We start from the raw sequence: 57,671 nt of genomic DNA on the forward strand, positions 1-57,671 counted from the left end.
AGAATCTCGATTCCGAGAGGGTGGCGGCGCGCGCGGTGGGCCGACCCGAGATGCCGCCGCTGGAGGACGCTCCGGGCAGCTACGTCCGCGTCCGCGCGTAGCGCAGGCCCTTCCGCTCAGTTATAAGCAGATCGTCCCGGCGCTCGGGAATCGAACTCAGTTGAGGGGGAGACGATGACTCGTGAACTGTTCTGGCTGGCGCTGACGGTGATCCTGACCGGACTGCTCTGGATTCCCTACATCATCAACCGCTGCCAGGTCCGTGGCCTCTCCGGCACTATGGCCAACCCCTCGCGCAACGACAAGCCGCATGCGGAATGGGCGACCCGGTTGATGTTCGCGCACGACAACGCCGTCGAGAACCTCGTGATCTTCGCGCCGCTGGTGCTGATCCTCAACGCAGCCGACTATTCGACCAAATGGACGGTGCTTGCCTGCGCCGTCTATTTCTGGGCTCGCGTCGCGCATCTGATCGTCTATACCCTCGGCCTGCCGGTGTTCCGCACGCTGGCGTTCACGATCGGCTTCCTCGCCCAGGCCGTGCTCGCGCTCGCGATCTTCAGGATCGTCTGAGCGGTAGCATCGCGCCGGTTGCGGCACCTGCCGCGCCGGCGGTAGCTAACTGTCCTTGCGCATGACGACGTGCAACATGGTTGCCGGCGCATCATCAAAGCTCTTGATCTCGCTGGTGTCGGACGAGAGCTGCGTCCACGGGCCGGCCGACGCGTATGTCGCTTGCAGCCATTCCGGCGAGGGATAGTTGTAGTAGCGGCCGATGCTGTCGCGGCCGTCATCGTGGCCGATCTTGTAGCTCGCGTAGAAGATCCCGGCTGGCTTCAAGGCGCGGTGAATCCGGGTAAGCACGCCAGCCAACTCGTCGCGCGGAACATGCAGCAGACAGGCGCTGGCCCAGACGCCGTCATAGACATCGCGCTCGTCGAGTTCGTCGAACAGCATCGCTGCAACGGGATGACCGAGGCGACGCGCCGCGATCTCAGCCATTTCAGGTGAGCCGTCGGTGGCACGCAAGGCGAACCCTCTGGCGAGCATGACCGCGGCATGATTGCCGGCACCACAACCGAGCTCGAGGATCGCGCCACCCGGCGGCAACAGGCCGAGAAAGCCTGGCAGCCGGGTGGATGGGGCTTTCTCCCACCCGGCATAGGCCTCGGCGTTGCGCCGGTAGAACTGCAGCGTGTTCTCGTCCACGATGAGGCCTGTCGTCAGCTATCAGCCAGCCCCAACATGAGCCGCATGTTCTGCACGGCTGCGCCCGAGGCGCCCTTGCCCAGATTGTCGAGCCGCGCGACCATCACCGCCTGGCGGTGCTTGTCGCTGGCAAAGACGTAGAGCTCGAGCGTGTTGGTCTCGTTCAGCGCCTCCGGCTCGATCCGGCCGCTCTTCGTGGCTTCATTCTGCAGCGGCATCACCGAGACGTAGCGGCTTCCCGCGTAGCGCTTCGCCAGCGCAGCCTGGAGATCGGCGCCGGTGGGCTTACCCGGCAGCGCATCAAGCTGCAACGGCACCGAGACCAGCATGCCCTGCCGGTAGTTGCCGACCGACGGAATGAAGATCGGCCGCCGCGTCAGCCGCGAGTAGAGCTGCATCTCCGGCACGTGCTTGTGCTCGAAGCCAAGTCCATAGAGCTCGAAGGCCGGCGCGGTGCCGTCCTCGTGGCTCGCGATCATCGACTTGCCGCCGCCCGAATAGCCGCTCACGGCGTTGACCGTGACCGGATAGTCCTGAGGCAGCAGGCCGGCATCGACCACCGGCCGAAGCAGTGCGATTGCCCCGGTCGGATAGCAGCCCGGATTCGAGACCTTCTTCGCGGTCCGGATCTTGTCGGCCTGGTCGGGCGCGAGTTCCGCAAAGCCGTAAGCCCAATCGGGCGCGACCCGATACGCCGTCGAGGCGTCGAGCACCTTCGGAGCGGCGTTCCCCATCGTGTCGATCAACGCGACGGTCTCCTTCGCGGCATCGTCCGGCAGGCACAGGATCACGAGATCCACCTCCTCCATCAGTGCGCGCTTCGCCGCAGGATCCTTCCGCTTGTTCTCCGCGATGGTCTTGATCGCGGCGTCGCCCTGCTGGCGTAGCCGCTCCTGAATGCCGAGCCCGGTCGTGCCGGACGCGCCATCGACGAACACGGTGGGCTTGGCAGCCGCGCTGCCGGTGGTCGGCTTATCGGTGTCGGTGAGGCTCATGGCACGCTCCCTTCGAGCTCGTTCGATTCGGTTGCAAAGACATCAGGGCGCACCTGCCGCATCAGATGCGCAATCTCCTGTGCGCCGGCATCGCGTTGCGCGGCAAGCGCGCCCGCGACCGCCGCAAAGTCGGTCTCGGATTTGTGCTGGTTCAGCTTGAAGCTGCCCTCCACCTCTTCCACCATCATCTCAAGGCCCACGATCGCTTTCTTCATGGCATCCAGCCGCGCGGCTGTCATCTTGCCTGATGTCCACGGCCTCTTGGGCAACAGCCGGTTCTCGAACTTGGCGCTCAGCGCATCGATGTGACCGGCAAGTTCTTGACCCGACAGCGCCCGCACCGGTCCGGTCAGATGGACGGCCTGATAGAGCCAGGTCGGCACCTGGTCCGGCGACACATACCAGTCCGCCGATACATAGGCGTCGGCGCCGTTGATAGCCAGCAGCCAGGGCCTGCCGCCGGCCAGCTTTACCAGCGGATTGTGACGGGCGACATGAAACAGCGCCCGCGGCGTGCCGTCATCCGCGTAAACCAGATAGAACGGCAGCGCGGAAGCGACCGGCTTTGCGCCGTCCCACGCGCAGGCGATGCCGAAACCGCGCGCTTCGGCAAAGGCGAGGCTTGCGGCGCGGTCGGGCTTGAATACCGGTGGCGTATACATGGTCGTAGCTCCTGCGTGACGTAGGAGCCGCCAGATCGAACCGCGTGTCTTTGTCAGGGAGAGCGCCGCGGAAGGGATCCAGCGGCAGAGGCGATGATCTTAAACGCGAACGATCGCCTGTACCGCGGAGGTACGGCGACGGCGAGCGATGACGATGGTCGCGGCGTTGATCATGGGCATCGCTATAGGGCCGTGCCCCTGTCGCGTCAAGGTTAGTTTCGTCATTCCGGGTTCTCGCGCTCGAGCGTGCGAACCCGGAACATAGAGATTGCGGCACGAGATTCCGGCTTCGATGCTCACGCATCGCCCCGGAATGACGCGCCTAGATCACGGGATTCCAGGGCGCCGGAATCACCCGGTAGCCATCGCCGTCCTTCTCGACATGGCCGAGACCCGGGAATGGATAGTGGAAGCCCTGCACCTGGAGCCGCTCCGCCACCACCATGTCGTAGACGCGGCGTCGGGTCTTCTCCGCCAAATCGCCATCCTGGTCGAAGAAGGCGTGCCAGCCGGGATGGGTCGCGAACGGGTTCGGGTTGTTGGTGACGTCGGACTGGATGAAGACCTTGCCCGCGCCGGACGTCAGCACATAGGAGGTATGGCCCGGCGTGTGGCCGATCGTCTCGACCGAGGTCAAGCCCGGCGCGATCTCCTTGCCCCACTCATAGGGCGTGACCTTCTTCTTCAGGCCGGCGTCGAAGACGTTGCGGTTGCTCTTGAACAGGCCCTGCATGCGCCCGGCCGACGCGCGACTCATCTCGCCATCGTCCATCCAGAACTTCCATTCGGTCGCCGGCACCAGCACCTCGGCGTTCGGGAATGCCGGCTTGCCATCGGCGGTCAGCAGGCCGTTCACGTGGTCGGTATGGAAATGCGAGATCACGACCATGTCGACGTTCTTGGGATCGAAACCGGCCGCGACGAAATTGTCCGCGAACAGGCCGTTGGTCCCCTTGCTGCTGACTTTCGCCAGCGGGCCGGTGCCGGTATCGATCACGACAAGCCTGCCGCCGGTGTTGATCACCAGCGGTGCGAAATAGATCGTCATCATGTCGCGCGGCATGTAAGCCTTCTCCAGCGCGGCGTTCACGTCATCCCGCTTGGCGTTGGGGATGAAGGAATCCTCGAGCTTGAAGACGTTCTTGCCGTCCGACACCACCGTGACCAGGATATCGCCGACCTTGTAGCGATAGAAGCTCGGCGCCTGCTTATCCGCCAGCGGCGCCGCCGCGTTGGCCGAGGCGGCGGGCAACAGGGGCGCGGCCGCAACCCCGGCGGCGCCGACGAGAGCGTGACGTCGTGTCAGTTCCATGTGAGATCCTCCCAGTGAGGCTGTGGCCGCAGTCGGCACTTCTCGCTTGTGTGGAGAGCTATTTTATCACTCTCGAACTGCCTCCGCGGCGACGCCGGACCTAGCCGATGTCATCCGCGCTAACCCCTGTCGCCCCGCTATATTCCGAGGACCTCACACCACCCGCCACATCCATTCGATAGCCCTTGCGATGACGTCACCGAACAGCAGCAGGGCCGCGGACCAGACCAGCGCGGACACGAAATTGGCGATCTGGAACGGCCAGTACGACATCTCGAAAATGCCGGCCGCGAGCGGCACCGAGGCCCGCAGCGGACCGAAGAAGCGCCCGATGAAGATGCTGGGTACACCCCATCGCCTGACGAACGCCTCGCCGCGCGGCAGGATTTCCGGATAGCGCGACAGCGGCCACAACTGTGCGACGTGCTCCTTGTAGCGGTAACCGAACCAGTAGGAGACCCAATCGCCAAGCGCCGCGCCGATGCCGCCGGCGATCCACACCGGCCAAAAACTGATCCCGCTGACGCCGATCAAGGCACCGATCGCAACCAGCGCACCCCAGGCAGGGACAAGCAGCGAGATGAAGGCAAGCGATTCAGCGAACGCCAGCAGCAGGACGATCGGAGCGGCCCAGACCTGGTGATGGCGCACGAACTCGGCCAGGGCGCGCGCAGAATCTTCCATTTCGTCCGGTGCCTTCCTGCTCCGTTGATGGCCCTGAATGAACCTTTCTACCGGCTCCCAGCCTAAGAAGAGGTAAGCCAGCCCGTTGCGTGACATCAAGTCACAATGGCGCGGATCGAATGTGATTTCTCACAGGTTGCTGCCCCGACTGGCTCGCATCCCCATAGAACGAAGGACGGACTCGATGATCGGATCACTGATGATGTGCGTGAGCGTCGTGGTTCTCTCGTTCGGAATGCTCGCGGGCATCGCCATGGGCATCCAGCAAGACTTCACATTGGCGCCAGCCCACGCGCATCTCAATCTGGTCGGCGGCGTGCTGCTGTTCCTGTTCGGTCTCTATTACCGGGTTGTTCCGGGAGCCGGCGCGACGCTGCTAGCGAAGCTTCAGGGCTGGCTGCATATCGTTGGAGCTGTCCTCTTCCCCGCCGGCATTGCGCTCGTGGTCCTGAAGGGACACGCGTTCCTTGCAGCACCCGTCGTGGGGTCGCTGCTGGTCACGCTCGCCATGGCCCTGTTCACGGTCATTGTATTCCGCACCTCGCGGGCGTAATCGCAGATTCCTATCTAAGGGATAGCCAGGCCCGGATGCGGTCCGGTCTGGCTGTCCCCATAGACAGCCCATCCGTGGCATAGTTAGAGCAACCGATTCGCCGCGCCCGTGCTCGCGCGCTATATGAAGATCCATGGCTAAATCTCTAAAACAGAACGTTAAAAGTAAATCAGCCGACGATTTGTTCGAAGCCCCGGAACCGAAAGGGCGCGCGCCGCTGAAGGTCGCCGCCCGATCCTCGGGGGGCGCTGAAGCTGGCTATACGGCGGCTGACATCGAGGTGCTCGAAGGCCTGGAGCCGGTCCGCAAGCGGCCCGGCATGTATATCGGTGGCACGGATGAGAAGGCGCTGCACCACCTGTTCGCCGAGGTGATCGACAACTCGATGGACGAGGCGCTCGCCGGCCACGCCACCTTCATCGAGGTGGAGCTTACCGCCGACGGCTTCCTCACCGTCACCGACAATGGCCGCGGCATTCCGATCGACCCGCATCCGAAATTCCCGAAGAAATCGGCGCTCGAAGTCATCATGTGCATGCTGCACTCGGGCGGCAAATTCGATTCCAAGGTTTATGAGACGTCGGGCGGTCTGCACGGCGTCGGCGTCTCCGTCGTCAACGCCCTCTCCTCGCGGCTCGAGGTCGAGGTCGCGCGCAGCCAGAAGCTCTATCGCATGAGCTTCGAGCGCGGCCTTCCCAAGGGCAAGCTCGAGGATCTCGGCAAGGTCAACAATCGCCGCGGCACCCGCATCCGCTTCAAGCCGGACACCGACATCTTCGGCACCAAGGCGGCGTTCAAGCCGCAGCGCCTGTTCAAGATGACGCGCTCGAAGGCCTATCTGTTCGGCGGTGTCGAAATTCGCTGGCGCTGCGACCAGGAGCTCTTGAAGGGCGTCGAGGACGTGCCGCCCGAGGCGACGTTCCATTTCCCCGGCGGCCTGAAGGACTATCTGGCAGCCGCGATCCACGCCGACACCCTGGTGCATCAGGATATCTTCTCGGGCAAGTCCGGTCGCAGCGGCGCACACGGCGCCTGCGAATGGGCGGTGGCGTGGACCGCGGACGCCGACGGCTTCCTGTCGTCCTACACCAACACCGTGCCGACACCCGATGGCGGCACCCACGAATCCGGCCTGCGCAGCGCATTGCTGCGCGGCCTGAAGGACCATGCCGAGCGCGTCGGCCAGGGCAAGCGGGCGGCCTCCGTCACCTCGGAAGACGTGATGGTCGGCGCAGCCGTCATGCTCTCGGTGTTCGTGCGCGAGCCTGAATTCCAGGGCCAGACCAAGGATCGCCTCGCCACCGCCGAAGCCCAGCGCATCGTCGAGCAGGCGATGAAAGACCCGTTCGACCATTGGCTGTCAGGCAATCCGAACCAGGCCAACAAGCTGCTCGATTTCGTGATCGATCGCGCCGAGGAGCGGCTGCGCCGCCGTCAGGAGAAGGAGACGGCGCGCAAGACCGCGGGCAAGAAGCTCCGCCTCCCCGGCAAGCTCGCCGATTGCACCGACGCCGGGACCGAAGGCTCCGAGCTCTTCATCGTGGAAGGCGACTCGGCCGGCGGCAGCGCCAAGCAGGCGCGCGACCGCAAGACCCAGGCCGTGCTGCCGCTGCGGGGAAAGATCCTCAACGTCGCCTCCGCCGGCAAGGACAAGCTGATGGCCAACGCCCAGCTCTCCGACCTCGTGCAGGCGATCGGTTGCGGCACGCTCGCGCATTACCGCGAAGAGGATCTGCGCTATCAGCGCATCATCATCATGACCGACGCCGACGTCGACGGCGCCCATATCGCCTCGCTGCTGATCACCTTCTTCTACCGGCAGATGCCGCGGTTGATCGATGAAGGGCACCTCTATCTGGCAGTGCCGCCGCTCTATAAGCTGACCCATGGCACCAAATCGGTTTACGCCCGCGACGACGCGCACCGGGATGCCTTGATCAAGAGCCAATTCAACGCCAACGCCAAGGTCGAGATCAGCCGCTTCAAAGGTCTCGGCGAGATGATGCCGACGCAGCTCAAGGAAACCACCATGGATCCGTCTAAGCGGACGCTGCTGCGGGTGGTGTTGCTCGCCGACGACCGCGAAGGCACCGCCGACTCGGTCGAGCGGCTGATGGGCACGAAGGCGGAGGCGCGCTTTGCCTTCATCTCCGACAAGGCCGAATTCGCGAGCGACGATCTGCTCGACGTCTAAACGTCAATCTATTGATTCTACTTGTCTTTTGGCCGCTTCCTGCGTGGGAGCGGCCGCTTTCTTTTTGGGGCGGCAGAGCCCCGCTTGGGTCATGGTCCGTTCCGTTTTCGGCCGGTTGTGTCCCGCCCGCAACAGCATTTTCGTCGCGGCCACGTATAGTGCGGCCATCAATTACGGGAATCGGCGCCAGCGCCAGTGCCCAGCGACACGACCGAACGCAAAGGCCGAGGATCTAACAATGAAGAAATTCCTGCTCGCTCTGACCGCGGTGGCTGCGATGACGGCTTCGGCGTCGGCGGCTGATCTTGCCGCCCGCCCCTACACCAAGGCGCCTGCCCCGCTCCCGGTCGCTCCGAGCTGGACCGGCTTCTATATCTTCGGCGGCGGCGGCGGCGGCGTCTGGGACGCTGACACCGGCGTGCAGTCGACCACCACGGGTGCGCCGATCCTCGGCTTCAACCAGAGGCAGGGCGGCGACGGCTGGTTCGGCACGGTTGGCGCCGGTTACGACTGGCAGGTCAGCCCGGCCTGGGTCTTCGGTGTGTTCGCTGACGGTCAGTTCGGCAGCCTCAAGGGCACCATCCAGGATCAGGGTCCGTTCCTGGCTGGCAGCATCAAGAACGACTACAACTGGGCGGCCGGCGTGCGCCTCGGCTACCTGATTGCGCCGAACGTGCTGTCCTACGTGAACGCCGGCTACTCCAACTCGCATTGGAAGGGCACGACGCTGTTCGACACGGCGAGCGCGCTGCCCTCGGGTCTGCACACCGATGGCTTCGATCGCAGCGGCTGGTTTGTTGGCGGCGGCGTCGAAAACAACTTGAACTTCTTCGGCATCACCGCGCCGGGATGGTTCATGAAGACCGAGTATCGCGCTGCCTACTACGACAGCAAGAACATCTCGGAGCTGTTCGATGGCACGAACCTGTCGAACGGCCGCGACATCACCTTCAAGCCGCTCGTGCAGACGATCAGCACGTCGCTGGTCTACCGCTTCAACTGGAGCGGCCCGGTGGTCGCCAAGTATTGATTTCTGCGCAAGCGCAGTCGAAAAGCCCCGGCATCGTCCGGGGCTTTTTTGTTGCCACATGCCGCGAAGTGTGAGCGGCGAAGGAACTCCGCTGGAGATCGTCTCTCGCGCAGGGCCGTCCGTCGGATCCTGATCTGGTCGAGCCGCCGATGATCGGGCACTCTGCCCCCCGGTTGCAAAACAAGGCGGACAATACCAATGAAGCAAGAACTGTTCGATCTCTCAGGCAAGGTCGCGGTCGTCACCGGCGGCAATGGCGGCATCGGGCTCGGCATGGCGCGGGGCCTTGCCGACGCCGGTGCAGCGATCGCCGTCGTCGGCCGCAACGAGGAGAAGTCGAGAGCGGCCGTTGAGGATCTCGGCCGCCGCGGCGTCAAGGCGATCGCGGTGGCAACCGACGTCACCGACAAGGCGGCGGTTGCGGCGATGGTCGAGCGTGTCACCAGAGAGCTCGGGCGGATCGACATTCTCGTCAACAACGCCGGCATGAGCATCCGCAAGTCGCCGCATGAGCTGGAGCTCGATGAGTGGAGCAAGGTGATCGACACCAACCTCACCAGCGCGTTCATCTGCTCGAAAGCTGTGTATCCGGCGCTGAAGGCTTCCGGCCGCGGCAAGATCATCAACATCGGCTCGATGATGTCGATCTTCGGCGCCAGCTTCGCGGCGGCCTATGCCGCGAGCAAGGGCGGCATCGTACAGTACACCCGCGCCTGTGCCAACGCGTGGGCGCCGGACAATATTCAGGTCAACGCCATCCTGCCCGGCTGGATCGACACCGACCTGACGCGGGGTGCGCGCCAGCAGGTCGCCGGCCTCCACGACCGCGTGCTGGCGCGGACCCCGGCAGCACGCTGGGGCGCGATCGACGACTTCGCCGGGATCGCCGTGTTCCTGGCCTCGCCGGCGTCCGACTTCGTCACCGGCACCGCGATTCCCGTCGACGGCGGCTATTCGATCATGGCCTAGAGCGTTTTCGAGCGAAGTGGATACCGGTTCGCGTAAAGAAAACGCGTCAAAGCAAGAATCTAGAGCTTCGGTTCTGATTCAATCAGAACCAAAAATGCTCTAGTCAGCGAAACGCCCCCGCCAATGTGAGGGCCTTCACCAATTGCATGACTTGCTCGCCGGCGCTCAGCTCTGGGCCGGCGAGTGCACATGTTCGGGCCGCACCCCGACGCCGACGAGGCGCGCGAGCTGTCCCTGCAGCCACGGCACCGCGGAGACCAGCCGCATGGCAAGCGGCGCCTGGAGCGGCCGACCGCCCGATTTCAGCGCCACTGAAATGATGTTGTTCTGTGCGATCACCTGCATGCGCTGCGTCACCCGCGTCGGGAATTCGCGCCGCCGCCTGACTGCATCGAGCTCCTCCTCCGACGGACAGCCGTGGGCGAGCTTCGCCGCCAGGATGTTGGCGGTCGCGACCGCGTCCTGCACCGCGAGGTTGACGCCGACGCCGCCGATCGGCGACATCGCATGCGCGGCATCGCCGATACACAACAGACCCGGACGGGTCCAGCGGGTCAAGCGGTTGATCGCCACGGTGAGCAGCTTGACGTCGTCAAAACTCTTCACCTCGGCGATGCCCGATTTGAGGGACGGTGCGATCCGGACGACATCGTCCAGCAGCGACTGCAAGCCCCTCGCCTTCACGGCGTCAAATTGTCCCTTGGGTATCACATAGGCGCACTGCCAATAGTCGCCGCGATCGAACGTCACCAGCATCTTGCCGGGTTCGACACGCGCGAACAGATTCTCCGCCTCATCCGGCCGCCGCCCAGCGCGAAACCACAGCACATCCATCGGCGCGCCGATCTCCTCGACCTCGAGTCCGGCGCACGCGCGTATCGTGGAATGCCGGCCGTCACAGGCGATCGTGAGATCCGCCTCGATGTCGATTGTCCCGTCCGGTGTCTTTGCCCGAACCCCGGTCACAACGTCGCCGCGCCGGATCAGGTCGGTCGCCTCTGTGCTCATCAGCACCTTCAGCGACGCGAAGCGCTTGCCGTTGTCGCGCAGGAAATTCAGGAAGTCCCACTGCGGCATCATCGCGATGAAGGGGTATTTGACCCTGAGGCGGCTCAGATCGGCGATCCGCACCGGCGTGTCGCCAAACACGCCCTCGAGCTTCTGCAATTGCTCATGCGGAAGCTTCAGGAAGCCATCGATCAGGCCGAGTTCGTCCATCACCTGCAAAGTCGAGGGATGCACGGTATCGCCGCGGAAATCCCGGAAGAAATCGGCATGCTTCTCCAGCACCACGACCTCGACCCCGGCGCGCCCGAGCAGATAGCCGAGCATCATGCCGGCGGGTCCGCCGCCGACCACGCAACAGCGGACTTTCATCGCGCGCGCCTTTGACTGCTCCGGATTGCCTGTATCCATGCCGCCATCCTCGCTGCTTCGCAGATTCTAGGTTTGCATTGTAACGCCGATCGGACGGAAAGGATGCAAGGCTAGCGCCGGAACGTCTTGATCTCGGACACGCTGCCGTCGCGATAGGTCAGCTCCACCGACACCGACTTGGTCTGCGGCGCGAGCTTCAGATACGGCTGCGCGTTGGATGGGATGGCGCCGGGATCGCGGGAATCGCAGGCTGGCATCTTCAGCACCTTGTCCGGCACCGCGGTATCAATGCCGATCCGCACCTCACGGATCGCGCAGCGATACGACATCAGGTGCGTGTAGTAGACCAGCAAACCGTTGAACTCGCGGAACGACAACCAGTTCGTCGCGGTCATGTCGAGGATTTTGCGCTGGTCCCGGATCAGCGCCGCCTCGGGATCGAACCTGATCGGAAACGGCCCCTGCATCTCGCCCTGCGCATCGATATAGCGGAGCTCGATGGTGCCGGCCGGCGCGTCGGCCGGCAGTTCGATCGACGGATTAGGCATGCGCTTGCGGGTACGCGGGTCGAGCGCATCGATGAAGCCGGTTTCTCGAAAATCGCCGCTATTGCCGATCCGCCATGAAATGCCGAGCGCCGGATCGGCGAGCGAGAACACCACCGTCCAGCCGCCATTGTGCCGCGAGAAGCTTGCGATCGGCGCGTTGACGGTCTCCTCCTTCGGCACTTTGGGCACCGGCGGCAACGCTGCCACCTGCTGCGACGGCGGCGCTTGCTTGACCGCATCGCCCGCAGCCTTCGGCGCTCCGTTGAGGAAGACATCGTCGACCATCTGATCGAAGTAGACCGGGATCTGCTTGTGCTTCACTGTCTCGGCCATCTCGCTGACCAGACGCCGCGTGCGCTGCGCGACCTGCACCAGGTTTTCGCCGGGTTGCAGCAGCTCCTTGGCAAAGGTCCGGGTGAACACCGAGTTGGGATTGGTGTCGTCGTTCGAGAGTCGATCGAGCGCGGTTTGGCGCGGTCCTGCCGAAAACACCGAGAATACGCCCTCCGGCAGTTGCGTCATCGGCGCAAGCCCGCCACCGCCCGCAACGGCGCGCGTGCCGGGGCGCTCGAACGGATTGTTACGGCAGGCGTCGAATACCAGGATCGAAGTCCGCACCTTCTTGTTCTGCAGTCGCTCGATGATGCGGTCGGCGAGCACGGAGGCATCGCGCACCAGCTCTTCCTGGCCTTCGGTCGCCGCCGGCACGTCGGTCGGCAGCAGGAAGTTCTGACCCGCGATTTCGAAGCCGTGGCCGGCGTAGAAGAAGAAGGCGGTGTCGCCGGGCTCGACCGCCCGGTCGAAGGCAAGCAGCGTTTCGGAGAACGCCTGGCGGTTCAGATTCTGGGCCACCATGACATTGAATCCGAGCTGCTTGAGCGTATCGCCCATGGTGCGAGCGTCGTTGACGGCCTTCTGCAGCTTCGGCACGTTCTTGTAATCGTTGTTGCCGATCACGAGCGCGACGCGCTTTTCGGCGTGAGCCGGCGCGATGACGACCAGCAATGCAGCCGCGATGGCGGCTGCCGCAGAAAGTTTCGAAAGCCAGCCCCTCATCCCCTAAGTCCCGCAAGCACGACAAGCCGGCGGTCTGGACGGCCGCCGGTAAATAGTCGGATCAGATGTCAGCCCGGTTCAACGACCGGCCGCGCTACGCATAGCTGGTTCTACCCGGCGACGACACCCGGCCGAAATCGCGAGCTGTAGCTGCCCGGCTGCCGGTAACGTTTCCTTTCACTATCGGCATGATAAGTAGCGCTCTCAACTGCCGGTTCGACCGCTCCTGAAGTTCTCACGGTCTCACGTGTACACATGGTCTACCGATCAAGTCGATCCGCGTGATCGCTTCGACTACTGGCGTGAGGTTCGCGCCAAGGGATTGTTCGGCGTGACCGCAGAACTGGAGCCCGGGCAGCGCCGTGATTTCTTCGGTGCGTTCTCATTGCGCAAACTCGGCAATGCCGGGCTGATCGAGCTTCGCGCCTCGCCCTACCGGGTCGAGCGGCGCGAAGCCGATATCGCGGACGCGCGAAGCGACAGCCTCTGCATCTACCAGCAGCTTGGTGGCGGCGGCTGGTTCAGCGGTGTGCGCCTTGCAGATTTTTCGGTCCGCAGCGGCATGTTCGCCACCAGCTATGCCGATCTGCCCTATCGCACCGCGCCGCTTGGTGAAGACGGATTCCACCTGCGCATCCTCAAAGTGCCTGTCGCCGATATTCCCCGGCCGCCCGCCGGGCTCGAAGCACTCGTTCCCCAGCCGGTGCAAGCGCAGACCACGGTGCTGCCGCTGCTGGAATCCTGCTTCCGCGACCTCGTCGAAAGCAGCGGCGCCGCATCTCCCACCAACTCGACAGCACTGGTGGAGGCGCTGGCCCATTTCGCGCTGATGGAACGCGGCGTGCTGCGCCCGGGCAGCCGGCTCGCGCAACACGCGCTTAGAACCGGCCGCCTGTCGCTCGCCCGCCGCCTGATCGAGCGCTATCTGTCGCGACCGGCGCTGTCGCCCGCCTTGATTGCCGACATGCTCGGCATTTCGGTGCGGCACATGCACGTCCTGTTCGAAGCGACCCCGACGAGCTTCTCGCAGACGGTGGCGGCGTTGCGGGTCGATCGGAGCCGCCGCCTGCTCCGTGAGGCACCCGATCGGCCGATCGCGGAGATTGCCTTTGCCAGCGGCTTCGACAGCCTTGCGACGTTCTATCGGGCCTTCAACGCAGTCGAAGGCATGTCGCCGGGCGATTACCGGGCGATCCAGCGCGCCGAAGCCGTCCAGCGCTGAGCCTCCGATCCCTCGGAATGTTGGGCGGCCGGCGACTTCAGGACTGTTGCGGCCCCGAAGCCACCCAACGCGGCCGGTCCGTTTGACCGGAAAATGACGGATAAGATGCTTATTTGGGCGAAAACATTAAGCTTTTTCGGCCATTTGGCCGGTTCCAAGATTGACTTTGCCGGTTTGGACCCTATGTTCCAGCTTAACGCGGCCCTCGGATCGAAGCGCGATTCGTCAGGTTTGCCGCCCGTCAGCGTCACCCAGAGCCCCCGAGCTTTTTTGAGAAGCGAGCCGTTTCGGGGCCGAACGCGACAGCCTTTTACCTTCGATTCCGAACGGCGGTATCGACCAGAGGCTCAATGTCCTTTTCCAATCTAGGCCTGTCCAACAAGGTCCGAGCCGCAGTTGCGGCCGCAGGTTACACCACCCCCACCCCCATCCAGGAACAGGCGATCCCCCACGTTCTCGCCCGCCGCGACGTCCTCGGCATCGCTCAGACCGGCACCGGCAAGACGGCGGCTTTCGTGCTTCCGATGCTCACGATCCTCGAAAAGGGCCGCGCCCGGGCACGAATGCCGCGCACCCTGATCCTCGAGCCGACCCGTGAGCTCGCCGCCCAGGTGAAGGAGAACTTCGACAAATACGGCGCCGGCCAGAAGCTCAACGTGGCGCTCCTGATCGGCGGCGTCTCGTTCGGCGACCAGGACTCCAAGCTGATGCGCGGTGTCGACGTGCTGATCGCAACGCCCGGCCGGCTGCTCGACCACACCGAACGCGGCGGCCTGCTGCTCACCGGCGTCGAGCTGCTGGTGATCGACGAGGCGGACAGGATGCTCGACATGGGCTTCATTCCCGACATCGAACGCATCTGCAAGCTCGTCCCCTTCACGCGGCAGACCTTGTTCTTCACCGCGACGATGCCGCCGGAGATCAGCCGCGTCACCGAAGCCTTCCTGCACAATCCGGCCAAAGTGGAAGTTTCCAGGCCCGCGACCACGGCGGTGACCGTGAGCCAGTCGCAGGTGCCCGCGGGCCGCGAACCGCACGAGAAACGCGAAATCCTGCGCCGTCTGCTGCGCGGGGCCAAGGATCTCAACAACGCGATTATCTTCTGCAATCGCAAGCGCGAAGTTGCCATTCTTCACAAGTCGCTTCAGAAGCACGGCTTCAGCGTCGGCGCCCTGCACGGCGACATGGACCAGACCGCGCGAATGGCCGCGCTCGATCAATTCCGCAAGGGCGAGTTGCCCCTGCTGGTGGCGTCCGACGTTGCCGCCCGCGGCCTCGACATTCCCGCCGTCAGCCACGTCTTCAATTTCGACGTGCCGCATCATCCCGATGACTACGTCCACCGCATCGGCCGCACCGGTCGCGCCGGCCGCACCGGCACCGCGATCTCGATCGTCACCCCGCTCGACAGCAAGTCGATGGCGGCGATCGAGAAGCTGATCGGTCAGCAAATCCCGCGCGCCGAAGGCGACTATACCGTTCAAGCCGAAGCGTCTGCCGAGACCGAAGCGCCGCGCCGGTCGCGCAGCCGCGATGGGTCACGCGACGGCGGCCGCGGCGGCCGCAAGCCGCGCCGCGAGCGTGAGCCCCGCCACGAACGCGAACCGCGGCACAGCGGTCGCAACGGCGCCCAGCCGCAGGCGGCAGCGCAACACGTCCCCTCAATCGGCCGCAGCGAGCCGCGACGCCCGCAGCGCGAGGTCGACCACGAGCCCGCCGATCACTCGCATCTGCCAGCGTTCCTGCTGCGTCCGGTGCGTGCCCGCGTCTGAGGCTCAAACTTCGATCTGATGTCCGGAATGAGGCGCGCGCTCTTCGCGCCCGGCGACAGCTTGATCTCTGCCTTTCCGTGCGAAAGCGTCGAAACGCCGGGCGTTATCCCGACGCGTGACGCATTCCGCGGTAACCCCGCCTGCTTCCCGTAATTCTACTGTTTACCTTGCCTTCACTCTCGTCCCGTACGCTTGGCTCTATAATTTAGTTATTGCTGCTGGGAAATGACCGGCACCGGTTGCTATTGGGGACGTAACAGTGGTCAACCTGCTGGACGAATACGAACGTACGTTGGCATTCGCCGAAGTCGCGCTCGGCCAGATCCGCTCCCTTCGCCACACCGCGATCCCCCGCAACTACGAAATCTGGTACGTCTACGCGACCGGTTATAACGCTCCCCTCAACAAGATCATCAATGAAACGCTGGCACGCAGCGGCAAGCTCAGCGAAGCCGATCTCGAGCAGATCTACGAGACCTACCTTTCGCATATCAAGACGTCGGACCGTATCGACAAGGTCGGCGCTCGCGTTATCGGCGAGATCGACGACGTCATGAAGCTGCTCAACGATGCGCTCAGCATATCGGCGACCTACGACGCGAGCCTGGTCGGCGCCAGTGACAAGCTTGCGACGGCGACGACGCGAGAGCAGATCAAAGCCGTCGTCGAGGGGCTGATGCAATCGACGCGCGAGATGCGCGAGACCAACGTGGCGCTGGAGACACGGCTCGCTCTCTCCAAATCCGAGATCAGCAATCTGCAACACAGCCTCGAAGCGATCCGCGCCGAGAGCCTGACCGATCCGCTGACCGGCCTTGGCAACCGCAAGTATTTCGACCGCTCGATCGACATGGCGGTGCAGGCTGCGCTTGCCAGCAACGAACCGTTGTCGCTCCTGATGTTCGACATCGACCACTTCAAGTCGTTCAACGACTCCTATGGTCACCTGACCGGCGATCAGGTGCTGCGGCTGGTGGCGCAGTCGTTGAAGCAGACCATCAAGGGCCAGGACATCACGGCTCGCTACGGCGGCGAGGAATTTGCCGTGGTGCTGCCCAATACCGCACTGCGCCAGGCGCTGACGGTCGCCGACCATATCCGCCGCGCGGTGATGGCCAAGGAATTGAAAAAGAAGTCCACCGGCGAGATCCTCGGCCGCGTCACCATTTCGGTCGGCGTCTCCATGCTGAAGCAGGACGACGACACGGATTCCCTGATCGAGCGTGCCGATGCCTGCCTCTACGCCGCCAAGCGCGCCGGCCGCAACCGCGTGATTTGCGAAGCCGATCCGGAATACAGCGCCGAGACGCAGAACCGCGTGGCGTAGCCGCCTGTTGGGTGCAAGGGCAGCGCGCAGTGCCGTGCCACCACCTCCAGAGCGAGATGGGATGATATTGAGTTGAAACGGCGCCGGAGGTCACCTCTCCCTTGGGAGAGGTCGATTTGCGCAGCAAATCGGGTGAGGGGTGACGGTCTATCGGGAGCGCAAGCCCCTCACCAGGATTGCTTCGCAATCCGGCCTCTCCCCGTCGGGGAGAGGTGTACGCGAAGCCGTCGCGAGCCGATTCGACCAAAGCTCATCCCGCTCTAGCCCGATCGATCACGGTGGGCACGCTTCGCTTTGCTCACCCTACGCTTCTTCGCAGCTTGCTTCCTCGCCGCAGCCTTCTTGCCGGCCATCTTCGCAGTCGCCTTCGCCTTCCGCGCCCGTGGCCGCTTGCGAAGCGCGGCGCGCTGGGCGGCGCCGAGTGCCAAACGCGCCCACACCGCAAGCTCCTCGGAATCGTCGAACAGCCGCGCCGGTAGCTGCCAATACGAATTGACCATGACGGTCTTGGACCGGGTCTGGTAGGAAAACGGCTTCGACCCTTCCGCCTCGAATTGTGGAATGGTTTCGTCGTCGGCGCGGAAGTAGAGCCCGGCGCGCAGCGCCAGCGCGAAATTGGTGCCGTCGGCGGAGATGCCATAGCCGGAGAACATCCGGCGCAGCGTGACCGGGCCGAAATCAGCGAACAGGTCGATCAGGAATTCGCGGTCCATGTGCCGGCGCCCCTCCCCTCTCCCCTGATGGTCAGCGCGTCGCGAACCATGAGGTCTCAGTTCAGCCCGCAGCCATCCTTGGAGACGCGCGCTAGACGCAGCTACTCAGGATGAGATCGGAGTGCGCGGCAGCGCCGCTAGACCTTCGCCGGCTTGAGCTGCACCGACTCGCCGCAGCCGCAAGCAGAGACCTGGTTCGGATTGTTGAAGACGAACTGGGCCTGCATCTTGTCGGCCACGTAGTCCATCTCGGTCCCGAGCAGGAACAGCACGGCCTTCGGATCGACCAGGATCTTCACGCCCTTGTCCTCGACCACTTCATCAGTCGGGCGGATCTCGTGCGCGTATTCGACGGTGTAGGACTGTCCCGCGCAGCCGCCGTTCTTGATGCCGACGCGCAGGCCCACGATCTCGGAATCGGCGCGCTTCGTCAGCTCGGTGATCCGTTCAGCCGCTGCATCCGTCAATTTCATGACCTGCGGACGCGGCCGCGGCTTCGGCTTGGCTGGGGTTGGTGAAGCTTGTGTCATGTCATTCATGTGGTCAGTCCCAGCGGCAAATCAATTGCCGGTCTCTTGAGGGGTAAGCTCGATTCGCATCACCACATATTGAGGACGAGACGAGCCTCGTCCGACATCCGATCCGGCGTCCAGGCCGGATCCCACACCAGGTTGACGTTGACGACACCGACGCCGGGGACGCTCGCCACCGCGTTCTCCACCATCGTCGGCAGTTCGCCCGCGGCCGGGCAATTCGGCGTGGTCAGGGTCATCACGATGTCAACCGAGCGGTCGTCCTTGAGATCGACCTTGTAGATCAGGCCGAGCTCGTAGATGTCGGCCGGGATCTCCGGATCGAACACCGTCTTCAGCGCCGCGACGATTTCGCCGCTCAGGCGCTCGGTCTCCTCGGCGGGCAGCGCCGAGCTGGTTTCCATGACGGCGGTCTTGACTTCGGCTGTATCGGTCATGCGAACAATTCCCGCGCCTTGATCAGCGCTTGCGCCAGATGGTCGACTTCTTCACGCGTATTATACATCCCGAACGACGCACGGCAGGTGGCCGTGACGTTGAACCGCTCTAAAAGCGGCATCACGCAATGCGTGCCGGCACGTACGGCAATGCCTTGCCGGTCGATCACGGTTGCGACGTCGTGGGGGTGCGCCCCCTTCATCTCGAACGAGATCACCGGGCCCTTGTTGCGGGCGGTGCCGATCAGGCGCAGCGAGTTGATCTCGCGCAGGCGTTCCTGCGCGTAGGTGAGCAACGCATGTTCATGCGCGGCGATTCGCTCCTTGCCGATCGAATTGACGTAGTCGATCGCGGCACCCAGCCCGATCGCCTCGACGATCGGCGGCGTTCCGGCTTCGAACTTGTGCGGCGGATCACCATAGGTGACCCAGTCTTTGGCGACTTCGCGGATCATCTCACCGCCGCCGTTGAACGGCCGCATCGCCACCAGATGCTCGTGCTTGCCGTAGAGCGCGCCGATCCCGGTCGGCCCATACACCTTGTGGCCGGTGAACGCATAGAAATCGCAATCGAGGTCCTGGACGTCGATCGGCAGATGCACCGCGCCCTGCGCGCCGTCAACCAGCACCGGGATGCCGCGGGCGTGCGCCAGCCGGATCACCTCCTTGACAGGAACCAGCGTGCCGAGCGCATTCGACATCTGGGTGATCGCGACGATCTTGGTGCGCGGGGTCAGGAGCTTCTCGAACTCCTCGATCAGGAAGTTGCCCTCGTCGTCGACCGGCGCCCACTTGATCACCGCGCCCTGCCGCTCCCTGAGGAAGTGCCACGGCACGATGTTGGAGTGATGCTCCATGATCGAGAGGACGATTTCGTCGCCCTCCTTGATGTTCGCCCCGCCCCAGGATGACGCCACGAGATTGATCGCCTCGGTGACGTTGCGGGTGAAGACGATCTCTTCGTTGCGGCCGGCATTGATGAACTTCGCCACCTTGCCGCGGGCGCCCTCATAGGCTTCCGTCGCGGCATTGGCGAGGTAGTGCAGGCCGCGATGCACGTTGGCGTATTCGCTCTTGTAGGCTTCCGTCATGCGGTCGAGCACCGCATTCGGCTTCTGCGCCGAGGCGGCGTTGTCGAGATAGACCAGCGGCTTGCCGTAGACCTGCATCGCGAGCGCCGGAAAGTCCTGCCGCACGCGGGCGACGTCGTAAGCGCCGTTGAGAACCGCCGGATGCTGCGTCATGCCCTCGCCTCCAGCCAACGCCGCGCGGTCGCGATCGCGACCTCGCGCAAGGCGTCGCTTGCAATCGTTTCGATCGCCTCGCCGACGAAGGCCTGGATCAGAAGCGCCTGCGCCTCCTTGTCCGGGAGGCCGCGGGCGCGCATGTAGAATAACAGGCTCTCGTCGAGCGCGCCGGTGGTCGCGCCGTGGCCGCAGGTGACGTCGTCGGCAAAGATCTCGAGCTCCGGCTTGTTGTCGGCCTCGGCTTCGTCTGACAGTAGCAGCGCGCGGGTCATCATCTTGGCATCGGTCTTCTGCGCGTCCGGGCGGACGACGATGCGCCCCTGGAACACCGAATGCGCGCGGCCGTCGACAACGGCGCGGAAGACCTCGCGGCTCGCGCAGTTCGGCACCGCGTGATCCATGAACAGCGTGGTGTCGGCGTGCTGCGTGCCGTTGATCAGGTTGACGCCATTGGTCTCGACCCTCGAGCCCTCGCCGGCGAACGCAACCGTGAGCTGGTAGCGGCTGACATGGGCGCCGGAGGTCATGCCAAAGGTGTTGAAATGCGCATGCGCGCCGAGCGACACGGTCGCCGAGGAGATGTTGAACGCGTCGGCCGCGTCCTCGACGAGGCGGACGTGATCGAGCCGGGTGTTGTTGCCGATCGCAACCACCAGCGCGTCGTAGGCCTGGTAGGCCTTGACGCCCTCGGCAGCGAGATAGCTCTCCACCAGCGTCGCGCTGACATCGCGGCCGAGCCGGAGCAGCGATCGCGTGAACATCGCGGCCGGCGTCGCGCCGGACGCCACGTGCACGATCTGCAGCGGCCGCGACAGCACCGTGCCGTCGGCGATGTCGATGACGACGCCATCGGTCGCCATCGCGCCGTTCAGCGCGATCATGGGATTGGAAGTGTCCGAGGCGAACGCCTGCGCCGAGAGCGCGCCGTCGCCGGCGTCGAGCACCTCGCGCAGCGGACGGATGCTGAGCCCCTTCTCGAGATGGCCCAGATCCGACAGATCAGGCACAAACGCACCATCGACCAGCACCAGGCGGCGCACGCCATCGATCGCCCGCGACTTTGCAGCCGCGTCGGCGCGATCGACCGCGGTGGCATCAGGCGCCGCCGCGAGCGGCAGCACCTCGCGCATCAGCGCGCGCAGATCGGTGTATTTCCAGTCCTCGATCCGCCGGTGCGGCAGGCCCAGGCGCTCATAGGCTTCGAACGCCTGGCGCCGCTGATCAGCGATCTTGCCCTTGCCCGGCAGACGGTCGCGCACGGCGGCGAAAGCATCGCCCAGCGCGCGCCCGGTCTCGGTCTTTGCAACAACGTTCATCTCAAAACCCGCACCCTATCAGGCAGCGTCCTCGAATTGCGCGTAGCCGGACTCCTCCAGCTCCAGCGCCAGCTCCTTGCCGCCGCTCTTCACGACCCGGCCCTTCGACATCACGTGCACGTGGTCCGGCACGATGTAGTTGAGCAGCCGTTGGTAGTGGGTGATGACGACCATTGCGCGCTCCGGCGACCGCAGCGCGTTGACGCCGTCGGCCGCGATCCGCAGCGCGTCGATGTCGAGGCCGGAATCCATTTCGTCGAGGATGCAGACGGCCGGTTCGAACAGCGCCATTTGCAGAATCTCGTTTCGCTTCTTCTCACCGCCGGAGAAGCCGACATTGACGCCGCGCTTGAGCATGTCCTGCGGAACGTTCAAGGATTTGGCGACCTCGCGGACCTTCTTCAGGAAGGCCGGCGACGAGATCTCCTCCTCGCCGCGCGCCTTGCGCTGCGCGTTCAGCGCAGCATGCAGGAAATTCCAAGTGGTGACGCCGGGAATCTCGACCGGATATTGGAACGCCAGGAACACACCCTTCGCGGCGCGCTCATCCGGCTCCATTTCCAAAAGGTCCTCGCCTCGGAACAGGATTTGTCCGTCGGTGACCTCGTAACCCGGCTTGCCCGCGATGACGTGGCTCAGCGTCGACTTGCCGGAGCCGTTCGGCCCCATGATCGCGTGCACCTCGCCCGGGTTCACCGTGAGCGACAGCCCGTGGAGGATTTCACGCTCCTCGACACGGACCTTCAGATCTTTCACTTCGAGCAATGACATTACTTTTTCCTGAGCATCATCCGCAAGGCGCGTCATGCGCGACCGAGGGCGGGATGGAGTTTAGCCAACCGAACCTTCAAGGCTGATCGAGATCAGCTTCTGCGCTTCCACCGCGAACTCCATCGGCAGTTGCTGCAGCACGTCCTTCACGAAGCCGTTGACGACGAGGCCGATGGCTTCTTCCTGCGAGAGTCCGCGCTGGATGCAGTAGAACAGCACGTCCTCGGAGATCTTCGAGGTGGTCGCCTCGTGCTCGAAGGTCGCGGAGGAGTTCTTGGCTTCGACATAGGGCACGGTGTGCGCGCCGCACTTGTCGCCGATCAAAAGCGAGTCGCAGGCGGTGTAGTTGCGCGCGCCGGTGGCCTTGCGGTGGGCGCTGACCAGGCCGCGATAGGTGTTCTGCGATTTGCCGGCCGCGATGCCCTTGGAGATGATCCGGCTCGAGGTATTCTTGCCAAGATGGAGCATCTTGGTGCCGGAGTCGACCTGCTGGAAGCCGTTCGAGATCGCAATCGAGTAGAACTCGCCGCTCGAATTGTCGCCGCGCAGGATGCAGCTCGGATATTTCCAGGTGATCGCCGATCCGGTCTCGACCTGGGTCCAGGAGATCTTCGAATGCTTGCCGCGGCAGTCGCCACGCTTGGTGACGAAATTGTAGATGCCGCCCTTGCCTTCCGAATTGCCCGGATACCAGTTCTGCACCGTCGAGTACTTGATCTCGGCGTCATCGAGCGCGACGAGCTCGACCACGGCGGCATGCAACTGGTTCTCGTCGCGCTGCGGCGCCGTGCAGCCTTCGAGATAGGAGACGTAGGAGCCCTTGTCGGCGATGATCAGTGTGCGCTCGAACTGGCCGGTGTTGCGCTCGTTGATGCGGAAATAGGTCGACAGCTCCATCGGGCAGCGCACGCCCGGCGGCACGTAGACGAACGAGCCGTCGGAGAACACCGCCGAGTTCAGCGTCGCGAAGAAGTTGTCGGAGGTCGGCACCACGCTGCCGAGATATTTCTGCACCAGCTCCGGGTGCTCGCGGATCGCCTCCGAGATCGGCATGAAGATCACGCCGGCCTTCTTCAGCTCGGCCTTGAAGGTGGTGGCAACGGAAACCGAATCGAACACGGCATCGACCGCGATCTTGCGGCTGGCCGACGGCTCGCCGCCGGGCGCAGGCTCGACGCCTTCCAGAATCGCGACCTCACGAAGCGGGATGCCGAGCTTCTCGTAGGTCTTGAGGATTTCGGGATCGATCTCGTCGATCGAGGACAGCGCCTTCTTCGGCTTCGGCGCCGCGTAATAGTAGATGTCCTGATAATCGATCTTCGGATAGTCGACGCGGGCCCAGGTCGGCTCGGTCATGGTCAGCCAGCGGCGAAACGCCTCCAAGCGCCATTCCAGCATCCAGGCCGGCTCGTCCTTTTTAGCGGAGATAAATCGGACGGTGTCTTCCGACAGCCCCTTGGGAGCCTTGTCGGACTCGATCAGCGTTTCAAACCCATATCGATACTGATCGACGTCGATGCGCCGGACGCGCTCGACCGTCTCTTGTACAGCAGGCATTTAATCCTCCGCTCGCGGTTTCAAGGACCGCGGTGGATCTCAGTTCCGAAAGTCTATTACGATGCTCTGAAGACGAAATCACCTGCTTAGAACTGTTCAAGCTGTGTTTCGTCGTTACCCCTTAACTAGGGTATCGGCGAGCTTTCGCCAAGCCTTGAGCGTTAAATCCACGTCTGTCTCACTGGTAGACCAGCCAAGACTAAGTCGCACCGCTCCCTGCGCAAGCTCCTGACGGTATCTCATTGCCGCCAGGACATGGGAGGGCTGCACCTTGCCCGACGAACAGGCGGAACCGGAGGAAACCGCCACGCCCGAGAGATCGAATGCGATGACGGCCGTCTCGGCCTTCAGCCCCGGTGCCGTGAAAAGAACGGTATTTGGCAACCGTTTTACCTCCTCGGAGAAGATCACCAATCCCGGCGTTTGCCGCAGCCCATGTTCCAGGCGATCGCGGAGCCCCCTCATCCGCGCGGCGTCGACCTTCAGCGCCGCCATCGCCGTCTTGACCGCAGCACCGAACCCGGAAATCCCCGCGACGTTCTCCGTCCCGGCCCGGCGTCCCAGCTCCTGGCCGCCGCCGCGGAGCCACGCCTCCAGGCCCTCGACGCCCTCGGCAAGAACCAAGGCGCCGACGCCCTTCGGCCCTCCGATCTTGTGCGCCGACAGCGTCATGAGGTCGGCCTGCGTCGAAGTCAGATCAAACGGAATTTTCGCAAACGCCTGGATCGCGTCGACATGCAGCACACCTCCAGCCGCATGGACGATCTCGGCGACGTCAGCCACCGGCTGAATCGCACCGGTCTCGTTGTTTGCGAGCATCACCGACACCAGTGCGGGCGGTCCGTCGTTCAGCAGCGCACGCAACTCGTCGAGATCGACAACGCCGGAGCGCGTCACGCCGATCGAGCCAATCGCATCTGGTGCGAATCGTCCGCCCGCCAGCACCGACGCGTGCTCGATGGCCGACGTCAGCAGCCGCGTCACCGGCCCGCTCGTCCCGCGCCGCAGCCCGGGCGTCAGCGCCAGCGCGTTGGCTTCCGTTCCGCCTGATGAAAACACGACGTCCTGCGGCCGGCCGCCGACTGCCTTTGCCACGGCTGCGCGAGCGTCTTCGATAAGCCGGCGCGCCTTGCGGCCCTCGCTGTGCACCGATGATGGATTGCCGCTCAGCTCCCACGCCGCAGCCATCGCCGCCTTCGCCTCCGGGCGGAGCGGCGTGGTGGCATTCCAGTCGAAATAAACGCGCTCGAACATACGCTTACGATATTACCATCTTTGGCGAGCCGGCCGTGTCATTCAAGCCGCCAGGCTGCTGTCGTCATCTTATCGCAGGTAGAGACGAAAGCGTCCCATGCAATCGCATCCCAATGCGTAGGGCCGGCTCGGGGTGCTCAAGATGCTTGCTTTTTGCCCTACGCCTCATGCTAGAAGCGGGCCTCAAAAGTTAACCGAGCGCCGTCCGCCGCGCCAATGTCAGCGACGCCGATCACCCTTCGATGAGCTGCTTTGTCCGGCAGAAGCCGATGAAGGCAGCCCATATCCGGTTGATGCGCACGGATCAATCGAGGGATCAAGCAAGAGATCACGATGCCTGAAGTCATTTTCACCGGCCCTGCTGGCCGCCTCGAAGGCCGCTACCATCCGGCCAAGCAGAAGAACGCGCCGATTGCGATGATCCTGCATCCTCATCCGCAGTTCCACGGCACGATGAACCACCAGATCGTCTACCAGTGCTACTACGCGTTCGCCCATCGCGGCTTCTCGGTGCTGCGCTTCAACTTCCGCGGCGTCGGCCGCAGCCAGGGCTCGTTCGACCACGGTACCGGCGAACTCTCGGATGCCGCGAGCGCGCTCGATTGGGCGCAGGCCATCAATCCGGAAGCGCGCGCCTGCTGGGTCGCGGGCTTCTCGTTCGGCGCCTGGATCGGCATGCAGCTCCTGATGCGGCGCCCGGAGGTCGAGGGCTTCATCTCGATCGCGCCGCCGGCCAATCTCTATGACTTCTCGTTCCTCGCGCCCTGCCCGTCGTCGGGCCTGATCGTGCACGGCGACAAGGATGCGGTGGTGCCCGCCAAGGACGTCAACACGCTGGTCGAGAAGCTGAAGACGCAAAAGGGCATCGTGATCGATCAGCAGATCATCCCCGGCGCCAACCACTTCTTCGACGGCAAGCTCGAGCCGCTGATGGAGACGGTGACCGGCTATCTCGACATGCGTCTCGCCAACGTGCGCTGACGCCGTAGACCTCGTAGATGGGGTAACGGGCCGCGGTCCCGCTTCCCAGCCAGCCGCGCTAGCTACGGCGCTATTGGATGGCGCGCGTCGCGCGGCTGGCTTGGAAGGGGGCGGTCGTCCCTCACATTGATGGTGTAACGGAGTCGAGGCAAGGCCTCGCTCCAAGCATCGAGGAGAGACGACCATGGACCATTATGCCGGAATCGACGTGTCATTGGAATGCTCCAGCGTGTGCGTTGTCGACGCGAACGGCAAGATCACTCGGGAGGCGAAGGTGGCGAGCGAACCGGAAGCGCTGATCGGCTGGTTCCGTTCGCTCGGGTTCGAGCTGGCCAGGATCGGGCTGGAGGCCGGGCCGCTGTCACAGTGGCTTTACGCGGCGATGAAGAAGGCTGGACTTGCGGTCGAGCTATTGGAGACACGCCACGTGAGCGATGCCTTCAAAGCGATGCCGGTGAAGTCGGACCGCAACGATGCCCGCAACATCGCGCAATTGATGCGGCTCGGCTGGTTCCGGCCGGTGCATTGCAAGTCGATGAGTGCCCAGGAGACCCGCGCGATGCTGACGGCGCGCAAGCTGATCCAGGCCAAGCTTCAGGATCTCGAGAACAGCTTGCGCGGGATCTTGCGTGGCTTCGGCCTGAAGGTCGGCAAGACGACGAAGTGCAGCTTTGCGGCACGGATCGGCGAGCTGGTGGCCGGCCATCCAGCCCTCGAGGCGATCGCCGCGGCGACGCTGGCAGTTCATGCGGTGTTGCTGCGCGAGTTCAACGGTCTTGAGAAGCGGGTGCGGGCGATGTCTGTGCTGGACGCCAAGGCCAGGCTGTTGATGTCGACGCCGGCCGTGGGGCCGGTCATCTCGCTGACCTATGCCAGCGCCATCGATGACCCCTCGCGCTTCACCTCCTCGAAGCGGGCGGGACCGCTGTTCGGGTTGACGCCGAAGAAGCACCAGTCAGGGGAGACCGACTACTCCGGCCGCATCAGCAAAAATGGCGACGCCGCCGTGCGCGAGGCCCTCTATGAGGCTGCCCACATCATCCTGACCAAGCCGATCAAGGGCTGTGCACAGCTCAAGAGCTGGGCGATGCGGATCGCCAGGCGCGCCGGCATGAACAAGGCCAAGGTGGCGCTGGCGCGCAAACTCGCCGTGATCATGCTGCGCATGCTTAAGGACAACGTCCCCTTCAATCCGGCTACCAAGGCAACCGCAATGGCGGCCTAACAGAGGAGCGCACAGGTTTTCGGGCGGGTCACGACACCAGCCTTCCCGAAGCGAAGTCCCTTCGCCGGGACGATGGATCAGGTCAGGCCGTCATCCGGGTTGTCGACGCATCCAACAATGCGATCACGCTTCCGTAGATTGGTCGACCTGCTCCTCCCTAGAACCCCATCAGGCGACGGCCACAGCGCCGATCCCGTACAGAAGCAGGTTCCCGGCGAGCGGATGACGCAAAAGGGATTGACTAACCAAGGCCCGTTACAGAAGCCCGGATGCAGCGAAAGCGAATCCGGGTCCGCTCATTCCTCAGGTCAAGATGTCCCGGATTGCGCTTCGCTGCATCCGGGCTACGGGCGCGGCTTATTCAGCCGCAAGCTTCAGCGCAGCGATACCGGCCAGCACCAGCGCGATTCCCGTGATCTTCATCGGGTTCAGCGCCTCACCGAACAGCAGCACGCCCATCGTCAGCGTGCCGACCGCGCCGATGCCTGTCCACACCGTGTAGGCGACGCCGACCCCGAGCACCTGCAGCGCGCGCCCGAGCAGGAATACGAATGCCGCGAGCAGCAGCAGCGAGACCAGGCTCCAGCCGAGCCGCGTATAGCCCTCGGCATATTTCATCGAGATCGCCCAGCCGACGTCGAGCAGGCCTGCCGTGACAAGCGCGATCCACGCGAGCGACTGCGACATGGCGTGTTACGCGGCGAGCTTCAGCATGTGCGCGTCGTAGCGCGCCAGGAACGCGCGCAGCAGGTTCGGATAGTCCGGCGATACGGCGCTGCGCACGCTCGGCCGCTGCGCCAGCGCTGCGCGCCACGTCCGCACTTTCGGCGTCTCGGCGAAGACAGCGAGATCGGTCAGTTGGTCGAACACGTCGAAGTAACGGAAGATCGGCGCGAACACCGCATCCACCAGGCTGAAGCTTTGCCCTGCGAAGAACGGGCCCGCGCCAAGGGCCGCTTCGACGCGCGCGAACTTCGCGGCCACCGCTTGCCGCTTGCTGTCGAACGTCGCCGCATCGGTGGTGGTCTCGAGGCCCCAGAGGTCGCCCAGGATCGCCGAGCCGAATTCCATCCAGGCGCGATGCTCGGCGCGAACAAGCGGATCCTGCGGATGCAGCCTGGCGCCGGCCTGCGTCTCCTCGATGTATTCGCAGATCACGTTGCTCTCGAACAGCGCGACTTCCTTGCCGTCGTCGCCGGTGACGACCAGCACCGGCACCTTGCCGAGCGGCGAGATCTTCAAAAACCAGTCGGGCTTATGGGCGAGATCGATGTCGATCCGCTCGAACGGCACTCCCTTCTCGGCAAGCGCGATCACCGCGCGTTGCACATAGGGGCAGAGCTTGTGGCTGATCAGCTTCAGGGTGGCCATGGCGAACCTCGCGTTTTAATGCAGTTGCATCAACTTACATGCAACTGCATTAAATCGTCAAGATGGATGCACTTGCATCCAAATCACGGCCGGGCGATGATGCCCCCCGTCATCGGGATCGGCACGCCGGTGGTGGCGGGATAGCTGAGCGGCAGACCTTTCAGGCCGCGGGCGGCGAGGAAGCCGAAGGCCTGAGCCTCGATCGCGTCGGATGCCCAGCCGACCGCCTGGGCGGCCTCCACGGTCGCCGGCGCCAGCCGCTCGCGCAGCATCCGCAGCATGGTGAGGTTGGAGGCGCCGCCGCCGGCAACGATCCAGCTCTTCGGCGGCTTGGGCAGCAGCGGCACGATGCGGGCGATGGCGGCCGCGGTGAAGGCGGTCAGTGTCGCGGCGCCGTCGGCAGGCGCCATGGCGCTGAGCTTGAGTTGGGCAAAGTCGTTGCGGTCGAGCGATTTCGGCGGCGGAGCCGAGAAAAACGGCAGCTTCAGCGCCCGGGCGATCCACGCCTCATCCGGCCTGCCCTGCGCGGCCAGCCGGCCTTCGGTATCGAACGGCTGATGCATCTCGCGATACATGAAGTCGTCGAGCAAAGCGTTGCCCGGGCCGGTATCGCAGGCGATCAGCGTATCCGTGCCGTCGATATAGGTGATGTTCGACACGCCGCCGATATTCACCACCACGATCGGCCCTTCGCGGTTCAGCGATTGCGCCAGCGCGCGGTGATAGACCGGCACGAACGGCGCGCCCTGCCCGCCGGCCTCGACGTCGGCGGCGCGGAAATCGTGCATCACCGGAATGTGGATCGCCTTGGCGAGTGCCGCGGCGTCGCCGATTTGCACCGTCAGCTTGCGGTCGGGACGGTGCAGCACGGTCTGCCCGTGGAACCCGACGATATCGATGTCCTGGCAGGAGATCCGGTGCTGCGTGGAGAACGACGCGACCGCCTCGGCATGAGCGACAGTGACAGCCTGTTCTGCCTGCCGCAGCACCCCCGGCCGGGCATCGCGCTGCGGCAGATGAACGGCATCCGTCAGCGCTTGCCGGAGCAGGCTGCGCTCGCCGTCCGTGTAGGGCCGGTAGCTGGAAGGCCCAAAGGCCTTGATCTGGCGGCCGTCGGTCTCGATCAACGCCACATCAACGCCGTCGAGCGAAGTACCGCTCATCAGACCGAGTGCCGTCAGCATCATCTTGGTCGCGCCCTAGCCGGAACCCCGGCTTGTCTCAAACAAGTACATCCTATAATGCCACAGCGCATCCGCCTGCGGCAGCTTGAGCACCAAGGTTCCGCAAATTGATGCAAAAACCGTAAAACTCGAATGCTCTGAGTCGCCGACAAATGACTGCATTTAAATCGGATTTCCTGAATACTTTACAGGAACGCGGCTTCGTCCACCAATGCTCCGATTTCGAGGGCCTGGACGCGCTCGCCGCGAAGGGCCAGGCGACCGCCTATGTGGGCTACGACTGCACCGCACCGTCGCTGCACATCGGCAACTTCCTCACCATGATGATGCTGTACTGGCTGCAGCAGAGCGGCAACAAGCCGATCACCCTGATGGGCGGCGGCACCACCATGGTCGGCGATCCCTCCGGCAAGGACGAGACGCGCGCGATGCGGACCATCGCGGAGATCGAGGCCAACAAGGCTTCGATCCGCGGCGTGTTCGCCAAGGTGCTGCGCTATGGCGATGGCCCGTCGGACGCGATCATGCTCGACAACGCCGAGTGGCTGACCAAGCTGAACTGGATCGAGATGCTGCGCGACATCGGCCGCCACTTCTCGGTCAACCGCATGCTGACCATGGACTCGGTGCGGCTCCGGCTCGAGCGCGAGCAGGAGATGAGCTTCATCGAGTTCAACTACATGGTCTGCCAGGCCTACGACTTCGTCGAGCTGTCGCGCCGCGTCGGCTGCCGGCTGCAGATGGGCGGCTCCGATCAATGGGGCAACATCGTCAACGGTGTCGATCTCGGCCGCCGCATGGGTACGCCGCAATTATTCGCGCTGACCACGCCGCTGCTCACCACCGCCTCCGGCGACAAGATGGGCAAGACGGCGAAGGGAGCGGTGTGGCTGAACGCCGACCAATTCTCGCCTTACGACTTCTGGCAATACTGGCGCAACGTCGAGGACGCTGACGTCATCAAGTTCCTCAAGCTGTTCACGATCCTGCCGATGAGCGAGATCAGCAAGCTTGCGGCGCTCGGCGGCAGCGAGATCAACGAGGCCAAGAAGGTGCTGGCGACCGAAGCTACCGCCCTGCTCCACGGCCGCGACGCGGCGAACGAGGCCGCCGAGACCGCGCGGCGCACCTTCGAGGAAGGCGCGCTCGCCGAGACGCTGCCGACGGTGGAAATTCCGCAGAGCGAATTTGCTGACGGGCTCGGCGTTCTCACCGCGTTCGTGAAGGCCGAACTCGTCGGGTCGAACGGCGAAGCCCGGCGCCAGATCAAGGGCGGCGGACTGCGCGTCAACGATGTTGCGGTCACCGACGAGAAGATGCTGCTGACGAACGGCAACCTCACGCCGGAGGGCGTCGTCAAGCTCTCGCTCGGCAAGAAGCGGCACGTCCTGCTCAAGCCTGCATAGGCGCATTCGCATTTGTCGGTTGTAGGGAGCACAGAAAGCGCGCTCCCTGCTTTCCGATGGACCAGACCACGAACTCGAACGACACGCTTGCGGCGCCGCTGAAACAATCACGCGTCGCGTTGAACGTGCTGGCGCTGTGCTTCGTGCTGTCGGTGCTCGGACGTGGTCTCAGCGACAGCTTCACCGTGTTCCTGAAGCCGATCTCGGAAGACTTCGGCTGGGATCGCGCGCAAGTCGTCTCGGTGTATTCGCTGACCTGGCTCGCCAGCGGTCTGACCGCGCCGCTGGTCGGCCGCCTGTTCGACCGCTCGGGTCCTCGCGTGGTCTATTCGCTCGGGATGCTGCTGCTGGGATGCGCATTCCTCGTTGCCGCGCATGCGCAGGCCCTCTGGCAATTCCGGCTCAGCGTCGGCCTCTGCGTCGGCTTCGGCAGCGCGCTGATCGGCAACGTCTCGAATTCGATCCTGCTCGGCCGCTGGTTCGGGCCGCGGCTTCCGACCGCGATGGCCGTGATGTATTCGGCGACCGGCGCCGGCCTGCTGGTGCTGCTCCCGCTCTCACAGGTCCTGATCGACCGCATCGGCTGGCGCAACGCCTATGACGTGTTCGGCATAACAGCGCTTTGTTTGCTCGTTCCGCTGTTGCTGCTGCCGTGGCGACGGCTCGCACGCGGCTCGCCCCATGTCGTCAGAAAGGCCCATGCAGATCTGGTCGACGAAGGCTGGACGCTGCTCAGCGCGATGCGCCATCACGCCTTCTGGGCGTTGTTCTCAACCTTCTTCTTCACCGCGGTCGCGATGTACGCGCTCACCGCGCAGATCGTCGCCTACCTGATCGACGTCGGCTTCCCGCCGCTGCAGGCGGCGACCGCCTGGGGCTTTTCCGGGGTCGCGCTGTTCGTCGGCATGCTCGGCGTCTCCACGCTCGACGGCATCATCGGCCGCCGGCCGTCGGTGCTGTTCAGCTACGGCGTCTCGATCGTCGGCATCATCCTGCTCTGGCTGTTGCAGTGGTATCCGAACTACTGGCTGCTGACCGGCTTCGTGATCTGCTTCGGCAGCATGATCGGCTCGCGCGGCCCGCTGATCACCGCGACTGCGCTTAAAATCTTCCGCGGCGAGCGCGTCGGCACGATCTACGGCACGATCATGATCGGCAGCGGCCTCGGCTCTGGGCTCGGCTCATGGAGCGGCGGCCTGATCCATGACTGGACCCACAGCTACAACCCGCTCATCGTGTTCGCGCTGGTCAATGTGGTGCTGGGCTTGATCCCGTTCCTGGTGGTGCCGGCGCTGCGGCGCTGAGTTTGGCGAACTGCCTTCTCTCCACTCGGCGGGTGCGCGATCGGTGGTAAGGTCAACGCCCTAGTTATTGGTCGGCGGCAGATCGTTCGGGTTGTTGTACTGCTTGAACTCGAAAATCTTGCGCGTCAGTCCCGGTGCCAGCGCCGAGATCGGATTGACGCGCAGCACCGGCGCGCTGGGCGTCCCGACCACCTCGTAGGTGACGCCGATCAGGCCCTCGTTGCTGCCGGCGCCGAGGAAGATCCCGAAGAACGGAATCTGGCCGAACATGTTGTTCAGTCCGTACATCGGGATGAAGGTGCCGTTCATCCGCACCTGGTTGCCGATGTAGTCGATGCTGCCCTCGATGGTTGCGCCGATGCTCGGTCCCTTGACCACGCCGTCGCGGATCGTGAGCATGCCGCTCTGGCGCGTGAACTCGGCGCGCAACGCGGAGAATGCGATGCCGTTCTGGGTGCTGACCGGTCCACCGGCGACGGCGCGGTCGAGCTGGGCCTCGCCCTTCACGGCGAAGTCACGGATGTTGAGCAGGCCTTCCCGGGGGCCAGGCTCCGGCGTCGGCGGCTCCATCGCCAGCGTCAACTGTCCGCCGACCACTTTCGAATAGGTGTCGATGAAGCGCAGAAACGCGCCGGCGTCGCTGGTCTGCAGATAGATCACCTCGCGTCCCTGCTGACGGCCGCGCATATCGACGCTGACAGGCGTGTCGCGCCCGACCTTGCCGCTCAGCGTGAACGCTTTGATGAAGCCGTTGCGGCGCGACATCTTGGCATCGACGCTGCGCACCGCCTCGCCGTTGAAGCCGGCGACAGCGCCGAGCTTCACATCGAAGTCGAAATCGATGTTCCTGGTCTTGCTCTTGGTATCGGACTCGCGGCCCGAAATTGCCGACTTCAGGAAGCCGCGTCCGTCGAACACGTCGCCGCGCATCGTCACCTTCAATGCGCCGTCGGGCCCGCGATCGGCCCTCAGCGATGTCTTGTCGCCTTCCGACGGCGCGTAGGTCGGGAAGCTCGCGTTCATGAGGTCGCCGTTCTGGTCGACCTCGAGCGAGCCCTTGATCGAGACGCCGCTGCCCTCGACCACGATATCCTCGAACCGTGTCGACTGCCCTTTCGGCACCACGTTGAAGGTCGCCTTGCCCGCCCTGCCCGATGCCTTGACCCATCCCGGCAGCACATTGTCGAGCTTCAGTTGGGTCAGGTCGGCCTCGACACCCATCTTGGTGCTGTTGTCGCCGCTGCCGATCTTGCCGCTCAGCTTGATCGGGATCGCACCGGAGACCGCCGCGCCGAAATCCATCCCAAGCCGCGCGCGGCTGGCATCATCCAGCGTCGCCTGCAGCTTGACGTCGGCGTCGCCGTCGGCCGGCTTGCGGTAATCGAGCGACGCGGCCTGCCCGTTGATCTTGACGTCGCCCTTGACCTGGAAGCCGGCATTGCTGGCAACGATCTTGAGCGCGTTGGCCTCGAGCTTCTGGTTCATCACCAGCTTGTCGACCGCAACGGCGGTGACGTCGGCGGTGACGGCATAGGTCGTGTCGGCCTTGGTCAGCTCGCCTTTCACGGGCATGCCGAGGTTGATCGTGGCCGTGACATTGCCCTTGCTGGCGTTGGGATCGATTGGCGGACCGGAGAGATCGCTGAGCCGGTCGGAGGCGAGGATCTCGGCGGCGGCCGGCACCGCGCAGTCGACCCGGAACTTGACCTTCGACGGCGAGGGCTTCGGCGCCATGTCCGGCACCTCGAAGGTGAAATCGGACAGCGTGATCTTGCGGCCCGCCGGCGTGTCGGCAACGCCCTGGCCGATCCACACCGTCGCGGTACGGCCGGTCACCTTGGCCTTCAGATCCGCGTCGTGCACCGAAGGCATCCCATCGACCGGATGCACCGCGACGCCGGAGGCGACGATGTTCACAGAAAGACCGTCATCCGGGATCGGCGGCCCCTTGCGCGACAGATTGTGCACCGGCGAATTGACGCCGACGTCGATGCGCTGGAGCGTGCCGCGCTCGATGCGCTCGATCACCCACTGGCGCACCTCGGGCACGATGATGGTCGGCCACACCCGCTTCAACGCGATCGCCGACATCGGTGTCCCGGCGAAACCCAATTGCAGCCGCGGCTCGCCGGAATAGTCGATGCTGCCGGTGCCGGCGACGCCAATCTCACCATTGGAGATGTCGGCCTGGGTCAGCAGCACGCGCTTCTTGTCGGTATCGAACCGGAAGCCGATGTTGATGCGGTTGAAGATCAGCGGCGGCTCGTTCGCGTCGATGCCGGCCAGCACGATGGTGCCGCCGGACAGGCCCGCCTGCCAGTCGGTCACGTTGTCGTTCGGCGGTTCCAGATGCCCGAGCAGCGTAATCCGGTTGGCGCCCGAGATGATCTTGATCGGCGCCAGCAGCACGCGCCGCCCCGAATCCCATTCGACGCTCATGTCGGCCGAATCGATCGCCATCGGGTAGTCGGGCGTGTCGGTGTCGATGATGTTGCCGGCGCCGACGTTGATCTTGCCGCGGAAATAGGTCGGCAGACCGTCGCGGCCGAGTTCGCCCTTCAATTCACCCGATATCGGCAGATCAGCGCTATAGGTGAGGTCCTTGGTCCGGAGCGCCAGCAGGATATTGGCGGCTGAGACCTTGTCGGCCTTGATGTCGACCGAGCGCACGCCGTCGACCTGCGGCCCGACCACCACGCGCACCGCCCAGGGTTTCGCGCCCTCCTCGCCGAAGCTCAGCGCCACGCCGCCCTCGCTCGGGCGGCGCAGGCTCAGGCTGATATTCTCAAAGCTGAACTTGTTGCCGCGCTGCTGGTCGTCGACCACCAGATTGCCGTTCTTCAGGCCGATCTCGTTGAGGTTCTGTCCGTCGAGGCCGGTCAGGCTGAGACTGTCCAGCCAGTCGAGACCCGCGAGCAGGCCGCTCTGCGCGGATGGCGGCGGATCGGATGTGGGCGTGGCTGGATCGGACGGCGCCGGCGGAGGCGCGGCAGGTACCGGACGCGGGAATGTCGGCGGGACCCCAGCCTCCTTCTTGGACGCGACGCCGGTGGCGAGCGGCTTTGCGGTGTCGCCGGCCGACACCGTCACGTAGCCGTCCGGCGTGATGCGCACCGACAGTTCGGCATCGACGAGGTTAAGGCTTTCGGCGCGCAATTGCCCGAGCAGCAGCGCGGTTCCCGACAGCCGCACCTCGGCCTTCGGCGCGCTCGCGACGATGGCGTGGTCGCGATCGCGGACGATGATATCGCGAATACGCACCGCGATCCTGATCCGACCGGCGCGCTCGATCTGCGTTCCGCCGACCTCGACGGTGTTGCCGTGACCGATGTTCTCCTCGATCGCGGCAGCAAGCCATGGCGTTGCGATGTCGAGGTTGATCGGCCCGGCGCCGAGCCGCCACCACAGCGCGCCGAAGCAAGTCGCAAAAATGACCGCGAGCACGCCAAGCACAAGCCCGATGCGGCGCACCCAGCGCTCGCCGTTCAGCCAGCGCTGCAGGCGGGTGCAGGAATCGCTGAAGCGATGCAGATTGGTGTTGGAACGCGCCAGCAATTGCCGCGCACGGTGCCCCGCCGCCTCATCCTGCTCGTCCCACGCGACCTGATCTTCCCATTGCGAGAACTCAGCCTCGACGCGCGGATTTGGTCCCTGCGGCGACGTATGTCTTGCCATTGCCTCTCGGTGCTGGCGGTGATGTCGATCGCCGACATCGGGGCGCCCGTCGATTCGTATCGAGCCCTCCTGTGCCGGCATCGCTGCCTATCCTCGACTAATCAGGTTGCCCACTAACGGACCTAAGAACCGAAACAAAGCCGATTCGACGAGCGGACGGGTAGTGCGTCGATTTCCTTGTAACCATACTCCGAGGCCATCAAACTTGCCCAGCGACGGCCCGCGAATCCGGTTGCCGCGAATGAGGCCCGCAATACCCCAATGGTTGAACCGCGGAAAGCGACGAAAGGAAGGCGTATGTCCAAGAAAACGCGCAAGAAATCCTCCAACACAACCGGAAAGCGGGCAGCAACCAAGGTTGCCCGCGCCGCACGTAGAAGTACGGGGACGTCTGCTGCGAAAACCCGCGCGGCGGCTGCCAAGACCAAGGGCAAGACTGCCGCGGCGGTTCGTAGCCAAGCCTCGCACAAGGCCGACTCGAAAACGTTAAAGTCGAAGCCGGTCGGCAGCGCGACAAAAGCTCTCGGGGTAACCCTCGCCGAAGGCGCCAAGGCACCGGCCTTCTGCCTGCCGCGCGACGGCGGCGGCAGCGTCTCGTTGAAGGACTTCGCCGGCAAGAAGCTGGTCCTGTTCTTCTACCCCCGCGCCGACACCCCCGGCTGCACCCGCGAGGCAATCGACTTCACCCGGCTGAGCAGCGCCTTCGCGGACGCGGATACCGCAGTGCTCGGCATTTCCGCCGACACGGTTAAGTCTCAGGAGTCATTTCGAAACAAACACCAGCTATCGGTCCCGCTCCTGTCCGACGAGCAGCATAGCATGCTGGGGGCCTATGGTGCCTGGGGCGAAAAATCCATGTACGGCAGGACCTTCATGGGAATTATTCGCACAACGGTTCTGGTTGATTCGAACGGAAAAATCGCCCGGCTCTGGCGCCATGTGAAGGTCGACGGCCACGCCGACGAGGTGCTGGCAGCGGCCCGATCGCTCTGACTGTCGAGGTTCCGTTTTCCGAAAATTAACCATAGAAGGCTCAAATCGGTCCCGCAGATTAGCCGTACGGAACTTGGTCCGACCGGCCGCGGGAGTACCGATGTCAAGCCGGTCCGGTCACCATCACGAATATCACCGACACCATCATCCGCAGGACCATGGCCGGGCACCGCCACGCCGCCCGGCCGCCCATGCCGCTCCGATGCCGGCTGCCACGACCGGTGCGGCCTCGGGCGCCGGCTATGCCATCGTCCACGCCGGCAAACAGGTCCGCTTTGGGCCCGTCGTCTTCTGGATCATTGTCGGCACCATCGTCCTGCTCGGCATGTGGTCGGCGGCGACCGCCACCTATTTTGCGTTCCGCGACGACGTTTTGACCCGGCTGATCGCGCGCCAGGCCGAGATGCAATACGCCTATGAGGACCGCATCGCGGAGCTGCGCGCCAAGGTCGATCGCACCACCAGCCGCCAGCTCCTCGACCAGGAGCAGTTCGACCAGGAGCTCGACCAGATCATGCGGCGGCAGGCCACGCTGGAATCACGCGCCACCGCGCTCGGCTCGATCCCTGACCTCGGAAGCACCGGATCGGTCAAGCCGCAGGGCCGCGCCGAGGCGGCGCCCTCCTCCGGCATGCCGAAGCCCTCGCCGATCAGCGACACCGTGATCTTCGTGGCGCCGCCTGACCGCGAGGCGCGGCTGGAATCGCGCGCGCCGCTGGTCACCAAGACGCAGCCGAGCCAGTTCGCCAAGGCGCAGGGCGTCGACAACGTGCTGGTCCGCCTGCAAACCTCTCTCGACCAGGTCGAACGGCGACAGGTGGCGGCGCTCGCCTCGGTCGAGGACGGCATCGAATCGAAGGTGCGCCGGATGCGCGGCGTGATCAGCGATCTCGGCCTCAACATGGCCCATCTCGAGGCAGCGGCGCCGCGCGGCGGCATGGGCGGGCCGTTCGTGCCGGTGAAGCTCGCTCCCGACGCCGGTCCGTTCGAGCGCCAGCTCTATCGCATCAACATCAACCGCGCGCAGATGCAGCGGCTGAACCAGACCTTGGCGCTGGTGCCCTACCGCAAGCCGGTGGTCGGCGAGGTCGAGTTCACCAGCGGCTTCGGCGTGCGAACCGATCCCTTCCTCGGCCGGCCTGCGATGCACACCGGACTCGACTTCCGTGCCGCCCAGGGCGATCCGGTGCGTGTCACCGCCAACGGCAAGGTGGTGTCGGCGGGCTGGGCCGGCGGCTACGGCCGCATGGTCGAGGTCGATCACGGCAACGGGCTCTCGACGCGCTACGGCCATCTCTCCGAGATCAAGGTCAAGGTCGGCGAATACGTGAAGATCGGACAAGTGATCGGCGAAGTCGGCTCGACCGGCCGCTCCACCGGCCCGCATCTGCACTATGAAACGCGCATCGGCGGCGAAGCGGTCGACCCGCAGCGTTTCCTGCGCGCGGGCGTGCGGCTCAACGCCGGCTGAGAGCCTCTTCCGCATGCGTCGCGACCCGGCGCCCCGGAATGAGGAGGCGGATGCGGCCGCGTATGCGGCGACGCCTCCAGACAGCTATCGCGTTGCGTCGTGCCCGACTTCGCCGGTGATGACGTCGCCGAACAGCTCCCACGCCTCGCCATTGAACTTCATAAGCTGCATCTGCTCGATCGGAAAATAGTCGTCCGGTGCCGTGTTGACCATGATGCCGGGAAGCATCAGGTCGGAGTGGAAGTTCTTCAGGTTCGCAGCCTGCTTCATCACGTTCTCACGCGTCAGATGATCGCCGCACTGCTTCAGCACCTGCACCATCGCCTCGGCCTGCACATAGCCGTAGATGTTGTTGGCGTTGGCCTTGTCGCCGTCGGGATAGTACTTGTCCATGAAGCTGCGCCAATTCTGCACGGCGGGATCCTTGTCCCAGGTCGGATCAGTCGGATCCTTCAGATAAGCCGTCGAGATGATGCCCTTGGAGAATTCGAGGCCTGCGGGCTTCAGCACGGAGGCGACCGAGGTCGCGGTGTTGGCGAGGAAGAACTTCAGCTTCCAGCCGAGCTCACCGACCTTGCGGATCGCTTGCGCCGATCCCTTCGGCGCGGCCCAGGAGAAGAAGATGTCCGCGCCGGAATCGTGCAGCGCAACGATCTGGGAATCGATCGAGGGATCGCTGACCTCATAGGACTTGTCGGCGATGATCATGCCGACCTTGTCGCCGAGCCCGTCCTTCAGTCCCTTGAACTGATCCTTGCCCGCATCGTCGTTCTGCCAGAACACTGCGATCTTGCCGTCGAGAAATTTGTCGCGGATGTATTTGGCGTAGATGCGTCCCTCGCTCTGATAGTTGGGCTGGAAGCCCATCGTCCAGGGAAAATTCTTCGGGTCGCCGAACTTGGTGCCGCCGGAGGCGACGAAGAGCTGCGGCACCTTCTTTGCATTCATGTATTTCATGATCGCCGAATTGGACGGCGTGCCCAGCGCCTGAAAGATCAGCAGCACCTCGTCGCTCTCGACGAGCTTGCGCGCCTGCTCGATCGCCTTCGGAGGAGAATAGGCGTCGTCGTAGCTGATGAAGTTGATCTTGCGGCCGTTGATACCGCCCTGATCGTTGATCATCTTGAAGAACGCCGCCTCGGTCTTGCCGATCACGCCGTAGGACGATGCCGGACCGCTGTACGGCATGATATTGCCGATCTTGATTTCGGTATCGCTCGCACCGGGATCATATTTCTTCTGCGCGTAGGCCGCGGTCGCGATCAGTGCGGTACTTGCGAACGCCACGACCGCGCCGATATATCCAAGCCGAGTCAGCATCGTTTCCTCCCGATTTTTGTCGTTGGTTTTGGCGGCAACTTTCGCAAGCCACGAAAGTGCTGGCAAGCGCTGGGTTTTTCCGTTGGACGAAACGGCATTGTTGCCTGGCGCTATTTGTGATTGATGGTCCGTCGGGGGCTCACAGGTCGAGGCGCTTTGATTGCATAAACCGGACATCCGTATCGGTCCGCGGCATCCGCGATTGGCAGCCGCGAGCTACGAACTCACGCGCTGGCTCACCGAGCCAGTGATGGTGCGTCTTGGCTTGCACAAGGCGAACGGCGATTTCGCCAAACGCACGATCGCTGCGGTCCGCGAGCGACTGCAACGCGGCGAGACCGTTTACATCGCCGGCCTGGCCTGCCCCGGCACGCACAATACCGGCGTAGCGCTGGTCGAAGTCACCCAGAGCGGCGGCCCACGCCTGATCGTCAACAACGAGGAAGAGCGCTTCTCCGGCAACAAGCACACCAACGAGTTTCCTCAACATGCGTTGGAGGACATGCGCCGGGTGCTGCGGCGGATGGGTCGCGATATCGGCGACATCGCAGCCTTCGTCACGACATGGGATTATCCGGCGCTGCTGGCGCTGCTGATCCGCACCTCGGTCGAGGAGGCGCCGGGCAGCTTCAAGCTTCTGCGCGCGCCGATCGCGCCCGCGATCAATCTGCGACAGATGGACCAGGTGCGGCGGCTGTCCCGCAGGCTGGGACGGATGTACGGGCTTGGCGAACGGCTGCCGCTGATCTGCATGCCACACCATGATAATCACGCGTGGTACTCATTCACCGCCTCTCCTTTTGCCGACTCGCGTGAGCCGGTCGCGATCGCCGTCCTCGACGGCACCGGAGACGTCGGTTCGATCTCGCTTTACGTGGCCCGCAACGGCGAGATGAAGCAGCTCTACTGCAATAAGAGCCTGTTTGACTCGCTCGGCGCCTTCTACACCGTGATCTCTTCCAGCCAGGGCGGCTGGACCTGGCTCTCCAGCGAGGGGCGCTATATGGGCGCGGTCGCCTGGGGCGACATGAACCGCGCGACCAATCCCTACTATCCGCGATTGAAGAACGTACTGCTGCTCGGCCCGAACGGCGCGGTGCATCTCAATCGCGCGATGGCCAATTGGCACAGCGATCCGGCCGAGAATCCTTACAAGGCACCGCTGATCGATATTCTTGGTCCGCCGCTTCGGCCCGACCAGCTCTGGAATCCCGACGCCGTGCTGCGCGTCGAGGACATCCATCATCGCGCCGACACCAAGGACCGGCTCGACAAGGCCGCCGCAACGCAGCTCGTGTTCGAGGATGCGATGATCCATGTCATCGATCACTTGCTGCGCATCACCGGCACCGACCGGCTGGTGCTGACCGGCGGCGTCGCGCTGAATGCGCTCGGCAACATGCGTCTGCTCGAGCACTTCAACGAGGCGTGGTTCGCGAAGGCGCAGCAGCGCAAGACGCGGCTGCATATGTGGGTGCCGCCGGTGCCCGGCGATCCCGGCGTGCCGATCGGCGCCGCGTGGCTGTTTGCGCACATGGCCGGCGCCCCGCGCGGCGCGCCGCTGTCGCATGCATTCTATTGCGGGCTACCGCCGTCGGCGGCCGACATCACGGCAGCGCTCGCGGCAGACGATGTCGCCTCGACCCGGATCGGCAGTATCGCGACGCCGGAAGGACGAGACACCATTGCGGACATGATGGCCTTTATGGTGGCGCAAGGTGGCGTGATCGCACTCTACCAGGGCGCCGCCGAGACCGGCCCACGCGCGCTCGGACATCGCTCGATCCTCGCCAATCCCTGCGATCCCAACGTGCGCGCGCGGCTGAACGAGCGCGTCAAATACCGCGAGGCGATCCGCCCGCTGGCGCCTATGGCGACGCTGGAGGCCGCGCGCGACTATTTCGAGTTGGAGGACGGCGCGTCCGACGACGACTACAACGCCTATAACTACATGGTGCTGACCGCGCATTCGAAGCCGCAGGCGCGCGAGAAAATTCCGGCCGTGGTGCATGCCGACGGCACCGGACGCATCCAGATCGTGCGCGAGGCGCATGATCCCCTCACCTACGCTTACCTGAAGGCACTCGGCCGCCACATCGGCGTCGAGATGTCGGTCAACACGTCGTTCAACGTGGCGGGACCGATCGCGCAAACGCCGGCGCAGGCGATGGAGACCTTGCGCCGCTCGAAGGGGCTCGATGCAGTGGTGCTGGTTGCCGACGACGGCACCGCCTACGCCGCCTGGCATGGTGGTGAGCGCGACAGCGGACGCTTCACGGGATGGCATGCGGCATGGACGAAGGCACGGCTCGCAGGCTAGCGCCGAAACCATGTCAGCATGCGCCCGTCGATCAGGAGCAAGGCGCTCGCGATCATCAGCGCACCGATCACCTCGCGCGGCGAGATCGGCTCGCCGAGCACGAGATAGCCGAGCAGGATCGCCGTCACCGGAATCAGCAGCGTCACCAGCATCACATTGGTTGCTCCGGAGCGCTGCAGGATCTGGAAGAACACGATGTAGGCCAATGCCGTCGACAGGGCTGCTAGGCCAAGCACCGCGAGCCACGTTGTCGGATGCGGCATCGGCAATAGCCAAGGCCGTTCGACGACGCCGGCGACGACGGCCATCATCGCGGCCGACGCCATCATCTGGAACGTCGCTGTTCCCAGCGGCGGGACCCGCGACGGCAGCCGCCGCGATACCAGCGCAGCAAGGCCGTAGCTGAAGGCCCCGGCCAGACACAACAGGATGCCGATGCCCTGACGGCTCTCGATCCCGAGCGCATCGCCGTGAAGCACGGCAACACCGATCACGCCCGCGACCACGCCGGCGATCCGGCGGGGCTGCGCCTTCTCCTCGCCGGCAACAGCCATAATCACCACCGCAAACAGCGGCGTGGTCGCGTTGAGGATCGAGGCCAGCCCGCTCGTGATGTAGGTCTGCCCGAATACGATCAGGGAGAACGGCAGCACGTTGTTGAACAGCCCCATCGCGAAAAACGGCGCCCATCCGGCCCAGCCCTTCGGCAGCGCGATCTTATAGGTCCGCAGCAGCGGCAGCAGGATGGCAGCCCCAAGCGCCACACGCAGCAGCACCAGGGTCAATGGCGGCAATTCGCGCAGGATCACGCCGTTGAAGAAGAACGAGCCGCCCCACAATACGGACAGCAGGCCAAGCAGCATCCAATCGCGGGGATCGATCCTGTTATCGGCGGAAGACGACATATCCGGCTCTCATCTGCGCTGGCGCAGATGCGTAGCCGGCCGCAGTCGCAATGGCCACCCGATTTCCGCGATCCGCCAGTCCGCTTATTTCGGCCGCGACATGATCTCGATCATCTTGCCTTCGTCGCCATCGGGCGCATGCGACTTAGCCCGCTCGTAGGCGGTGAGCGCCGCGCGGCTGACCGGCACGCCGGGCAGCAGTGCCTCGGCCAGTCGTACGGCATAGGCGGCGTCCTTGTGGCGCAGCGCCGCGGTGAACGAGGCGTTCGAGAAGTCGCGGTCGATCATCCGCCTGGAATGACGGATCACCTGCGGGCTCGCGATCGCGCCGCTGGCGAGTGCTTCGGCCACCATCTGCATGTCGAGGCCCGCCTGCTCGGCCATCGCGACACCCTCGGCAAGACTCGCGATCTGCACCGCGCCCAACAGATTGTTGATGAGCTTGAATACCGTTCCGCTGCCTACAGCGCCGAAATAGCGGATCGTCTCGCCGATCGGCGCGAGGACCGGTTGCGCCCGCTCGAGATCGGCTGGATCGGCTCCGACCAGAAGCGTCAGCTTGCCCTCGGCGGCCGCGGCCGGCAGGCCCGTGACCGGGCAGTCGATGTAGATCAGTCCGCGATTGCGCAGCTCGCGCGCCATCTCGAGCGCATGTTGATACGACACGGTGGAGCATTCGATCGCCAGCGTGCCGGCTTTCATCGTCGCGGCTGCGCCGTCCGTCGTCAGCCAGACGGAGCGCGAGGCCTCATCGTCGGCCACCATGGTCACCACGGCGTCAGCATCGATCGCGGCATCTTCCGGCGAGGTCGCCCACTGCGCGCCGCGCGCGATCAGGTCCTCGGCCTTCGCCCTGGTGCGATTCCACACCGTGACTGTGAAGCCGGCATCGAGATAGCGGCCGGCCATGCCGTGGCCCATGCGTCCCAATCCGATGAAAGCGACGCGCGGCATGGATCAGTCCACATCCTCGACCGCGCCGGGCCCGGTGCCGAAGGCACGCTGCGCCAGCGTCGCGGCCATGAACTCGTCGAGATCGCCGTCGAGCACGCCCGACGTGTCGGAGGTCTGCACCCCCGTGCGCAGGTCCTTCACCATCTGATAGGGCTGCAGCACATAGGAGCGGATCTGGTGGCCCCAGCCGATATCGGTCTTGGCGGCCTGGTCGGCCGCGGCCTGCTCCTCACGCTTTTTCAGCTCGATCTCGTAGAGCCGCGCGCGCAGCATGTCCCAGGCCTGCGCCCGGTTCTTGTGCTGGGAGCGGCCGGCCTGGCAGACCACAGCGATGCCGGTCGGGATATGAGTCAAGCGCACCGCGGACTCGGTCTTGTTGACGTGTTGGCCGCCGGCGCCGCCGGACCGCATCGTGTCGGTGCGGACGTCGGACTCCTTGATCTCGATCTTGATGCTGTCGTCGATCACCGGGAAGATCTGCACCGACGAGAACGAGGTGTGCCGCCGCGCGTTGGAGTCGAACGGCGAGATTCGCACCAGACGATGCACCCCCGCCTCCGTCTTCAGCCAGCCATAGGCATTGTGGCCGGAGATCTGGATGGTGGCGGACTTGATGCCGGCCTCTTCGCCCTGGGATTCTTCGAGGTATTCGATCTTGAAGCCGTGCTTCTCCGCCCAGCGCGTGTACATCCGCAGCAGCATCTGTGCCCAATCCTGGCTCTCGGTGCCGCCGGCGCCGGCATGGACCTCGAGATAGGAATCAAATTTGTCGGCCTCGCCCGAGAGCAGCGCCTCGAGCTCGCGCCGGGCGACTTCCTTCTTGAGGTCCTTAAGCGCCTTCTCGGCGTCGGCGACCACGGACTCGTCGTTCTCGGCCTCGCCGAGCTCGATCATGCCGATGTTGTCCTCGAGCTCGCGCTCGACCTTGCCGATGCCCGAGAGCGCGTCCTCCAATGAGGTCCGCTCCTGCATCAGCTTCTGGGCCTTCTGGGGGTCGTTCCAGAGATTGGGATCTTCTGCGAGCTTGTTCAGCTCAGCGAGGCGTGCCGTCGATTGTTCGACGTCAAAGATGCCTCCTCAGCAGCCCGACTGACTGCTTGATCTCTTCAACAAGGCGTTCGATTTCCGCGCGCATGATCTTTCAGGAGTTGGGAAAAAAGCTTGCGAGGGATGTAACGACCGGCGCGGTAAAGCGCAATCCGCTTGGCCGCGCTATCCCGGCGTTTTGGAGCGGAGAATCGCTAATACAGTCCGCCGGTTCCCGGACGCATGAAGAAGCCGCCATCAGGCTGCTGCCCGCCCTGCGACGGCTGCGGACCCGGCGGAGGCCCGCGACCATCGGCGTCGGCGACACCGATCACCGAATAATTCTCCGGCGGCGCGGTACCCGGCTTGAAGGCTTCCAGGATGGTGCTGCCGCCGTCGCCCGGGCCGGCACGCATGCCGGTCTTGGCGTCGACGCGGATCAGCTTGATACCGGCCGGCACCTTGAACGGGGTCGGTGGCTTGTCGGCGAGCGCAAGCTTGAGGAAGTCGCGTGCGATCGGCGCTGCGACGTGGCCGCCGGTGGCAGTTCGACCGAGATTGCGCGGCTTGTCGTAGCCCATGTAGACGCCGACAGCGAGATCCGGCGAGAAGCCGACGAACCACACGTCCTTCTCGTCGTTGGTGGTGCCGGTCTTGCCGGCGATCGGCTTGCCGACCTCCCGCACGACGGTGGCGGTGCCGCGCTGGACCACGCCTTCCATCATCTCGGTGATCTGGTAGGCGGTCATGGCATCGAGCACCTGCTCGCGGCGATCGACCAACTGCGGCTCGGGCTGGTTCTTCCACCCCTCCGGCGCATCGCAGCCGCGGCATTCGCGCTGGTCGTGCTTGAAGATCGTATGCCCGTAGCGATCCTGGATGCGATCGATCAGCGTCGGCTTCACCCGGCGGCCGCCATTGGCGAACATCGAATACGCCGTCACCATGCGCATCACCGTGGTCTCGCCGGCGCCAAGCGCATAGGACAAATAGTTCGGCAATTCGTCATAGACGCCGAAGCGCTTGGCATATTCGCCGATCAAGGGCATGCCGACATCCTGAGCGAGCCGCACCGTCACAGTGTTGAGCGAGCGCTGCAACGCGTTGCGCAGCGTGGTCGGCCCGTAATATTTGCCGGTCGAGTAGTTTTCCGGACGCCACACGCCGGCGCCCTGCCCTTGGTCGATCTCAATGGGCGCGTCGATCACGGTGGTGGACGGCGTGTAGCCATTGTCCAGCGCCGACGAGTAGACGATCGGCTTGAACGACGAGCCGGGCTGCCGGTAAGCCTGCGTCGCGCGGTTGAACTGGCTCTGATCGAAGGAGAAGCCGCCGACCATCGCGAGCACGCGGCCGGTCAAGGGATCCATCACCACCATCGCGCCGGAGACTTCAGGCAACTGCCGCAAACGATACTGGCCTTCGACCGCAGCGCCCTCCTTGGTCACCAACGGGTCGGCATAGATCACGTCGCCTGGATGCAGCACCTGGGACACGGCCGTCGGCGCCTTGCCCTTGGTCTTCGCCCAGCGCACGCCGTCCATCGTGATGATGCCGGTCTGCCGCTCCTTGCTGACCGCGCCGCCGAATTCGTGGCCCGGCTGGAAGCCGATCCGGGCCGATTGATCGCTGCTCTCCAGCACCACCGCCATCCGCCACGGCGAGATGTCGGAGAGCGATTTGACCTCGGCAAGCTTGACGCCCCAGTCGCCGGCAATGTCCAGTTTCTGCAGCGGCCCGCGCCAGCCCTGCGCCTCGTCATAGTTGACGAGACCGGCGGCCATGGTCTTGCGCGCCATCACCTGGATCTTCGGATCCAGCGTGGTGCGGACCGACAAGCCGCCCTCATAGAGCTTCTTCTCGCCGTAGCGCTCGAAGATGTCGCGGCGCACCTCCTCCGCGAAATATTCGCCGGCGAAGATATGCGCACCGTTCGAGCGGCTGGTGACGATCAGCGGATCCTTGCGCGCCTTGTCGGCCTCGGCCTGCTTGATCCAGCCATTCTCCAGCAGGCGGTCGATCACATAGTTGCGGCGCTCGACTGCGCGGTCACGGTTGCGCACCGGATGCAGCGCTGCGGGGGCCTTCGGCAGCGAGGCAAGATAAGCGGCTTCCGCAACCGTCAGCTCGTTGACCGATTTGTCGAAGTAGACCAGCGACGCGGCGGCAATGCCGTAGGCGCCGAGACCGAGATAGATTTCGTTGAGATAGAGCTCGAGGATGCGGTCCTTGGAGTAAGCGCGCTCGATGCGCATCGCCAACAGGGCTTCCTTGATCTTGCGCGAAAACGAGACCTCGTTGTTCAGCAGGAAGTTCTTCGCGACCTGCTGGGTGATGGTCGACGCGCCCTGCGGGCGGCGGTTGGAGCCATAGTTCTGCGCGTAGAGGATCGCGGCGCGAAGCATGCCCTGATAATCGATGCCGCCGTGCTCGTAGAAATTCTTGTCCTCCGCGGCGAGGAACGCGTTGATCACGAGCTTCGGCACCGCCTGGATCGGCAGATAGAGCCGGCGTTCCTTGGAATACTCGCCGAGCAGCGCGCCGTCGGCCGCGTGCACGCGCGTCATCACCGGCGGCTCATAATCCTGGAGCTGCGAATAGTCCGGCAGGTCCTTGGAGAAATGCCAGATCGCGCCTGCGACCGCGGCCACGCCGACCAGGAACACGACCGTTCCGGCAGCGAACAAGAAACCCATGAACCGCACGAGCAGGCGCATTATCGAAGTCCGCTCCACCCCTTCGGCGCTCGATGATCGAAAGCGCCCGTCCAACCTACGAAAGCCTCTCACGCGAATCCCGGAGCTCAGCGGGCGACATTCACGCTGCCCAACCTGCCAACAGACATGGGCTGCCGGACACTATGGCTGATTCCGGGGCGCCTCCGGTGGGTTGTCTATACCGTTACCGCTGTGGCCAAACTAGGGCTCCGGGCTGCCTCTAGGGCAATCGCATTTGGGAAAAAACGCCCTGTGACCATCCTTCAAGACGCCCGCCTTTGGCGGGCTCCTCAGGATGAAGTCTTGTTTTGCGGCACAATTGTAGACCCTCATGGTGAGGAGCGCCGCTTGCGGCGCGTCTCGAACCACGAGGCCGGATACGCGCGCAGCCGCCCAAGGCGGCATATACGATAGCCTTGGGGCCGCCTCGGCCCGCTCGGGCTGCGGGTTTCAGTTCGCCGGCCCTGCTGTGGCCATCCGCTTGGCGAAAAACGCGTCGATCGCCTCTGCCATCGAGCCGACGGTCTTGTTGCGCCAGCTCTCGGAGACCAGGTGCTCGAGGTCTCCCTTGTTGGAGACATAGCCCAGTTCGACCAGGACGGACGGGACGTCCGGCGCCTTAAGCACCCGGAACCCGGCCGATTTCAGCGGGTTCTTGTGCATCCTGACCGTGGTCTTCATCTCCTTCATCAACAGGCGGGCGAAGCGATTGGAGAAGGCCTTGGTCTCCCGCTGCGCGAGGTCGATCAGGATGTCGGCGACCTCGGTCGGCTCGTCGGTGAGGTTGACGCCGCCGATGGCATCGGCCTTGTTCTCAGCATCGGCCAACCGCTCCGCCTCGGCGTCGGAAGCCTTGTCGGACAACGTGTAGATCGTGGCGCCCTGGGCGTCGCCCTCCCGCCGCGGCAAGGCGTCGGCGTGGATCGACACGAACAAGGCCGCGCCCTGGGTGCGCGCGATCTTCACCCGGTCGTTCAGAGGGATGAAGGTGTCGTCGGTCCGCGTCATGACGACGCGGTATTTTCCGGATTGCTCGACCCGGTCGCGCAGCGCCAGACCGAACGCCAGCACCAGGGTCTTTTCCAATTGCTCACCGGATTGGGTGCCGTTGTCGATACCGCCGTGGCCGGGGTCGATCACGATCAGCGGGCGGGGATCCGCCGGCGGAAGCGCGGCGGGCGTGGTCTCGGTCGCGGCAACCGCGGCATTGGCATCCGCGATGGCCGGTTTGAGTTCGGGGCGGTTCTGCGAGGCGAGCGACTGCACGAAGCTCGCACGGTCGACCTCTTCGAGGTCCAGCACCAGCCGCGGCGGCTGGCCGTTGGCAGCGTCCAGCACATAGGAATTGGCGATCTTGGCCGGCCCGGTCAGGTCGAACACGATCCGAGAGCCTCCCGGCATAACGAGACCGTAGCGGAAGGCCTTCACCAGCCCCCGCCCTGTCGCACCAATCCCGGCGTCGAGTTGGAAATCGACCTGCGGGATGTCCACCACCACACGATAGGGATCGCCCAACGGAAAGGCACGGAACTCGATCTTGCGGTCGAGGTCGAGGATGAATCGGGTCTGCTTGCCGTCGCCGGCGAGTCGTGCACCGGACGCGACAGGGAGCTTCGCGATGGCGGCGGCGGGCGCTGACTGGTTGCCTTGCGGGCTCTCGGCGGCGCTCGGACCGCCCGTCCACGCAAACGCCAATGCTGCAGCGCACAACAGTGCGCCCCCCAGCAAAATACGGTGATTTGCGCGGCTTTCCACCGACTCGGTGCCTCCAAGCAGCCCTTTACCGCATTAGGGCTGCACAGTTAATTGCACCTTAACGACCCAGCGGTGAAAAGGTTTGAGTGTTGCCGCGCCGCGACGCTTCCCTTGCACGCGGCGGTCAATCCACGTATGTACGGGATGCTGACGGCTAGTACTCCCGGTTGTGTCGCGTTCAGCCTCCCGGTGCAGCGGTGGAACCTTCGACGTTGGAGATTCCGCCGTGTTTTTCCGATCCCTCCGCAGCCAGCGCCGCGCGCGGCTGACATGGAGTGGCGGTTTCGAGCCCGAGCGGCGTCCGGTCCCAGGCACACTCCCTCGCAGAGGGACGGTTTGAGACACGGCATAGCTGATTATCCGGCCCCTTGGGGCCTCGATATGCGATGGCCGGCAGGCGCTTCGGCGCCGCGCCGGGCTTTCAGCAAAAGACACGGCGGCACTTCTCGCCGCCAACATGTTTAGACGGGCCGACGCTTAATGCGCCAGACTGCATTGCCGACCAGAATCCCCGAGACGATCGCGTTGGCGCGAGGTGAAGGCCTCGCCCGTCGCATCATCCCGGCGACTTCCCGCTCGGCGCTGCGTCGCGAGATGCGTTTTGGCCTTCCCCTCACCCCCGAATCAGGTGGACCGTCGCGTCACCAGGCGGCGCTATTCGCGCGCGCCATGCTTCGCGCCCGCCGCCGTCAAGAGCTCCCAAATGCCCAACAAGATGTTGATCGATGCCACCCACCCGGAAGAGACCCGGGTCGTCGTGGTCCGTGGCAATCGAGTCGAAGAGTTTGATTTCGAGACCGCCCAGCGCAAGCAACTGCGCGGCAATATCTATCTCGCCAAAGTCACGCGCGTAGAACCGTCGCTGCAAGCCGCGTTCATCGAATATGGCGGCAACCGGCACGGCTTCCTCGCCTTCAGCGAAATCCATCCGGACTACTATCAAATCCCGGTCGCCGACCGTCAGGCGCTGATCGAAGCCGATGAGCGCGCCCACCGCGAGGCCGAGGAAGAGCATGAGAACCGCGGTCACCGCCGCCGGTCGCGCCATCGCAATGCCCGTCGCCGCGGTCACGGTGACCGCGTGCAGAGCGAGGTGGTCGAAGGAGCAACGGATCCGCAGGCCCAAGCCCACGAGGCCCTTGAGCATCCGGTCGATACCGAACAACGCGAGCACGACGTGGTCGCCCAAGACGCTCATGAGGAAGCTCACGAGCATGAGGCGCACGACGATGCCCGCGATCACCAGGATGATCATGAACATCATCACGATCACGACCAACACGAAGGTCATGATCACGACCAGCCTGAGCACGACGACGCTCACGTCGTGAGCGTCGCACCGGCTGCCGAAGCACAGCCCGATCCCGTCGCGGCGGTGGTTGAGGCGTCGGTTGCGACAGCCGTGCCCGATCCGGCCGAAGCCGTCGCGCTCCACCACGAGCCCGAACGCGCCCATGAGGAGCAGGTCGAGGAAAATACCGCGCACGCGGACGATGCACCGCATGCGGCAAACGAGTCGCACGCGACAACCGATGATCACACAGCGCACGCCGTGTCCGAGGACGCTGCCGCGTCCCAGGGCGAGCACGGCGAAGACGCCGGTGACGACGAGGATGAGGACGACGGCGAAGAGGGCGAGGAAGAAGACGTCGTCGAATCCGTCGGCGGCGACGACGTGCTCGAGGAAGTTCCGGAGCGTCCGTTCCGCCCGCGCCGCCAGTACAAGATCCAGGAAGTCATCAAGCGCCGCCAGGTGATGCTGGTGCAGGTCGTGAAGGAAGAGCGCGGCAACAAGGGCGCCGCCCTCACCACCTATCTCTCGCTGGCCGGCCGCTATGCCGTGTTGATGCCCAACACCGCGCGTGGCGGTGGCATCAGCCGCAAGATCACCTCGGCCCAGGACCGCTCGCGGCTGAAGGAAGTGGTTCAGGATCTCGACGTACCCGAGGGTATGGGCATCATCCTGCGCACCGCAGGCGCCTCGCGCAGCAAGCCGGAGATCAAGCGCGACTTCGAATACCTGATCCGCATGTGGGAAACCGTGCGCGACCTGACGCTGCGCTCGCAGGCCCCGAGCCTGGTCTACGAGGAAGGTTCGCTGATCAAGCGCTCGCTGCGCGACCTCTACAACAAGGAGATCGACGAGATCCAGGTGGCGGGCGAGGCCGGCTACCGCGAAGCGCGCGACTTCATGAAGATGCTGATGCCCGCGAACGTGCGCGCGGTGAAGCTGTATCGCGACGGCCAGCCGCTGTTCTCGCGCATGGGCGTCGAGAGCCAGCTCGACGCGATGTTCTCGCCGACCGTGCAGTTGCGCTCCGGCGGCTACATCGTCATCAACCAGACCGAAGCGCTCGTTTCGATCGACGTCAACTCGGGACGCGCGACCCGCGAGCACCATATCGAAGACACGGCGCTCAAGACCAATCTGGAGGCGGCGGAGGAAGTCGCCCGCCAGCTCCGCTTGCGCGACCTCGCCGGCCTGATCGTCATCGACTTCATCGACATGGACGAGAAGCGCAACAACCGCGCGGTCGAACGTAAGCTGTCCGACTGCCTGCGCCAGGACCGCGCCCGGATCCAGGTCGGCCGCATCTCGCATTTCGGCCTGCTGGAAATGTCGCGCCAGCGCATCCGCGCCAGCGTGCTGGAGAGCTCGACCGAGCCCTGCCCGCAATGCGGCGGCTCCGGTCACGTCCGCTCGGTCTCCTCCGTCGCGCTGCAGCTCTTGCGTGGCATCGAGGAAATCCTGATGAAGGGCGCGACCCACAATCTCGTGGTGCGCACCCGCACCGACGTCGCGCTCTACGTCCTCAACCACAAGCGCGGCCACCTGCGCGACCTCGAAGACTCCTTCAAGGTGTCGCTGTCGATCGTCGCCGACGCCACCGTGAGCGGCCAGCAGTCCTACGTCATCGATCGCGGCGAGCAGGTGCACACGCTCGAGGCGGCCAAGGCCCTTCTGGCGGCGCAGGCCGCCGCGGCACCGGCGCAGGTCGAGGAAGCCGACGACGAGTCGGAACCGTTCGAATACGAGGCCGAGGTCGAAACCGAGGAAACCGAAGGCCTAGCCGACGAGCAGACCGCCGGCGAGGAAGCCGGCGCCGAAGGCGAAGGTGATGGTCAGCGTCGCAGGCGCCGTCGCAGGCGGCGCGGCCGCGGCGGTGGCAGCGAAGCACGCGAGAGCGGCCAGCCCCGCGAGGACGGCGAGCTCATGCATGTCATGCCTGAGAGCACCGATGTCGCCACGACCGAGGATGCGGAAGGCGACGAGGACGAGGGCGAGGAACAGCAGGCCTTTGCCGGCGCCGAGCAGCGCGACGGCGAACGTCGCCCGCGCCGCCGGGGACGTCGCGGCGGCCGCCGCCGGCGGGGCGGCGGTGCACCGGACGAGGGTCTTCCGGGATCCATTTCCGACGAGTTGAGCCCGGCATCGGCGCCGGAAGCCACCGGTGCGGTCGCCGACTTCGACGGCCGTTCGGAGCCGGCCCCGTCGCTGGCTGAGCCCGAGCCCGGCGCGCCGGCGCCGGCACCGGAATCGCAGCCGGTCGCGGAGGCTCCTGTCGAAGCAACAGCCGCAGCGTCCGAGGCCGCCGCAGAGGCCGAGGAAACGCCGGCCGAAAGCGAGCGCGCCGTGCGGCGGCGCTCCACGGTGCGCGAAAAGGTCAACTTCCTGTCGAGCCAGCAGCCGGAGACGCCAGCATCGGCGCTGGCAGAAAGCCCGCTGGACCCTTCACAGGCCCCTGCCCCCGAGCCGGAGCCTGCGGCGGCGGAGCCGGCACCGGCGGCCACCGAAGCTCCAGCCCGCAAAGGCTGGTGGTCGCGGCGCTTCGGCGGCGGCAACTAATCAGCCTCGACAACAAGAACGCCCGGCTCAAACCCGGGCGTTTTTTATCGGCCTTGCGCAGCAAGGCCCCACAGACGGAGACCGGCTTCAATGCAAAGTGCGATCGTTCTCGGCGGCGGCATGGTGGGTGTCAGCACGGCGCTGCACCTGCAACGTCGCGGCTGGTCGGTCACGCTTGTCGACCGCAAGGAGCCCGGCCGCGAAACCAGCTACGGCAATGCGGGCATCATCCAGAGCGAGGCCGTTCGCCCCTATCCGATGCCGCGCGATCTCGTCACACTCGCGAAGATCGCGACCGGCCGCACCAACGACGTGCACTATCGCGCCACGGCGCTACCCCAGCACGCTGGCCCGCTGCTGCGCTATTGGTGGAACTCGACACCGGAACGACACCGCGAAGCCACCGCAGCGTGGGCGCGCCTGATCGCCTATGCCACCGCGGAGCACGACACACTGATCCGCGAGGCCCATGCCGACAACCTGATCCGCCGCGCCGGCTATCGCCTGCTGCACCGTGATCCCGTGGCACTGGAGCGTGCCATTGCCATCGCGGAAGAGAACCAACGCGACTACGGCGTGAAGTTTCGCGTCTTAAGCGGCAGCGAGCTTGCCAAGGCCGAACCGATCCTGCGCGATGACCTGCCCGGCGCGATTCACTGGCTCGATCCCTGGACCGTGTCCGATCCGGGCGGCCTCGTCTCGGCCTACGCCGCATTGTTCGAACGCCTCGGCGGCACGCTCCTGCGCGGCGATGCACAGACGCTGACCGAAAGTTCATCGGGCTGGTCGCTCGACACCGCTGCGGGCCGTATCGATGCGGGCAACGTGGTGGTCGCGCTTGGGCCCTGGTCTCCCCAACTGCTGCGCCGGTTCGGCTACCGGATCCCGCTGGTGCGCAAGCGCGGCTATCACATGCACTATCGCGGCGGTCATTCGCTCGATCTGCCGCTGGTCGATACCGCGATGGGGTACGCGATGGCGCCAATGGCGAAAGGAATCCGTATCACCACCGGCGCCGAGCTGACCGGCCCCGACGCCCCGGCCACGCCCGTCCAGCTCGGCCATGCGGAAGCCACCGCGCGCGGCCTGCTCGATATCGGCAAGCGCGTCGAACCCGAGCCGTGGTACGGCACACGTCCGTGCACGACCGACATGCTGCCGGTGCTCGGCTGCGCGCCGCGCCATCGTGGGCTGTGGACCAATTTCGGTCACGGCCACCAAGGCTTCACGCTCGGCCCCGCCACGGCCCGGCTGCTCGCCGAAATGATGAACGGCGAGGCATCCTCGGTGGACACCACGCCGTATCGGCCGGATCGGTTCTGATCCCAATCGGCCCGCCGCCAGCGCAGACTATTTGAGCCAGCGTGCGATCCGCGCAACCGCTTCCCGCATGTCTTCGGCGGAACGCGCATAGGAGAAGCGGACGAAGGCACGGCCGTGGATCGGATCGAAATCGACGCCCGGGGTTGCCGCGACATGCGCCTTCTCGAGCATCTCGCTTGCGAAGGCGAAGCTGTCCGACGTGAAATCGGAAACGTCGGCGTAGAGATAGAACGCGCCATCGGCCGGCAGGAATTTCGTGAGACCCGCCTTCGGCAGGCCATCGATCAGGATACGGCGGTTCTCCTGATAGCCGTGCTTGATCGCTTCCATCTCGTCGCGGCCCTCGAACGCCGCCTCCGCCGCGACCTGTGACAGCGTGGGCACCGAGATCGAGAGGTTCTGCTGCAGCCGCTCGATCGGCCGCACCAGCACGTCCGGCACCACCATCCAGCCGACCCGCCAGCCGGTCATGCAGAAATATTTCGAGAACGAGTTGATGACGAGCGCGTTCGGCGACAGCTCGGCTGCGGTCACCGCGGGAAACGCGTAGTCCAGCCCGTGATAAATCTCGTCGGAGATGAATCGGATGCCCGCGCTCTCGGCAGCAGCCATCAGGCTCGACAGCGCCTCGCGCGACATCATGGTGCCGGTGGGATTGGCGGGGCTGCCGACCAGCACGCCTTTCAGCGGTGTCTTGCGATGCGCCGCGAGCAGCGCCTCGCCGGTCAGCGCATGGCGGGTGTCGCCGGTGGTTTCGATCAGCACCGGTTCGCAGCCGAGCGCGGTCAGGATATGGCGGTAAGGCGGATATCCCGGCACCGTGACGGCCACCCGGTCGCCCGGCTCGAACATCGACAGAAACGCCAGGATGAATCCACCCGACGAGCCCGTGGTGACGATGATGCGCTCCGCATCGACCGAGCAGCCATAGCTGTCGCGATAGTGGCGCGCGATGCGCTCGCGCAAGGACGGAATGCCGAGCGCCGAGGTGTAGTCGATCCGTCCATCCGCCAGTGCGGCCTGCGCGGCCGCGATCGCCGGCTTCGGCGCCGGTGCGGCAGGTTGCCCCACCTCCATGTGGATGACATGGCCGCCGGCCGCCTCGATTCGCGCGGCCGCGGCCATCACGTCCATCACCATGAAGGGCGGAACGTCGCTTCGCCGGGACGCGGTCAACAGGCTGGTCGCACGGTTTCTCAGTGTCGCATCGAGCATGGATTTCTGCTATTTGGGCGGCCGCAGCCGAATTCAGGTTCCCGCACCGGCTACCGCCCCAGACTGGCCGTATTCGGTGGCTTCTTATAACGTTTTCAAGCCGACTGAATACCGGATCGCGTGAAGAAAAACTGCAAAAACAACAGACTGTGCCGCGCTCCTGGTTTGGTCAGGACGGGAATCGGGCTTTGCCTTTTCACCACCGGCCATCGCCAGTAGACCGCCCCATGCTGTTCCGTGACCCGCTTCGCACCAGGACGTTCAAGCTGACCGCGCTGCTGACGGCGGTCGCGCTCGCAGTCGGTCCCGTCGCCACCGCGCAGGCGCAGCGGTCCAAGGGCCCGCCGGTGCTGCGCGATACCGAGACCGAGCAGCTCCTGCGCGACTATACGCGCCCGATCCTGCGCGCCGCGGGCCTGGAGAAGCAGAACATCCAGGTCGTGATCATCAACGACAGTGCGTTCAACGCCTTCGTCGCCGACGGCCGCCGCATTTTCGTGAATTACGGCGCGCTGCTGCAGTCGGAAACGCCGAACCAGATCATCGGCGTGCTCGCGCACGAAACCGGCCATCTGGCCGGCGGCCATCTCGCCAAGCTGCATGAGCAACTGGCGCGGGCGCAAACCCAGATGATCATCGCCATGTTGCTCGGCGCCGGCGCCATGGCCGCGGGCGCGCGCGGCGGTTCCAACAATGGCCTCACCAATGCCGGCGCGGCCGCATTTTCGGCGCCGCAGTCGATGATCCAGCGCTCGCTGCTGTCCTATCAGCGTCAGCAGGAGGAGAACGCCGACCGCGCCGGCGTCAAGTTCCTGACTGCGACCGGTCAGTCCGCCAAGGGCATGTACGAGACCTTCAAGCGCTTCACCGATGAGAGCCTGTTCGCCTCGCGCGGCGCGGATCCCTATCTGCAATCGCACCCGATGCCGGTCGACCGTGTCGAGGCGCTGGAGGGGCTCGCGAAGTCCAGTCCGTATTGGGACAAGAAGGACGATCCCGCGCTGCAGCTTCGTCACGACATGATGCGCGCCAAGATTTCGGGCTTCATGGAGCGGCAGGACACGGTCTACCGCCGCTATCCGCTCACCAACAACAGCCTGCCGGCGCGCTACGCGCGCGCGATCGCTACCTATCTACACGGCGACCTGCGCTCGGCGATCGCGCAGATCGACAGCCTGATCCAGGCGCAACCCAACAATCCCTATTTCTATGAGCTGCGCGGCCAGGCCTTCCTTGAAGGCGGCAAGCCCGCCGACGCCATCGCGCCGTTGCGCAAGGCAGTGCAGCTTTCCAACCGCGCCCCGCTGATCGAGATGCTGCTCGGCCAGGCGCTCGTCGCCTCGGACAACAAGGCCTATACGGACGAGGCAATCACCATGCTGCGTGCGGCCGTTGCACGCGAACCCGAGGCCCCGCTGGGCTATACCCAGCTCGCCATGGCCTACGGCCGCAAGGGCGACTACGCGGAGGCGGACCTCGCATCCGCACAGGCCGCCTATCTTCGCGGCGACAACAAGACCGCCCGCGAACTGGCGTCGCGCGCAAAAACCCGGTTTGCGATCGGCACTCCCGGCTGGGTCAAGGCTGACGACATTGTGAGCGCCAAGCCCATGCCGGGCCAGAAAAACAACTAGAAATAAACCGTAGTTCCATACAACGATCACCGAAACCGGCTCGCGGCCTGCCGTATTTCGAGCCACGTTCAACAAGGATTTGTCCATGCCAGCGCTCCGCTTTCTTGCCCCTGCCCTCCTCGCGCTCGGCGTTTGCGCCGCGCCGCTATCGGCATCGGCCCAGAGCTTTACCGACACCCAGCGCAGCGACATCGAGACCATCGTGCGCAACTACCTGGTGTCGCACCCGGAGGTGCTCGAGGAGGCGATGAACGAGCTCAACAAGCGGCAGGCAGCCGCCGAAGCCGAGAAGCATGAGCAGAACGTC

The 57,671-nt window shown here is 64.7% G+C and carries 46 protein-coding genes (2 of these 46 running past the window's edge); 20 read left to right on the plus strand and 26 right to left on the minus strand.

From position 1 onward, the window contains the following. Window positions 1-101 carry the 3' portion of a PHA/PHB synthase family protein gene (locus P6U30_RS19925; protein ID WP_407164651.1) on the plus strand. It extends 1,708 nt beyond the left edge of the window, so 101 of the gene's 1,809 nt are visible here — the last part of the coding sequence; the start codon falls outside the window, past its left edge; its stop codon occupies window positions 99-101. 73 nt (window positions 102-174) lie between these two features. Beyond that, window positions 175-573 (plus strand): MAPEG family protein, encoded by a 399-nt coding sequence (locus tag P6U30_RS19930; RefSeq protein ID WP_407146434.1) that lies wholly within the window; start codon window positions 175-177, stop codon window positions 571-573. A gap of 45 nt (window positions 574-618) precedes the next feature. Here P6U30_RS19930 and P6U30_RS19935 read toward each other — a convergent pair whose 3' ends face one another. The 5 genes from P6U30_RS19935 to P6U30_RS19955 all read right to left on the minus strand — a co-directional run bounded on the left by P6U30_RS19935 (window position 619) and on the right by P6U30_RS19955 (window position 4,862). Further along, window positions 619-1,209, minus strand: a complete 591-nt coding sequence (locus P6U30_RS19935; RefSeq protein WP_407164652.1) for a class I SAM-dependent methyltransferase — start codon at window positions 1,207-1,209, stop codon at window positions 619-621. A 14-nt stretch (window positions 1,210-1,223) separates the two neighbouring features. Continuing rightward, window positions 1,224-2,204, minus strand: coding sequence for an N-acetyl-gamma-glutamyl-phosphate reductase (gene argC / locus P6U30_RS19940; RefSeq protein WP_407164653.1), 981 nt, complete (start codon window positions 2,202-2,204; stop codon window positions 1,224-1,226). Beyond that, a complete protein-coding gene (locus P6U30_RS19945; protein WP_407164654.1) occupies window positions 2,201-2,866 on the minus strand; it encodes an FMN-binding negative transcriptional regulator in 666 nt (221 codons plus the stop codon). Before P6U30_RS19945 ends, argC begins: the two co-directional genes overlap by 4 nt. A 322-nt stretch (window positions 2,867-3,188) precedes the next feature. After that, window positions 3,189-4,178 (minus strand): MBL fold metallo-hydrolase, encoded by a 990-nt coding sequence (locus tag P6U30_RS19950; protein ID WP_407164655.1) that lies wholly within the window; start codon window positions 4,176-4,178, stop codon window positions 3,189-3,191. Window positions 4,179-4,331: 153 nt separating this feature from the next. Then, window positions 4,332-4,862, minus strand: a complete 531-nt coding sequence (locus P6U30_RS19955; RefSeq protein WP_407164656.1) for a DedA family protein — start codon at window positions 4,860-4,862, stop codon at window positions 4,332-4,334. A gap of 184 nt (window positions 4,863-5,046) precedes the next feature. Between P6U30_RS19955 and P6U30_RS19960 the strand changes: the two genes are divergently transcribed. The 4 genes from P6U30_RS19960 (at window position 5,047) to P6U30_RS19975 (ending at window position 9,608) form a co-directional block, all read left to right on the plus strand. Beyond that, window positions 5,047-5,415: a hypothetical protein gene (locus P6U30_RS19960; protein WP_407164657.1), complete on the plus strand. Its 369-nt coding sequence runs from the start codon at window positions 5,047-5,049 to the stop codon at window positions 5,413-5,415. Between the two features lie 133 nt (window positions 5,416-5,548). Further along, window positions 5,549-7,609, plus strand: coding sequence for a DNA topoisomerase IV subunit B (parE, locus tag P6U30_RS19965; RefSeq protein WP_407164658.1), 2,061 nt, complete (start codon window positions 5,549-5,551; stop codon window positions 7,607-7,609). Between the two features lie 238 nt (window positions 7,610-7,847). Then, a complete protein-coding gene (locus P6U30_RS19970) occupies window positions 7,848-8,639 on the plus strand; it encodes an outer membrane protein (protein ID WP_407146441.1) in 792 nt (263 codons plus the stop codon). A gap of 198 nt (window positions 8,640-8,837) precedes the next feature. Next, window positions 8,838-9,608 (plus strand): SDR family NAD(P)-dependent oxidoreductase, encoded by a 771-nt coding sequence (locus P6U30_RS19975; protein WP_407164659.1) that lies wholly within the window; start codon window positions 8,838-8,840, stop codon window positions 9,606-9,608. A 165-nt stretch (window positions 9,609-9,773) separates the two neighbouring features. On the opposite strand, the gene P6U30_RS19980 is transcribed toward P6U30_RS19975, so the two are convergent. Together P6U30_RS19980 and P6U30_RS19985 are read right to left on the minus strand one after the other, a co-directional pair. Then, complete coding sequence (locus tag P6U30_RS19980) at window positions 9,774-11,024, minus strand: FAD-dependent oxidoreductase (protein WP_407164660.1); 1,251 nt, start codon at window positions 11,022-11,024, stop codon at window positions 9,774-9,776. A 71-nt stretch (window positions 11,025-11,095) separates the two neighbouring features. Further along, window positions 11,096-12,589, minus strand: a complete 1,494-nt coding sequence (locus P6U30_RS19985) for a caspase domain-containing protein (RefSeq protein ID WP_407164661.1) — start codon at window positions 12,587-12,589, stop codon at window positions 11,096-11,098. A gap of 247 nt (window positions 12,590-12,836) precedes the next feature. Between P6U30_RS19985 and P6U30_RS19990 the strand changes: the two genes are divergently transcribed. From P6U30_RS19990 to P6U30_RS20000, 3 genes are all read left to right on the plus strand, one after another. Beyond that, on the plus strand, window positions 12,837-13,811 hold the full coding sequence (locus P6U30_RS19990; protein ID WP_407164662.1) for a helix-turn-helix domain-containing protein: 975 nt from the start codon (window positions 12,837-12,839) through the stop codon (window positions 13,809-13,811). A gap of 350 nt (window positions 13,812-14,161) precedes the next feature. Beyond that, window positions 14,162-15,583 (plus strand): DEAD/DEAH box helicase, encoded by a 1,422-nt coding sequence (locus P6U30_RS19995; RefSeq protein WP_407164663.1) that lies wholly within the window; start codon window positions 14,162-14,164, stop codon window positions 15,581-15,583. 259 nt (window positions 15,584-15,842) lie between these two features. After that, window positions 15,843-16,910 carry a GGDEF domain-containing protein gene (locus P6U30_RS20000; protein WP_407164664.1) on the plus strand — a complete coding sequence of 356 codons (1,068 nt, stop codon included), beginning with the start codon at window positions 15,843-15,845 and terminating at the stop codon, window positions 16,908-16,910. A gap of 260 nt (window positions 16,911-17,170) precedes the next feature. Here P6U30_RS20000 and P6U30_RS20005 read toward each other — a convergent pair whose 3' ends face one another. The 8 genes from P6U30_RS20005 to P6U30_RS20040 all read right to left on the minus strand — a co-directional run bounded on the left by P6U30_RS20005 (window position 17,171) and on the right by P6U30_RS20040 (window position 24,738). Then, on the minus strand, window positions 17,171-17,623 hold the full coding sequence (locus tag P6U30_RS20005) for a TfoX/Sxy family protein (RefSeq protein WP_407164665.1): 453 nt from the start codon (window positions 17,621-17,623) through the stop codon (window positions 17,171-17,173). Between the two features lie 137 nt (window positions 17,624-17,760). Further along, window positions 17,761-18,153, minus strand: coding sequence for a HesB/IscA family protein (locus tag P6U30_RS20010; protein ID WP_407170494.1), 393 nt, complete (start codon window positions 18,151-18,153; stop codon window positions 17,761-17,763). Between the two features lie 68 nt (window positions 18,154-18,221). After that, window positions 18,222-18,593 carry an SUF system Fe-S cluster assembly protein gene (locus P6U30_RS20015; RefSeq protein WP_407146449.1) on the minus strand — a complete coding sequence of 124 codons (372 nt, stop codon included), beginning with the start codon at window positions 18,591-18,593 and terminating at the stop codon, window positions 18,222-18,224. Further along, window positions 18,590-19,837: a cysteine desulfurase gene (locus P6U30_RS20020; RefSeq protein WP_407164666.1), complete on the minus strand. Its 1,248-nt coding sequence runs from the start codon at window positions 19,835-19,837 to the stop codon at window positions 18,590-18,592. Before P6U30_RS20020 ends, P6U30_RS20015 begins: the two co-directional genes overlap by 4 nt. Further along, complete coding sequence (gene sufD / locus P6U30_RS20025) at window positions 19,834-21,156, minus strand: Fe-S cluster assembly protein SufD (RefSeq protein WP_407164667.1); 1,323 nt, start codon at window positions 21,154-21,156, stop codon at window positions 19,834-19,836. The genes P6U30_RS20020 and sufD overlap by 4 nt, the downstream gene beginning before the upstream one ends. A gap of 18 nt (window positions 21,157-21,174) precedes the next feature. Continuing rightward, window positions 21,175-21,927 carry a Fe-S cluster assembly ATPase SufC gene (gene sufC / locus P6U30_RS20030; protein WP_407146452.1) on the minus strand — a complete coding sequence of 251 codons (753 nt, stop codon included), beginning with the start codon at window positions 21,925-21,927 and terminating at the stop codon, window positions 21,175-21,177. 60 nt (window positions 21,928-21,987) lie between these two features. Beyond that, window positions 21,988-23,484 carry a Fe-S cluster assembly protein SufB gene (gene sufB, locus P6U30_RS20035; protein ID WP_407164668.1) on the minus strand — a complete coding sequence of 499 codons (1,497 nt, stop codon included), beginning with the start codon at window positions 23,482-23,484 and terminating at the stop codon, window positions 21,988-21,990. A 114-nt stretch (window positions 23,485-23,598) separates the two neighbouring features. Next, window positions 23,599-24,738: a cysteine desulfurase family protein gene (locus tag P6U30_RS20040; protein ID WP_407164669.1), complete on the minus strand. Its 1,140-nt coding sequence runs from the start codon at window positions 24,736-24,738 to the stop codon at window positions 23,599-23,601. A 333-nt stretch (window positions 24,739-25,071) separates the two neighbouring features. On the opposite strand from P6U30_RS20040, the gene P6U30_RS20045 reads away from it, so the two are divergent. Both P6U30_RS20045 and P6U30_RS20050 read left to right on the plus strand, forming a co-directional pair. Continuing rightward, entirely contained in the window at window positions 25,072-25,719 is a 648-nt protein-coding gene (locus P6U30_RS20045) for an alpha/beta hydrolase (RefSeq protein ID WP_280971788.1), read from the plus strand. Window positions 25,720-25,903: 184 nt separating this feature from the next. Then, entirely contained in the window at window positions 25,904-26,944 is a 1,041-nt protein-coding gene (locus P6U30_RS20050) for an IS110 family transposase (protein WP_407164670.1), read from the plus strand. 357 nt (window positions 26,945-27,301) lie between these two features. On the opposite strand, the gene P6U30_RS20055 is transcribed toward P6U30_RS20050, so the two are convergent. The 3 genes from P6U30_RS20055 to P6U30_RS20065 form a co-directional block, all read right to left on the minus strand. Beyond that, on the minus strand, window positions 27,302-27,631 hold the full coding sequence (locus P6U30_RS20055; RefSeq protein WP_407164671.1) for a DMT family transporter: 330 nt from the start codon (window positions 27,629-27,631) through the stop codon (window positions 27,302-27,304). Between the two features lie 6 nt (window positions 27,632-27,637). Further along, complete coding sequence (locus tag P6U30_RS20060) at window positions 27,638-28,315, minus strand: glutathione S-transferase family protein (protein ID WP_407164672.1); 678 nt, start codon at window positions 28,313-28,315, stop codon at window positions 27,638-27,640. Between the two features lie 83 nt (window positions 28,316-28,398). Next, window positions 28,399-29,502, minus strand: coding sequence for an anhydro-N-acetylmuramic acid kinase (locus P6U30_RS20065; RefSeq protein ID WP_407164673.1), 1,104 nt, complete (start codon window positions 29,500-29,502; stop codon window positions 28,399-28,401). Between the two features lie 149 nt (window positions 29,503-29,651). Between P6U30_RS20065 and tyrS the strand changes: the two genes are divergently transcribed. Then, a complete protein-coding gene (gene tyrS / locus P6U30_RS20070) occupies window positions 29,652-30,905 on the plus strand; it encodes a tyrosine--tRNA ligase (RefSeq protein ID WP_407146458.1) in 1,254 nt (417 codons plus the stop codon). Window positions 30,906-30,961: 56 nt separating this feature from the next. Further along, window positions 30,962-32,209 (plus strand): MFS transporter, encoded by a 1,248-nt coding sequence (locus P6U30_RS20075; protein WP_407164674.1) that lies wholly within the window; start codon window positions 30,962-30,964, stop codon window positions 32,207-32,209. Window positions 32,210-32,269: 60 nt separating this feature from the next. On the opposite strand, the gene P6U30_RS20080 is transcribed toward P6U30_RS20075, so the two are convergent. Continuing rightward, complete coding sequence (locus P6U30_RS20080; protein WP_407164675.1) at window positions 32,270-35,965, minus strand: hypothetical protein; 3,696 nt, start codon at window positions 35,963-35,965, stop codon at window positions 32,270-32,272. Window positions 35,966-36,181: 216 nt separating this feature from the next. Here P6U30_RS20080 and P6U30_RS20085 point away from each other — a divergent pair, with 216 nt between their 5' ends. Both P6U30_RS20085 and P6U30_RS20090 read left to right on the plus strand, forming a co-directional pair. After that, window positions 36,182-36,877, plus strand: a complete 696-nt coding sequence (locus P6U30_RS20085; protein WP_407164676.1) for a peroxiredoxin — start codon at window positions 36,182-36,184, stop codon at window positions 36,875-36,877. A 100-nt stretch (window positions 36,878-36,977) separates the two neighbouring features. Further along, window positions 36,978-38,348 carry a peptidoglycan DD-metalloendopeptidase family protein gene (locus P6U30_RS20090; RefSeq protein WP_407164677.1) on the plus strand — a complete coding sequence of 457 codons (1,371 nt, stop codon included), beginning with the start codon at window positions 36,978-36,980 and terminating at the stop codon, window positions 38,346-38,348. Window positions 38,349-38,432: 84 nt separating this feature from the next. On the opposite strand, the gene P6U30_RS20095 is transcribed toward P6U30_RS20090, so the two are convergent. Further along, the gene (locus tag P6U30_RS20095; RefSeq protein ID WP_407164678.1) at window positions 38,433-39,668 is read right to left on the minus strand and encodes an ABC transporter substrate-binding protein; all 1,236 of its coding nucleotides are present in this window, start codon (window positions 39,666-39,668) and stop codon (window positions 38,433-38,435) included. A 160-nt stretch (window positions 39,669-39,828) separates the two neighbouring features. On the opposite strand from P6U30_RS20095, the gene P6U30_RS20100 reads away from it, so the two are divergent. Further along, on the plus strand, window positions 39,829-41,988 hold the full coding sequence (locus P6U30_RS20100; protein WP_407164679.1) for a carbamoyltransferase C-terminal domain-containing protein: 2,160 nt from the start codon (window positions 39,829-39,831) through the stop codon (window positions 41,986-41,988). On the opposite strand, the gene P6U30_RS20105 is transcribed toward P6U30_RS20100, so the two are convergent. From P6U30_RS20105 to P6U30_RS20125, 5 genes are all read right to left on the minus strand, one after another. After that, window positions 41,985-42,893, minus strand: a complete 909-nt coding sequence (locus P6U30_RS20105) for a DMT family transporter (protein WP_407164680.1) — start codon at window positions 42,891-42,893, stop codon at window positions 41,985-41,987. The two genes, P6U30_RS20100 and P6U30_RS20105, sit on opposite strands and share 4 nt — an antisense overlap. An 84-nt stretch (window positions 42,894-42,977) precedes the next feature. Then, window positions 42,978-43,847 carry an NAD(P)-dependent oxidoreductase gene (locus P6U30_RS20110; protein WP_407164681.1) on the minus strand — a complete coding sequence of 290 codons (870 nt, stop codon included), beginning with the start codon at window positions 43,845-43,847 and terminating at the stop codon, window positions 42,978-42,980. A gap of 3 nt (window positions 43,848-43,850) precedes the next feature. Beyond that, a protein-coding gene (gene prfB, locus P6U30_RS20115; RefSeq protein ID WP_407146470.1) for a peptide chain release factor 2 occupies window positions 43,851-44,982 on the minus strand; the annotation gives its coding sequence in 2 pieces (ribosomal slippage) (window positions 43,851-44,912 and window positions 44,914-44,982; 1,131 coding nt in all). 106 nt (window positions 44,983-45,088) lie between these two features. Further along, complete coding sequence (locus tag P6U30_RS20120) at window positions 45,089-47,590, minus strand: penicillin-binding protein 1A (protein WP_407164682.1); 2,502 nt, start codon at window positions 47,588-47,590, stop codon at window positions 45,089-45,091. A 450-nt stretch (window positions 47,591-48,040) separates the two neighbouring features. After that, window positions 48,041-49,345 carry an N-acetylmuramoyl-L-alanine amidase gene (locus P6U30_RS20125; RefSeq protein WP_407164683.1) on the minus strand — a complete coding sequence of 435 codons (1,305 nt, stop codon included), beginning with the start codon at window positions 49,343-49,345 and terminating at the stop codon, window positions 48,041-48,043. A gap of 703 nt (window positions 49,346-50,048) precedes the next feature. On the opposite strand from P6U30_RS20125, the gene P6U30_RS20130 reads away from it, so the two are divergent. Then, window positions 50,049-53,192: an Rne/Rng family ribonuclease gene (locus P6U30_RS20130; protein WP_407164684.1), complete on the plus strand. Its 3,144-nt coding sequence runs from the start codon at window positions 50,049-50,051 to the stop codon at window positions 53,190-53,192. Between the two features lie 90 nt (window positions 53,193-53,282). After that, a complete protein-coding gene (locus P6U30_RS20135) occupies window positions 53,283-54,515 on the plus strand; it encodes an NAD(P)/FAD-dependent oxidoreductase (RefSeq protein WP_407164685.1) in 1,233 nt (410 codons plus the stop codon). A gap of 27 nt (window positions 54,516-54,542) precedes the next feature. Here the strand turns inward: P6U30_RS20135 and P6U30_RS20140 are convergent, their stop codons facing one another. Beyond that, the gene (locus P6U30_RS20140; protein ID WP_407164686.1) at window positions 54,543-55,730 is read right to left on the minus strand and encodes a pyridoxal phosphate-dependent aminotransferase; all 1,188 of its coding nucleotides are present in this window, start codon (window positions 55,728-55,730) and stop codon (window positions 54,543-54,545) included. 227 nt (window positions 55,731-55,957) lie between these two features. Here P6U30_RS20140 and P6U30_RS20145 point away from each other — a divergent pair, with 227 nt between their 5' ends. Both P6U30_RS20145 and P6U30_RS20150 read left to right on the plus strand, forming a co-directional pair. Beyond that, a complete protein-coding gene (locus P6U30_RS20145) occupies window positions 55,958-57,364 on the plus strand; it encodes a M48 family metalloprotease (RefSeq protein WP_407164687.1) in 1,407 nt (468 codons plus the stop codon). Between the two features lie 85 nt (window positions 57,365-57,449). Then, window positions 57,450-57,671, plus strand: the 5' portion of a protein-coding gene (locus tag P6U30_RS20150) for a DsbA family protein (RefSeq protein ID WP_407146477.1). It continues 546 nt past the right edge of the window; only the first 222 of its 768 coding nucleotides appear in the window; its start codon is at window positions 57,450-57,452; its stop codon lies beyond the right edge, outside the window.

This window comes from Bradyrhizobium sp. ORS 111, assembly GCF_045571485.1.
Taxonomy (GTDB): Bacteria; Pseudomonadota; Alphaproteobacteria; order Rhizobiales; family Xanthobacteraceae; genus Bradyrhizobium.

Excerpts from the sequence above, each read along its gene's own strand:
- P6U30_RS19930 (WP_407146434.1), top strand. The coding sequence starts at position 175 with ATGACTCGTGAACTGTTCTGGCTGGCGCTGACGGTGATCCTGACCGGA.
- argC (WP_407164653.1), bottom strand. The coding sequence starts at position 2,204 with ATGAGCCTCACCGACACCGATAAGCCGACCACCGGCAGCGCGGCTGCC.
- P6U30_RS19945 (WP_407164654.1), bottom strand. The coding sequence starts at position 2,866 with ATGTATACGCCACCGGTATTCAAGCCCGACCGCGCCGCAAGCCTCGCC.
- P6U30_RS19950 (WP_407164655.1), bottom strand. The coding sequence starts at position 4,178 with ATGGAACTGACACGACGTCACGCTCTCGTCGGCGCCGCCGGGGTTGCG.
- P6U30_RS19955 (WP_407164656.1), bottom strand. The coding sequence starts at position 4,862 with ATGGAAGATTCTGCGCGCGCCCTGGCCGAGTTCGTGCGCCATCACCAG.
- P6U30_RS19960 (WP_407164657.1), top strand. The coding sequence starts at position 5,047 with ATGATCGGATCACTGATGATGTGCGTGAGCGTCGTGGTTCTCTCGTTC.
- parE (WP_407164658.1), top strand. The coding sequence starts at position 5,549 with ATGGCTAAATCTCTAAAACAGAACGTTAAAAGTAAATCAGCCGACGAT.
- P6U30_RS19970 (WP_407146441.1), top strand. The coding sequence starts at position 7,848 with ATGAAGAAATTCCTGCTCGCTCTGACCGCGGTGGCTGCGATGACGGCT.
- P6U30_RS19975 (WP_407164659.1), top strand. The coding sequence starts at position 8,838 with ATGAAGCAAGAACTGTTCGATCTCTCAGGCAAGGTCGCGGTCGTCACC.
- P6U30_RS19980 (WP_407164660.1), bottom strand. The coding sequence starts at position 11,024 with ATGGATACAGGCAATCCGGAGCAGTCAAAGGCGCGCGCGATGAAAGTC.
- P6U30_RS19985 (WP_407164661.1), bottom strand. The coding sequence starts at position 12,589 with ATGAGGGGCTGGCTTTCGAAACTTTCTGCGGCAGCCGCCATCGCGGCT.
- P6U30_RS19995 (WP_407164663.1), top strand. The coding sequence starts at position 14,162 with ATGTCCTTTTCCAATCTAGGCCTGTCCAACAAGGTCCGAGCCGCAGTT.
- P6U30_RS20005 (WP_407164665.1), bottom strand. The coding sequence starts at position 17,623 with ATGGACCGCGAATTCCTGATCGACCTGTTCGCTGATTTCGGCCCGGTC.
- P6U30_RS20010 (WP_407170494.1), bottom strand. The coding sequence starts at position 18,153 with ATGACACAAGCTTCACCAACCCCAGCCAAGCCGAAGCCGCGGCCGCGT.
- P6U30_RS20015 (WP_407146449.1), bottom strand. The coding sequence starts at position 18,593 with ATGACCGATACAGCCGAAGTCAAGACCGCCGTCATGGAAACCAGCTCG.
- P6U30_RS20020 (WP_407164666.1), bottom strand. The coding sequence starts at position 19,837 with ATGACGCAGCATCCGGCGGTTCTCAACGGCGCTTACGACGTCGCCCGC.
- sufD (WP_407164667.1), bottom strand. The coding sequence starts at position 21,156 with ATGAACGTTGTTGCAAAGACCGAGACCGGGCGCGCGCTGGGCGATGCT.
- sufC (WP_407146452.1), bottom strand. The coding sequence starts at position 21,927 with ATGTCATTGCTCGAAGTGAAAGATCTGAAGGTCCGTGTCGAGGAGCGT.
- sufB (WP_407164668.1), bottom strand. The coding sequence starts at position 23,484 with ATGCCTGCTGTACAAGAGACGGTCGAGCGCGTCCGGCGCATCGACGTC.
- P6U30_RS20040 (WP_407164669.1), bottom strand. The coding sequence starts at position 24,738 with ATGTTCGAGCGCGTTTATTTCGACTGGAATGCCACCACGCCGCTCCGC.
- P6U30_RS20045 (WP_280971788.1), top strand. The coding sequence starts at position 25,072 with ATGCCTGAAGTCATTTTCACCGGCCCTGCTGGCCGCCTCGAAGGCCGC.
- P6U30_RS20050 (WP_407164670.1), top strand. The coding sequence starts at position 25,904 with ATGGACCATTATGCCGGAATCGACGTGTCATTGGAATGCTCCAGCGTG.
- P6U30_RS20055 (WP_407164671.1), bottom strand. The coding sequence starts at position 27,631 with ATGTCGCAGTCGCTCGCGTGGATCGCGCTTGTCACGGCAGGCCTGCTC.
- P6U30_RS20060 (WP_407164672.1), bottom strand. The coding sequence starts at position 28,315 with ATGGCCACCCTGAAGCTGATCAGCCACAAGCTCTGCCCCTATGTGCAA.
- P6U30_RS20065 (WP_407164673.1), bottom strand. The coding sequence starts at position 29,502 with ATGATGCTGACGGCACTCGGTCTGATGAGCGGTACTTCGCTCGACGGC.
- tyrS (WP_407146458.1), top strand. The coding sequence starts at position 29,652 with ATGACTGCATTTAAATCGGATTTCCTGAATACTTTACAGGAACGCGGC.
- P6U30_RS20075 (WP_407164674.1), top strand. The coding sequence starts at position 30,962 with ATGGACCAGACCACGAACTCGAACGACACGCTTGCGGCGCCGCTGAAA.
- P6U30_RS20080 (WP_407164675.1), bottom strand. The coding sequence starts at position 35,965 with ATGCCGGCACAGGAGGGCTCGATACGAATCGACGGGCGCCCCGATGTC.
- P6U30_RS20085 (WP_407164676.1), top strand. The coding sequence starts at position 36,182 with ATGTCCAAGAAAACGCGCAAGAAATCCTCCAACACAACCGGAAAGCGG.
- P6U30_RS20090 (WP_407164677.1), top strand. The coding sequence starts at position 36,978 with ATGTCAAGCCGGTCCGGTCACCATCACGAATATCACCGACACCATCAT.
- P6U30_RS20095 (WP_407164678.1), bottom strand. The coding sequence starts at position 39,668 with ATGCTGACTCGGCTTGGATATATCGGCGCGGTCGTGGCGTTCGCAAGT.
- P6U30_RS20105 (WP_407164680.1), bottom strand. The coding sequence starts at position 42,893 with ATGTCGTCTTCCGCCGATAACAGGATCGATCCCCGCGATTGGATGCTG.
- P6U30_RS20110 (WP_407164681.1), bottom strand. The coding sequence starts at position 43,847 with ATGCCGCGCGTCGCTTTCATCGGATTGGGACGCATGGGCCACGGCATG.
- P6U30_RS20120 (WP_407164682.1), bottom strand. The coding sequence starts at position 47,590 with ATGCGCCTGCTCGTGCGGTTCATGGGTTTCTTGTTCGCTGCCGGAACG.
- P6U30_RS20130 (WP_407164684.1), top strand. The coding sequence starts at position 50,049 with ATGCCCAACAAGATGTTGATCGATGCCACCCACCCGGAAGAGACCCGG.
- P6U30_RS20135 (WP_407164685.1), top strand. The coding sequence starts at position 53,283 with ATGCAAAGTGCGATCGTTCTCGGCGGCGGCATGGTGGGTGTCAGCACG.
- P6U30_RS20140 (WP_407164686.1), bottom strand. The coding sequence starts at position 55,730 with ATGCTCGATGCGACACTGAGAAACCGTGCGACCAGCCTGTTGACCGCG.
- P6U30_RS20145 (WP_407164687.1), top strand. The coding sequence starts at position 55,958 with ATGCTGTTCCGTGACCCGCTTCGCACCAGGACGTTCAAGCTGACCGCG.